Origin of the sequence: Promicromonospora sp. MEB111 (assembly GCF_030209445.1) — a bacterium.
Taxonomy (GTDB): domain Bacteria; phylum Actinomycetota; class Actinomycetes; order Actinomycetales; family Cellulomonadaceae; genus Promicromonospora.
In genome coordinates this window covers 230178-287697 of record NZ_JARVSD010000001.1, presented here as the reverse complement: position 1 = coordinate 287697, position 57520 = coordinate 230178, and the positions used below count along the sequence as shown (strand labels likewise).

Here is a 57520-nt window from a genome sequence, read left to right as displayed (position 1 = left end):
CCCGAGCAGGATCGACACCCCGAAGACGATCGCGGTGGTGACCAGGTTCTTCACCAGGCTCGCCACCACGTGCCCGGACAGCACGGTCCAGGAGCTCACGGGCATCGACCGGAGCCGGTCGACCATGCCGCCCGACATGTCGCGCTCCACCGCCATCGCCGTGTTCGCCGCGCCGAAACCGGCGGCCAGCAGGATCACGCCGGGCGTCACGTAGTTGATGTACTCCGTGCCGGTGTCCAGGGCCCCGCCGAACACGAGGACGAACATCAGCAGGATGATGACGGGCAGCACCACCGCGGTGATCATCGCGTCCGCGTCCCGCGAGACGAGGCGCAGGCCGCGCGTGGTCATGGTCGAGACGTCGCTCAGCACGTGGCTCATGCCGCCACCCCCGTGGTCCGGGCCGGGTGCTCCTGGCCGGCGTGCCCGGTCAGGGTGAGGAAGACGTCGTCGAGGCTCGGCGCGCGCACCTCCCAGTGCTCGGGCGCCACGCCGGTGTCCTCGACCAGCGACAGCACGGACCGCACGTGCGCGACCGAGCCGTCGGTGGGCACACGCACCCTGGCGCCGTCGACCGTGGCGCCCGCGAGCGCGGCGGCGACCCGCTCGACGTCGGCCGCGGCGGCGAGGGTGAGCTCGACGCCCGCCTCGCCCACCTGGCGCTTGAGCTGGGCCGGCGTGCCGTCGGCGACGATCCGGCCGCCGTCCACGAGCGCGATCCGCTGGGCGAGGCGGTCGGCCTCCTCCAGGTACTGGGTGGTGAGCAGCACGCTGGTGCCGTCGGCGACCACGCCGCGGACCACGTCCCACAGGGCCTGCCGGGACCGGGGGTCGAGCCCCGTGGTGGGCTCGTCGAGGAACATGACCCGGGGCCGGGTGAGCAGGCCCGCCGCGAGGTCGAGCCGCCGTCGCATGCCACCCGACCAGGTGCCGACGTGCCGGCTCGCGGCATCGGCCAGGTCGAACGCCGTGAGCAGCTCGGCCACCCGGTCCCGCACGACGCGGCGGGGCAGGTGGGCGAGCCGGCCCATCATCGTGAGGTTCTCGGCGCCCGACAGCTTGTCGTCGACGGCGACCTGCTGCCCCGTGAGGCTGATGATCTCGCGCACCCGCCGCGCGTCCCGCACCACGTCGAACCCGCCGACCGTGGCGCGGCCCGCGTCCGGCTTCAGCAGCGTGGACAGGATGCGGACGGTGGTGGTCTTGCCCGCCCCGTTCGGGCCCAGCAGCGCGAGCACCGCGCCTTCCTGGAGCTCCAGGTCGAGCCCGTCCAGCACGGGCGGGCTCGTCGAGCCCCTTCTCCCGAAGGACTTGCCCAGTCCCTCGGCCGTGACGATCGCAGTCATGGTCCTTCTCCGATCCGGTTACTGTTTATGGCCTACGCGTTTTAGTGTGGAGCGTAAACAGTATGTGGTCAAGAGAGTTTCCGATCGGACCACGCCCCGGATCAGGGCAGGATGGGAGTCGATGAGCACCGACACGACGCCCGAACCGGCCGAGCAACCGCACGACGCACCACCCGCGCGCGAGCTGCCCGCTGCCGTGCAGCGCCTGTGGGGCGCCGCCGCGCCGCGGCGACGCGGGCCCAAGCCCGCACTGTCCGCCGCGCAGATCGTGGGGGCCGCGATCGACCTGGCCGACGCCGAGGGCCTCGCCGCCGTCTCGATGGCGCGTATCGCGGAGGCCGTCGGATACACACCGATGGCCCTGTACCGGCACGTGTCCGGCAAGGAGGAGCTGCTGGTCATGATGTCGGACGCGGTGGCGGCCGACCTGCCCGACATCCCCGCCGACGGCGGCTGGCGCGCCGGGCTCGAGGCCTGGACGCGGGCCCAGATCGCCCTGGGGCTGGCCCGGCCGTGGATGCTGGAGCTGCCGCTGTCCGCCGCACCGCCGGGGCCGAACCGGGTGCGCTGGATCGACCAGGCGTTCGGGGTCCTGCGCCCGCTCGACCTGCCCCCGGACGAGAAGCTCGCGATCATCGGCCTGCTCGCGCAGCACGTCCTGGGCGAGGCCCGGGTGCAGATCGAGTCCCACCGCGCGGCGGTCCAGCAGGTGCGCCGCGAGGCCGGGCTGCCCGACGGGACCCCCGAGTCCGAGCTCGACCCCGCCGCGGTCGAGGCGGCCAACCCCTACGCCGACTTCGAGACCGTGCTCTCCCGGTATGCCGACGCCACGACGTACCCGAACCTGTTCGAGGCGTTCGCGACCTGGCCGGAGACCGCGCCGCCCACGCCCCCCGACGACGACATCGCGTTCGGGATCACGGCCGTGCTGGACGGGGTCGAGGCCTACCTGAGACGCCGGGGCGCGATCCCGGACGAGGGGTCATGAGTCCCTCCGCACGGCAACACAACGGTCCTGGCGCGACCACAGGCAGCGGTTTTCGGACGTTGTGCACAGGCGGACGGCCGGTGGGTGTGGAGTGTCGGTGGCGTGAGTCAGAGTGGTGCCGTGACAAGTGATCCCGTGACAGACATCAGGACAGCGGCCGAGGGAGCAGGCGCGACCCCGCGCTGCTTCGGCGACGGCGACCCGCTCTACTCCGCCTACCACGACGACGAATGGGGCGTGCCCGTGCACGGCGAGTCCGCCCTGCTCGAGCGCATCGCCCTGGAGGGCTTCCAGTCCGGGCTCTCCTGGATCACCGTGCTGCGCAAGCGCCCGGCGTTCCGCGAGGTCTTCGACGGGTTCGACCCGGAACGGGTCGCCGCGTTCGGACCGGACGACGTCGAGCGTCTGCTCGGCGACGCCCGCATCATCCGGAACCGCATGAAGATCGAGGCCACGGTCGACAATGCGCGCGCCGTGGTCGCGCTGCACGACTCGGGGCGCACGCTCGACGAGCTGATCTGGTCGTTCGCACCTGACCCGGCCGGACGCGAACGTCATGCCACGTTCAGGGACGTTCCGGCGTCGACCGCCGAGTCCAAGGCACTGAGCAAGGCGCTCAAGAAGGAGGGCTTCCGGTTCATCGGCCCGACCACCGCGTACGCGGCCATGCAGGCGTGCGGCCTGGTGGACGACCACCTGGCGACGTGCCCGGTGGTGCTCCGCCGGGCCGGCACCGGGAGCGCCGGGACGGCCGGCTGAGGGTCACAGGTCGGCGCACGGCTCCACGACCGGGAGCACCGCGTCACGCACCCACGCGGCGAGCGACGTGCCCGGCGGCCGCAGGATCACGGTGTCCACGCCGTGCACGGCGAAGCCCCGCATCTCCTCGACGAAGGCGGCGGTGTCGTCCGGGCCGATCGGGCGCCCGCGGTGCAGCATCGTGATGCGGATGGCGGCGGGGTCGCGCCCGACGTCGTCGCAGTGCCGGTGCAGCACGTCGAGCAGGTGGCGCAGCCGCTCCGGGGTCTCGGCGAACAGGTTGCACGCGTCGGCGTACTGCGCCACGAGCCGGAGGGTCTTCCGCTCGCCGGATCCGCCGATCATGATCTCCGGACCCGACAGCGGCGGCGGCGAGCACAGCGTCTCGGCGAGCTGGAAGTGCTTGCCCTCGAACGGGCCGTTCTCCTGCGGGTCGTACATCTGCCGGGCGATCCGAACAGTCTCCTCCAGCATCTCGAACCGTTCCTTGACCGGCGGGAACGGCACTCCGAGCCCCGCATGCTCCTTGTCGTACCAGGCGGCGCCGATGCCGTAGGTCGCCCGCCCGCCCGATACCACGTCGAGCGACGCGACGATCTTGGCCAGCAGGCCCGGGTACCGGTACGTCACGCCGGTGACCAGGGCGCCGAGCTGCGCCCGCTCGGTCACGCCGGCCAGGTAGCCCAGCGTCGTGTACGCCTCCAGCATCGGGTCCGACGCCGGGAAGCCCTGGTGCTCCATCTGGAAGTAGTGGTCCATCACGGAGATCCACGAGACGCCGCCCTCGTCGGCGTACCGGGCAGCGTCAGCCAGCTCGGTACGCATCCGGGCGGGCTCCATCGAGTCGAAACGCATGAAGTGGGTGCCGATTCGCATGCCTCGATCCTCCTCCGCCGACGCGGGGCGTCAAGCGCGGGGCGTGGCCCGTGAGGCGACCGACGTGGCCAGCTCCTCCGTTCGCCCCAGGACGCACGCCACCAGCCAGGTGATCGACTCGGCCGTCTCGCGCGGGGACGCCGTCGGCTGCATGACGTGGCTCAGCGCGGTCCGCACGACGATGTCGATGACCGTCGCGATCCGCTCCGGCTCCAGGGCGACCTCGTACTGGTCCACCCGGTCCTGGACGACCACCTTCACGGTGCCGAGCAGCGCCTCCGAGTGGGTGGTGAGCAGGGGCAGCAGCTCGGTGTCGGCGCCATGGGTCGCCGAGACCACCGCGCGCAGCAGCGCGTTCCCCTCGGCGAACGTGAGCGTGCTCTCCACCGCGTCGTGGATCGCGGGCAGCAGGTCGTCGGGGTGCCGGTCGAAGGCCTCGGCGATCCGGAAGATGAACTGCGCCGACTCCGTGAGCACCATCGCCTCGGCCAGGTCGTCGCGGCTGCCGACGGCGTTGTAGACCGTCTGACGGCTCACGCCCGCCTCCGTCGCGAGCCGGCCCATCGTCACCTTGGACCAGCCGTGGGCACAGGTCAGACGCGCGGCAGCACCGATGATCCGACTCCGGTTGGAGATCGGGTCGTCGTCGTGTCCGGCGGTCGCCTCGGCCATGGCCCGATCCTAGGCAACGGGTGAACTTTCGGGCCGAGCGGGCGTACCCGACACGACATATTTCACCCGCTCTCCATTTCGCCCTGCGGAGCGGCGGCGCGGTGCGGTCCCGCCGCTTCCCTCACCGGCAACCCCTAGAGTGGCGGACATGGACCAAGAGGAACGCCTGGCAGTCTTCATCGACTACGAGAACCTGGCGCTCGGCGCCCGGGAGCACCTGGGCGGGATGCAGTTCGACTTCGGCCCGATCGCCGACGCGCTCGCCGTGCGGGGCCGGGTGGTCGCGCGCCGGGCGTACGCGGACTGGTCGTACTTCGACGAGGACCGGCGCATGCTCACGCGCCACCAGGTCGAGCTCATCGAGATGACGCAGCGGATGGGGGCCTCCCGCAAGAACGCCGCCGACATCAAGATGGTGGTCGACGCCATCGAGATGGCCTTCGAGCGCGACTACATCTCGACGTTCGTCATGTGCACGGGCGACAGCGACTTCTCCCCGCTCGTCCACAAGCTGCGCGAGCTGAACAAGCGCGTCATCGGCGTGGGCGTCGAGAAGTCGACGTCGCGCCTGCTGCCGGCCGCGTGCGACGAGTTCCTCTTCTACGACCGCCTCGAGGGCGTCGAGGTGCCCGACGAGGACCAGGGCGCCCCCGCCCCGAAGCGCGGCTCGCGCACCCGCAAGGCCGGCACGACGACGGAACGCGCCGCCGCGCAGAAGGCGCCGGCCGCCGCGCGCCGTGCCAAGGCCGCCGAGGCGGTCGCGGAGGCCGTCGCCGGCACGACCTCGCCCGAGGCCCTGGCCGAGCCGGAGACGCCGGCCGAGCCCGAGGCAAAGCCCGCGACCCGCCGGCGCAGGAAGGCGGAGCCCGCACCGGCACCCGTCGACGTCGCGCCGGAGGCCGAGCCGGACGTCGACGTCAGCGATCAGGACGACGCCCCGGCGTCGGACGACGTGCCCATGGAGGTACGCGTGGCGCAGACCCTCGGCGACCTGCAGTCCTCGACCAGCGGCGCCGTCACGGCGTCCGCCCTCAAGCGGACGCTGCTGCGCAAGGACGCCACGTTCAGCGAGTCGGACTACGGCTTCCGCACGTTCGGCGAGTTCCTGCGGTTCCTCGCGGACCGCGGGTTCGTCGAGCTGGCGCCGGGACCGTCCGCGGGCGACCCCGAGGTGTCGCTGCCGGAGCAGGGCGACACCGACGCGGCGTTCGCGCTGCTGCGTGACGTGGTGCAGGAGTCGAACGGGTCGGCCGCCCTGTCGGGGCTGAAGAACGCCGTGCGCAAGCGGCGCCCGGACTTCTCCGAGAAGGCGCTCGGCTTCCGCGGGTTCCTCCAGTTCGCGAAGGCGGCGGAGGCGGCGGGCACGGTGTCCCTGGCCTGGGACGACGACGCGGACGACTACCTGGTGACCGCCTCCTCCTGAGCCGGAACCGTCGGCTCGGGCGGCAGACGAGCGGAGCCGGCGCCTAGGTCCCGTCCCGGTCGTCGAGCACGCCCGGCACGGAGGCGAGGCGGCGGGCGAGCTCGTCCCCGTCCCGGCCCGCGACGGTCGGCACCGGCGCGACGGCGGGAACCGCCGTCGTCGTGCCGGCGCGCGACCCGTCCACCGCGTGCGACCCGTTCCCCCCGTGCTGCGCGTTCCCTACGTGCGGCGCGTTCCCGGCGAGCACCTGCTGCCCGCCGGTGAGCTGCCGGATCGCCACGACCCGCACCCGGTCGGGACGGCGGCGCGCGACGTCCTCGTAGATCTCGACGTCGTGCTGGCCGTCGTCGCCGATGAGCACCCAGCGCACGTGCGGGAACCACGACATGAGCAGGTCGAGGCTCGCCCGCTTGTGGGCCTGGCCGCTGCGGAACCACCCGGTGAGGGTCGGCCCCCAGTCGGTGAGGAGCAGCGGGCCCGGCGGGTAGGCGTGCCGCGAGAGGAACGCGCGCAGGGTGCCCGCGGTGTTCCAGGCGCCGGTCGACAGGTAGAAGAAGGGTGCGTCCGGGTGAGCCCGCTGGAGCGTGCGGTACAGCTCGGGCATGCCCGGCACGGCGCGCCGCGCACTGGAGTGCCGCACGAACGTGTTCCACGCCGCGAGCAGGGGCCGGGGCACGGCGGTGACCATCGTCGTGTCGTCGATGTCGCTGACCACGCCGGACCGCGGGCGCTCGTCGAGCACCCGGAGCGGAGCCTCGGCCTCGGCCGGTTCCGGCTCGTCGAGGCAGGTCAGGACGGCGGTGTGCCAGCCGTCGGACAGTGGGGCGTCCGTGGGGAGCTCGACGTCGACGTAGCCGGCCCGGTCGCTCGTCACCTCGGACGTGCCGCCGCCCACCTGGAGCCGCACCCTGCGGTGGGGCGCCGGAACGGTGAGAAAGTGGCGGAACCCACGCCGGCCGGCCCGGAGGGCGTCGCGGTTCGGGATGCCGGGCCGCCGCGGTGAGAGCACCACGCGGGCGAGCACCCGCACCTTGTCCGGCGTGCCGTACCCGGCGTAGGCCTCCAGCCGGGGGCGCCAGCCCACGCGGACGAGCACCCACCCCGCCGCGGCGTAGAGGTGGTCCTCCACGACCGCGGCGAGGTGCGGGCGCTGCGAAGGGTGCGGGGTCGGAGTGGCCACACCCGATTGTTGCCTACTACTGCCCGCCCATGCCCGTGGTCGCGACACCCTGGACGATGCGGCGCTGGAACAGCATGAACACCACGAGCAGGGGCAGCGCCGCGATCATCGCGGACGCCATGTTCTGCGCGTACTGCACGCCGTAGGCGTTCTTGACGGTGGACAGGCCGACCGGCAGCGTCATGAACTGCGGGTCGGTGGTGACGATGAACGGCCACAGGAAGTTGTTCCACGCGCCGATGAACACGAAGATCGCCACGGCCACGAGGATCGACCGCGAGAGCGGCAGCACGATGGTCCAGAACAGCCGCCAGGTGCCCGCCCCGTCGATGCGGGCGGCGTCGAGCAGCTCGCTGGGGATGGCGTCGAAGAACCGCTTGAGGATGAACACCATCACGGGCGCCACGACCTGCGGCAGCACGATGCCCGCGAACGTGTCCACGAGGCCCATCACCTGCATCTGCCGGAACAGCGGCACGATGAGGATCTGCCCAGGCATCATGATCGACGCGATGGTGAGCCACTGGAGCAGGCCCCGGCCCTTGAACACCGTCTGCGAGAACGCGAAGGCGGCCATCGCGGAGATCAGCACGGTCAGGATGGTGACCAGCCCGGCGACGACGAGGCTGTTCCACATCCAGATCAGCAGGTCGCTGTTGCCGAGCACCTGCTGGTAGGCCTCCAGCGTCCAGCCCGTCGTGGGCCACCACGACGCCGGGAGCGCGGCCTCGGCCTCGTGCTTGAAGCTCGTGACCGCGCCCCAGGCCACGGGGAGCAGCCAGATGGCCGCGAGGACGACCAGGGCGGCGAGGGCACCGACCCGCACCCAGGGTGAGGGTCCGATCGTCAGCTTGGTGAGGGCCCGGTTCTCGGCGCGCTCCTGCTGCGCCCTCGTCCGGCGGTCGGCGACCAGTTCGGCGACGGACACGTCAGGCCTCCTTCCTGGACGGCAGCAGCCGCACCAGCGTGAACACGAGAATCAGGGCGAAGAAGACGTAGGAGATCGCGGAGGCGTACCCGAGCCGGTAGTTGGTGAAGCCGGTGTCGTAGACGTACTCGAGGATCGGCCGCGTGCTCCCGTTCGGCCCGCCCGCGGTGAGCAGGTAGATCTGGTCGAACACCTTGAGCGACGCGAGAAGCTGCAGCACCACGATCACGCCGGTGATGTTGCGCAGCTGCGGCAGGGTGATGGAGAAGAGCCGGCGCCAGCCGCCCGCGCCGTCGATCGTCGCGGCCTCGTACTGCTGCTGGGGGATCCCCTGCAGGGCGGCGAGGTAGAGCAGGAAGTTGAACCCGACGGTCCACCAGACGGTGACACCGGCGATGGAGAACATCGCCACGTTCTCGTCGGTGAGCCAGCCCACGGGCTGCAGCCCGAGGGCGGTGAACCACGTGTCGAGCAGGCCGATGTCGGGCTGGAACAGCCAGCTGCTCAGCGCGGACACGACGGCACTGGTCAGCAGGTAGGGCGCGAAGAACGACATGCGCCACACCCACTGGCCCGGCAGGCCGGTGTGCACGAGCAGCGCCATCACCAGGGCGACGACCACCAGGGGGACGGTGCTGAGCACCGTGAACCAGACGGTGTGCCACAGCGTGGTCCAGACCTGGGGGTCGCTGAACGCCTCGGCGTAGTTGGCGAACCCGATGAACTCGCTGCCGGTGCCGGTGAGGCTCTGGTTCGTGAAGCTCATCCACAGGCCGTACAGCGTCGGCAGCAGCAGGAACAGGCCGGTCGCCACCGCGAACGGCGCGACGAACAGGTAGCCGGACCTGTCCCGCTCACGCAGGGACTTGCCGGTGGAGGCGGTGCGGGTACCGGACCGGCCGGAGGGTTTCCGCAGGTCGGACAGGGCCCGTCCTGGGGGCGCCGTGACGCCGGCGTTCGAGACAGTCATCGTCGTCCTCTCGATCAGGCGGGGTTGGGCTGGGAGAGGAACCGGTCCATCTCGCTCAGCATGCGGGTCACGGCGGTGCGCGCCGGGGCCTTGCCGGCCAGGGTGTCCGTCATGGCGTCGGCCATGCGCGTCTGGAAGTCGCTGCCGCCGCCGGTGAACCAGGCGTCGGGGTCGAAGACGGCGACCTCGGCCGCGGGGGCGTAGTCGCGCTGCGGGGTGAGCTCCTGGTACGCGGGCTCCTGCACGATGGGCTGGTAGGCCGGGATGTGGCCGGCCGAGGCCCAGGTCAGGCCCTCCTTGAGGAGGCCCGCGAGCACCCGGTAGGTCGCCTCGCGCCTGGCGGGGTCCGGCGTGCCCTGCTTGGGCAGCACGAACGCGTGCGAGTCGGCGTAGTTGGCCGGGGTGTCGAAGATCGCCGGGAACTGCGTGGCCCCGACGTCGGGGTTCGCGCCCTGGAACATCGGCAGGTCCCACTCGCCGGCGAACATCAGGCCGGTGCGGTTCGACATGAAGCGGCCGGACGCGGCGTTGCCGTCCTGGTTCTTCGCCGCGACCTTGCCGTCGACCATCGCCTGGAGGAACTCGAAGACCTCGGTGGCGGCCTCCTCGTCGAGCGCTGCGGGGCGGCCCGGCGTCAGCTCGTAGCCGCCGCCGTTCTGGGAGTACAGGCCCCAGAACATGCGCCAGCAGCCCGCGGGGTCGCGCTGGTAGCCCCAGCTGACCCCGGTCTCGCCCGTGACCTCGGCCATCGCGCGCCCCGCCTCCAGGAAGCGGTCGGCCCCGGCGACGGCGGCCAGGTCCAGCTTGCCGTCCGGCCCCGCGAGGCCGGCCTGCTGGACGATGTCGGGGTTGTGGAACGCGATGTACGGGTGGGTGTCCAGCGGCAGGGCGTAGAGCTGGCCCTCGAACTGGGCCTTCTGCCACACCGCCGGGGCGAAGTCGGCCTCGGTGATCCCCAGCTCGGCGAGCGCGTCCAGGTCGAACGGCTCCAGGAGCCCGCCCGGCGCATACCCGGCCAGCCGGGACATGTGCATGACGGCGGCCTCCGGCGGACGCCCGCCGGACGAGGCCATCGCCAGCTTCGTGTAGTACGGGGGTCCCCAGGCGAGCGTCGTGGTCTCGACGGCGATGTCCGGGTTGGCCGCGGCGACCACACCCGCCATCTCCTGCATGAGGGCGCCGTCGCCGCCTGAGAAGAGGTCCCAGACCATGACCGAGGTCTTGCCGGCGCCCGCGGCGCTCGGCGTGGCGCAGCCCGCGAGCGCGCCACCGAGCGCGACCCCGCCTGCCCCGACGAGGGCCGCGCGCAGCAGCTCCCGCCTGCTCAGCCCCCCGGAACTACCCACGAGACTGCGGGTTCTCGACGCGGCCACGGGGCTTCCTTGGCCCGGGATGCCACGTCCTCGTACTACGGTCATCATCGACCTCCAATGGTGCAACGTTGCGCTCCAACGTTGGATCACGATGGACTAGGACGGGCGTCCAGTCAAGAGGGCACATGGCGGAAGGAAGTGAAGGCTTGGCCGAGCAAGCGGGTCGACGGGTAGGGATCAAGGAGGTGGCCGCGGCAGCGGGCGTCTCGTGGAAGACCGTCTCCAACGTCGTCAACGACACGGGCCGGGTCGGGGACGTCACGCGGGCCCGGGTGGAGGCGGTGATCGCCGAGCTGGGCTACCGGCCCAACCTGGCCGGCCGCCAGCTCCGGCGGGGCCGCACCAACACGCTCGCCCTCGCGGTGCCCTGGGTGCACGCGCCGTACTTCTCGGTGCTGGCGCACGAGGTGATCGACGTCGGGAGTGCCCGCGGCTACCGCGTGCTCATCGAGGAGACCAGGTCCTCGCGCGACACCGAGCTGGAGGTGGCGCGCGGCTTCGACGTCCAGGCGATCGACGGCATCATCTTCTCGCCGCTGGAGCTGACCCCGGCCGAGATCGACGAGGTCCGCGGCCCCGTGCCCCTGGTGCTGCTCGGCGAGCGGGCCGACCCGGACCCCGCCCGCGAGCGGCGGACGGACCACGTGAGCATCGACAACGTCGACGCGGCGGCGCAGGTCACCAAGCACCTGCTCGACACCGGCCGGCGGCGGCTGGCCTTCCTCGGCGCCGAGCCGCGCGGCGCGGGCCGGACCGGTGCGCAGCGTGTGCAGGGCTTCTTCGACGCCCACGCGGCGGCCGGCCTGGAGGTCGACGAGCGGTGGGTGCTCCAGTGCCCGCAGTTCTCGCGCCCGTCCGGCGCCGCCACGATCGAGTCGGTCCTGGCGCGGATCGACCAGGTCGACGGGATCGTGTGCGCCAACGACGAGCTCGCGCTCGGCGCGCTGCACGCGCTGCGCCTCAACGGGGTGCGGGTGCCCGACGACGTGGCCGTGACCGGCTGGGACAACACCGAGGACGGCCGGTTCTCGAACCCCACGCTGACGACCGTGGCGCCGGACCTCCGGGCCATCGCGGAGACGGCGGTGGACCGCATCATCGCCCAGCTCGAGAAGCCGGGCGTCGACCCGGTCGACGAGGTCGTGCCGTACCGCCTGCTGGTCCGCGAGAGCAGCCGCGTCTGACCTGGTGACGGCCCCGGCCGGGGCCGTCGGCGGGCCGGCCCGGCCGCCGTCGGCGGGCGAGTCGAGTGATACAACGTTGCATTCTTGGCGGAAGACGTGTTGAATCGCCGCGCACCTGTCGTAGACGCAATGGAGCAGCTGATGACTTTCCTCGACCGCTTCTCGCCCGAAGGGACGCCAACGGCGACCGCCGTCCCGCGGCCCGAGTACCCGCGGCCCCAGATGGTCCGGGACCACTGGCTCAACCTCAACGGATCCTGGCAGTTCGAGATCGACCCGGGCGACTCCGGGCTCGAGCGGGGTCTCGTCGAGCGGCCGCTCCAGGACGAGATCACCGTGCCCTTCGCCCCCGAGTCGGAGCTCTCCGGGATCGAGAACACCGACTTCCTCGAGGCGGTCTGGTACCGCCGCGAGATCACCGTCCCCGCGGAGTGGTCCGCCGTGGGCGACGACCCGCACGTGCTGCTGCACTTCGGCGCCGTGGACCACGACGCGACCGTGTGGGTCGACGGCACCGAGGTGGTGCGGCACCGCGGCGGCTTCACGCCGTTCACGGCCGACCTGCACGGGCACGCCGCCCCCGGCGACACCGTCACCGTCGTCGTGCGGGCCCGGGACACGCGCCACGGGCCGCAGGCCCGGGGCAAGCAGTCCAACCGGTACGCCAACTTCGAGTGCAACTACACGCGCACTACGGGGATCTGGCAGACGGTCTGGCTCGAGCCCGTGCCGGCCACGCACCTGCGCCGTCCGCGCATCACGCCCGACCTGTCGAGCTCGGCGTTCGACGTCGTCGTGCCGCTCTCCGCGAACCGCCGGGGCCACACGATCTCCGTCACGGTGACCGACGCCGACGGCGAGGTCGCGAGCGCCACCGCGCGCGCCGACCTCGACCTGGCGCCGGCGCTGCGCGTGGTCGTGCCGGCGGACCGCGTCCGCACCTGGGGCACGGAGGACCCGCACCTGTACGGGGTCGACATCGAGCTGCGCGACGCCGCCGGCGCCGTCGTGGACTCGCTGCGCTCGTACGCCGGCCTGCGCTCCGTCTCCATCGACGGCCAGGCGATCAAGATCAACGGCGAGCACGTCTTCCAGCGGCTGGTCCTGGACCAGGGCTACTGGCCGGAGTCGCTCATGACGGCGCCGTCGGACGCCGCGCTGCTGCGCGACATCGAGCTGGGCCTCGCGGCGGGCTTCAACGGCGCCCGCCTGCACCAGAAGGTCTTCGAGGAGCGCTACCTGTTCCACGCGGACCGGCTGGGGTACCTGGTGTGGGGCGAGTTCGGCGACTGGGGCGTCAGCGGCTACGGCACCCCTGCCGACGGCCAGCGGCCCACCACCTCGTACGTCGCCGAGTGGCTCGAGGCGCTGCAGCGCGACCACAACCACCCGTCGATCATCGGCTGGTGCCCCCTCAACGAGACGCACCAGGACCTGCACGACCGCATCACGCAGCTGGACGACGTGACCCGCAGCATGTGGCTCGCCACCAAGGTGGCGGACCCCTCGCGGCCGGTGCTGGACGCCAGCGGCTACTCGCACCGCGTGCCCGAGACGGATGTCTGGGACTCGCATCTGTACGAGCAGGACCCGGCGAAGTTCACGGAGCTGGTCGGTGGCCTGGCCGACGGCAAGCCCTACGGGAACGAGCGGGACAACGGCACGCCGATCTCCCAGCCGTACAACGGGCAGCCCTACTTCGTCAGCGAGTACGGCGGCATCTGGTGGAACCCGGAGACGGCGGCCAGCGCGTCGGGCAGCTCGCCCGACTCGTGGGGCTACGGCCAGCGGGTCGTGGACGAGGAGGAGTTCCACACCCGGTTCGCCGGTCTGACGGACCCGCTGCTGGACGACCCCCTGATGTTCGGCTACTGCTACACGCAGCTCACCGACGTGTTCCAGGAGGAGAACGGCATCTACCGGTTCGACCGGAGCGTCAAGCTCGACGTCGACCGTGTCCGTGCCGTGCAGGTGCGTCCGGCGGCGTTCGAGAAGGGCGCCGACGAGGCCTCCTGACCGCCCCACCGCACGTGTCAGACGTACAGGTCACCCGGGTGACCTGTACGTCTGACACGTCTACCGGACTGTGCACCTTGTAGGTCTCTTTAGTCTTTTTCACCACATAACACCCCACCCACAGCGGCGCTTGGGGGGTGCACAATAGGCCGGTGACGTACCGGTTCCTCAAGCTCATCCTCTCGATCCTCGTGCTCGTGCTCCTGCGCCCGCGCGTGACTGGGCTGCAGAACATCCCGAAGCGTGGGGCCGTGATCCTGGCCAGCAACCACCTGTCGTTCATCGACTCGCTGCTGATCCCGATCATGGCGCCGCGGCACGTCGCGTTCCTGGCCAAGGCCGAGTACTGGACCGGCAAGGGCATCAAGGGCCGCCTCTCGCGCTGGTTCTTCACCAAGATGGGCGACATCCCGGTGCAGCGGGACGACCCTCGCGCCGGGCAGCGCTCGCTGGAGGACGCCCTGGCGGTGCTGCAGCGCGGCGGCGCGTTCGGCATCTACCCCGAGGGCACCCGTTCCCGGGACGGCAAGCTGCACAAGGGGCACACCGGCGTCGCGTGGCTCGCCCTGACCGGCAAGGCCCCCGTGGTCCCGGTGGCACTGCTCGGCACGGACAAGGTGAAGCCCATCGGCAAGATGCCGCGGTTCGCCCGGGTCGAGCTGCACTTCGGTACGCCGATCGACCCCTCCCGGCAGATCGCGGCCGGTACCAAGCCTGCGCAGGCGCGGCGCGAGCTGACCGAGCAGGTCATGCAGTCCATCCAGGCGATGAGCGGCCAGGAGCGCGCGGACTGAGGCCGGCGTGAGCGCGGCGTTGGGCCTGGGCGGGCGGGGCCCGTGGTTCGGTCTGGTCGCCGGCGTGGCGGCGCTGGGCGCGATCGAGGCGCTCGTGCTGCACCTCGTCGCGGGCGCCCTGCTCCCCGCGCCCGTGGCCCTGGCCGTCGACCTCCTCGTCGGGGTGCTCACGGCCGCCCTGGTGGTCCTCTTCGTCTCACCCCTGTGGTCGCGGCACCACGTGTCCGACGGCGTGGCCCGGCTCCGGCTCGGCTGGCTCGGCGCGGTCGACGTCGCGGCCCCCGACGTCGTCTCCGCGGCGGTGTACCGGCCCACCGCAGCTCGTCCCCTGGAGCTCGGTGCCGGGTTCGACGAGAGCACCGGCCGGCTCTCGCTGGTACGCGCGACGACGTCGCCCGCCGTGCTGATCGAGCTGTCCCGGCCGGTAGCGGGGCGGGTGCAGGTGCTGCGGAAGGTCCGGGCGACGTCGGTGCTCGTGGGCGTCGCCGCGCCGGACGAGCTGCTCCGGACGCTGACGCCCACGCCCCGCTGACGCAGATGTCAGACCCACAGGCCACCCGGGTGACCTGTGGGTCTGACACTCGGGCGAGTGCGGCGTCAGAGGTGGGTGCGGCGTCAGAGGCGCGTGATCCGGATCGCGTCGGCCACGACGTACGCCGTCCCCTGCGTCCAGCGGCTGACCGCCACGACGGTGCGGGTACCCGCCGTCATCGCGTAGGTGCCGAGCGAGAGCCAGGCCCCGCCGCCGGTGGACTGGTCCACGCGGATGGTCGACGAGCCGGTGCCGGTGTAGACGATGAACGGCGTGGACGTGTTGTAGCCGGCGATCCCCGGGAACCACGCCTCCACCCGGTACGAGCCGCTGGACGGGATGGTGGCCGAGTACGTCGCCAGGTCGCTGACCTCGGCGGGCGTCGCGTACCGGTAGTCGGCGCCGTACCGCTCGCCCGAGAAGGACGACGTCAGCCAGGACGAGCCCGCGGAGAAGCCCGCCGACGTGTTGTCCACGATGACCGACCAGCTCGTGCCCGACAGGGCCGCGGCCACCTCGGACCGGAGCTGCGGCAGCATCGAGTAGAGGACGTCGCCCGGGCAGGCCGTCGCCGTGTAGTCCCGGTGCCCGTAGATCTGGGTCGGCGCGATGCCGTACTGGTCGCAGATGTACGCGCACAGCTCGACCAGCCGGCTCCAGAGCTGCGCGGGCGGCGTGGCGCTCGTGTAGGTGCCCTGGTTCTCGATGCCGATGGCCTGGCTGTTCTGGCCGGGTGCGTGCGCGCCCACGACCGTGCCGCTGCCGTTCTGCAGCCGCGACAGCGAGCCGTGCCGGCCCTCCATGACGTACCCGCCGCGGCTCACCGTGAGGTGCTGCCCGGTGTCCACCCAGCCGTTGGCGAAGTGCCACTGCTGGATGTCGCGCGCGATCTGGTACCCGGCGGCCTGCGAGTAGTCGGTGACGTTGGCCGACGCCGTGTGGTGGATCAGGATCTTGTTCGGGTTGGTGGCGACCGTGTCGATGGTGCCGCGGGCCGCCGCGGCGCCCCAGGTGGCGCAGCTCGCGATGGTCGGCGCGGCTACCTCGACCCCGGCCGCGGCGCCGGGCGGCGCGTCGGCGGGCGCCTCGGGGTCGGGCGCCAGGGAGGGCGGGGCATCGGCTGCCCTGCCGGGCGCCGCGGGGGCCGCTCCAGCAGGAGCGGCGGGTGCGGCGACGGCGGGTGCGGTGGCTATCGTCGCGCCCGCGGCACCGATGCCGAGGACGACGGCGCCGCGGAGCAGGTCACGCCGGTCGAGAGAGGAGTGGTCGTGGTCGGTGGAGCTGTGGTCGTGTTCGTGCACGGTGGGGCCTCCACGGGTCAATCGCGCTGGTACGAGCCGATTTCATCCGTAGTATCGGCCGACCTGCGACCCGCCGGGTACATCACATCCAGGCCATATCCCGCGTACGATGCCGGCGCCGCCACGGAGGCCGGACGCCCAGGCCACCGGGGTGACCTGGGCGTCCGGCATTGCGGTGCGAGCGGACTACTGCTCGATGCTCTGGCGGCTCTCGGACGAACCGCGCCCGATCGAGGTCGAGCCGGCCGTGTGCGCCACCTCGACCTTGCGGGGCTTCGCCTCCTCGCTGACCGGGATCGTCAGCGAGAGCACGCCGTCGGCGTACGAGGCCGAGATCCGGTCGAGGGCGAGGCCCCGGCCGACCGTGAGCTGTCGGGCGAACGTTCCCGTGGGCCGCTCGCGGACCAGCCACTGCGCGCCGTCGTCCGAACGCTGCGTGCGCTCGGCCCGGACGGTGAGCGTCCGGTCCTCGACCGAGACGTCGATGGTGCCGGGGTCGACACCGGGCAGGTCCATCGAGAGGACGTAGTGGTCACCGGTGCGGAACAGGTCCATCGGCATCGCGCCGGACTGCCGTGTGTTGCCGGCGAACGTGCTGAACATCCGGTCCATCTCCTGGAACGGGTCCCAGTAGGTAGCCATCGCGCATCACCTCCTATGACGATGCGGCCCTGGCCCCTCCAGGGCCGCAGCGATCGGCGACGGCCTCGGCCGCCGCCCGGCTACGCTCCAATTCTGGCACTCGACACCCGAGAGTGCCAACCCCGTGCCGGCGATCCGTCAGGCCGCCGCTCGGCCCGTCAGGCCCACGCGGTCCAGGAGGTCGAGGGCGGGGCGGTGCTTGTTGAACGTGTACACGTGCAGGCCGGGCGTGCCGGCGTCGAGCACCTCGCGCGCGAGCGCCGCGGAGTACTCGATGCCGTGCGCGTGCTGGGCCTCGGGGTCGACGGCGCCGTCGGGCGCGGTGAGCCGGTCGAGGTCGCGCAGGAGCTCCGCAGGAGCCGCCACCCCGGTGAGCTCCTGGACCCGGCGCAGGCGGCGGGCCTCGGTGGTGGGCAGGATCCCGGCGAGGATCGGGATGGTGACGCCCTCCGCCCGGGCCGCCTCGACGAACCCGGTGTACGAGTCCGCGCGGTAGAAGAACTGGGTGATCGCGAAGCTCGCGCCCGCCTCCTGCTTCTCCAGCAGCCGCCGCACCTCCTGCTCGCGCGTGGTGCCGGCCCCGGGGTTGCCGTCGGGGAACGTGGCGACGGCGATGGCCAGCGGGCGGGCGGCCGAGCGCAGCGCCGTGCTGACGTCGGCGGCGCACCGCCGCTCGTCCACCTGCCGCAGGAGCCGCACCAGGTCCACGCTGGAGCGCACGCCGTCGGCCGGCGGGCGCCAGTCCGGCTCGTCGCGCGGCGGGTCGCCGCGCAGGGCGAGGAAGGACCGCACCCCGGCCTCGAGGAACTCCTCGATCACCGCGGACACGTCCTCCTGGGACGCGCCCACGCAGGTCAGGTGGGCCACCGGGAGCACGGGCGTGCCGCGCAGCAGCGTGGCGAGCACCTCGCGCGCGGTGGCGCGGTCGCCGCCGGCCGCCCCGTAGGTCACGGAGACGAAGTCCGGGCGGGCCGCCACGAGCCGCTGCGCCGTCTCCCAGAAGTTGGGTGCGGCGTTCGGCCGACGCGGGGGCATCAGCTCGAACGACACCGTGGGGCGGTGGGGGTGCGGCTCGGCGACCATGGCTGCTCCATCGAACCTGGCGTGAGCACCTTGCGTCCCTCGCACCGCGGCGACGCGGCAGGAGATCGGCAGGTTGCTGCGGTGTCAGGGAGCCAGGACTCTCGACCGCTCTGGATGGGGTTCGCCACCATGCTAAGCGACCGTCCAGCACTGGGACAGAATTCGTCCGTAAGTCGAGACGGCCCGGTCCACGGTGTGTGGACCGGGCCCGCCCGCTACTTCACCGACCCGGCCACCAGGCCGCCCACCAGGCGCTTCTCGATGATCATGAACAGGATCACCACGGGCACGATCGCCACGACGGACACCCCGAACACGTAGTGCCACGACGTCTCGTACTGGCCCACGAACTTGGTGAGCGCCACGGACAGCGGCTGGTTGCCCGCCGTGGTGAGCAGCACCAGCGAGGCCGCGAACTCGTTCCAGGAGGCGACGAACGTGAACACGACCGCCGTCACGATGCCCGGCCAGACGAGCGGCAGGTTGATCTTGGTCAGGACGGCGAACGTGCCGGCGCCGTCGAGCTGCGCCGCCTCGTCGACCTCCTTCGGGATGCCCGCGAAGAAGCTGTGCATGATCCAGACCGCGAAGGACAGGTTGAACGCGGCGTTGACCAGGATCATCGCGACCCATGTGTCGAGGATCCCGATGGCGATGAACTGCCGGAACAGACCCGACGTCAGCACGGCGGGCTGCACCATCTGGGTCACGATCACGAGGAACAGGAAGAAGAGCCGGCCCTGGAACCGGAACCGCGCCGTGTAGTAGGCGGCGGGCAGCGCCACGGCCAGCACGAGCAGCGTGGCGCACAGCGAGATCACCAGGGTGGAGATCAGGTTCTGCGCCAGCGGCGTCTCGGGCGTGGACCACATCGTGACGTAGTTGTCCCAGTGCCACTCCGTGGGGAAGTAGGTGGGGTCGACCGACCTGATCTCCGCCTTGGTCTTGACGGAGCCGAAGAACATGATCAGGTACGGCAGCAGGAAGACCACCAGCACCACGAGCCCGGCCAGCAGCCGGAGCAGCAGCGACCCGAGCGGCACCTGGTCGGTCGTGTACTTCCGCACCCTCCTCCGGTTGTCGGACGGCGGCCGGGTCGCGCTGCGCGAGGTGGTCCCCGGGTCGGTGATCGCGGTCATCAGACCTCCTCCAGGGGGCGGACGACCCGCACGTAGACGGCGACGATGGCGATGACCACCAGGAACGCGATGACGGACAGTGCGCTGGCCAGGTCGATCTGCCGCTGGTTCTGCATGTACTTGAAGATCATCGTCATGACGGTGTCGGCGTCGTACCCGGGGATGGACCCCGTCATGACGCGCAGGATCGGCAGCGAGTTGAACACGTTGATGATGTTGATCAGCACCGCCACCGAGATGGCACCCCGCAGCTGCGGCAGCACCACGCTGAAGTAGGTGCGCACCCCGCTGGCCCCGTCGATGCGCGCGGCCTCCACGGTCTCGCCGGGCACCGTCTGGAGCCCGGCGAGCACCGTGTAGGTGGTGAACGGCAGCGACACGAACACGGCGACCGCCATGGCCCACGCGAACGCGGTGCCGGGGTGCCGGGTCCAGCCGTAGCCCTCCGGCGTGCTGATCAGGCCGACGTCCACCAGGAACGAGTTGATGATGCCGAAGTACGGCTCCAGGCCGTAGTGGACCACCAGCGTCGTCATGACGACGCTGGAGGCCCACGGCACGATGACGGCCATCCGGACCAGGCGGCGCCCGGGGAACGCCTTGTTCAGCAGCGCCGCGAGCGCCAGCGACCCGATCAGGGTGCAGCCGACGACGACGACCACCCACACGACCGTGCGCCCGAGGATCGGCCAGAAGTACTGGAAGCCGATGACCGTCGCGAAGTTCGCGAGGCCCACTCCCCCGTCGTCCACGCCGCTCTGGCTGATGTCGCGTGTCGAGTTCCAGAACATCAGGCCGACCGGGAACAGGACCACGGCCGCAATGAGTGCGACCGCGGGCCCGATCCACGGCAGGGCCTTCAACAGGTCCTTCACCAAGTTCCCCGTGCTTTCGGTTCAGCGTTGCGTGTGGTCAGCCGTGCCGGGCACGGCGGTCGGTGCGGGGCGTCAGCCCGCGTCGACCTGTTCCTGGATCTCGGTCAGGACGTCCTGCGCCGACTTCTTCCCGTCGAGCTGACCGAAGAGCGCCTTGAACGCCGAGTCGGCCGCGGCCCAGTCCGGGTTGGTGCTCGGGTAGAACTGCGCGTCGGGCAGCACCTCGAGGAACGGCGCGAGCGCCTCCTCGCCGGCGAGCTGCTCCGAGCCCGAGAGGGTCGTGGGCAGGAAGCCCTCGGCCTGGACCCAGGGCACGTAGACGTCGGCGGAGTAGAAGTAGTCGAAGAAGGCGGTGATGGCCTCCTGCTTGTCGCCGTCGTTCTGGAACGCCATGAGGTGGTCGGCCACGCCCAGCGTGAACGGCGAGCCGTCCTCGGTGGGGATCGGGTGGATCGAGTACTCCAGGTCGGGGTTGTCCGACTCGATCTGCCCGACGCTCGGCGGCAGGCCGACCTGCATGCCGACCTTGCCCTGGACGAAGATGTCGAACAGCGGGCTGCGGTCCGTCGCGCCGGCGTCGGCCTGCGTGGCGCCCTCGTCGATCATCTTCTTGACGAACTCGGCACCCGGGAGGTTCTCGGGGGTGTCGATCGTGATGGCCTCGGCGTCGCCGAAGGTGCCGCCGCCGCCCCACAGCCACACCGCTGCCTCGGCCTGCGCCTCCTCCGAACCGAGCGGCATGCCGTAGCCGGCCACGCCGCCACCCAGCTCCGAGACCTTCTTGGCGGACTCGAGCAGCTCGTCCCAGGTGGTGGGCACCTCGGCGCCCGCCTCCTCCAGGAGCGCGTCGTTGACGAACAGCGCACGGGCCGACGCGATGAACGGCAGGCCGTAGGTGGTGCCGCCCACCTGGGCGTTCTCCAGGAACGTGGGCTGGAAGTCGGCGTAGGTCTCCTCGGAGGTGACCTCCTCGACCGGGTACAGCAGCTCGTCCTCGGCGAAGCCGGCGAAGGGGCCGCCGTTGTAGATGTCGGGTGCGTCGCCGCCCTGGATCTTGGTGGCGATGACGGACTCGAGGTTGTCCCAGGACTCGACCTGGAGGTTGACGTCGATGTCGGGGTTCTCCTCCTCGAACCCGGCGATCACGTCGTCCCAGTTTCCCTGGGTGGCGTCGGAGTAGCTGGGGACGAGCAGGTCGAGAGTGGTCCCGTCGCCGGTCGCCTCCCCGCTGGACCCGCCGAACCCGCAGGCCGTCAGTCCGGTTGTCGCGGCAAGCGTGATCGCCATGATCCCGCCGAGCCTCTTGTACTGCGCCATTGCCGTCCCTCTCCTTCGTGGTGGTGCAGGTCACGTTTTCACTCGGGTCGGAATCTGTCAATGGTTCTAACAAACCTGTGACACACGGGTGACACAGCGTTTCCAGACCTGCCCCTGGGGCAACCAAGAGGCAGCGAGAAGGGCCGCAGCCGGCGGCTGCGGCCCTTCTCCTGGCGGGTCTCCGGGCCGACGGCGAGGTGCGCCGACCCCTGTGGTCAGCAACCGCAGAGCTCGGGGATCCAGCCGGTGCCCGAGGCGAAGCGGGAGGTCCCCGGGTAGGTGACCTTCCAGTACCCGTCGCGAGCGTTGACGACCGTCGAGATCCGGCCGTCGGACCCGATCTTCAGGTCCCGCACGAAGACGGCTCTCTTCTCGCCCCACGGGCCGTCGGGGTCGTACGAGAGGATCGCGGCGCCCGAGCGGAGCCGCAGCCACGAGACGGAGCCGTCGTCGGCGACCCGCAGCACCTTCGCGGTCGCGTTGATCCGCACGGGACGACCGTCGGTCGCATCCGACGAGATGCCCGCGTGGACCGTGGTGGCCCGGCGGAACTGCACCCGCTGCGCCTCGTTCACGTCGATCTGGTGCCGCACCCGGGTCCCGTCCGCCTTGCGGATCACGGTGAACACCTCGACACCCACCCGGTAGGTCCCGGGGTCGATGGTCCCGGTGAAGTTGATGGCTCCCCGCTTGACCATGGCGGTGCTGCTGGTGCGCTTCAGGACGATCGTGCGCTTGCGCACCGGCTCACGGTCGATCTTCTGGAGCGTGACCTCGACCTCCGCGCCCAGCATGGTGCCGCCGGAGGCCTTCAGGGCGACGGTGTACCCGAACCTGGCGGGGCGGAGCTCCTGCTCGTCCACGTCGGCCCAGATCGTGGAGCCCGAGGCGTACATCGACGTGGTGACCGTGGTGCCCTGGCGCGTGTGGACATCGACGACCGGCAGCGCCGCCGCCTGTGCCGCCGGGGCGACGACGAGGCCCCCGGCGAGCAGGGCCGTGGCGGAGGCCAGTGCCACCAGGCCACGGCGGAAGAGAGAGGTACGAGACGTGCTGTGCAGAGACATCGTGGTGTTCCCGTCCTTCGGAGGATGCCCGTCCCGAGCACGTCGCTCGCCGTCGGGCTTGTACACACCAGTACGGACGGGTGCCGGGAATCGTTGTGGGTGAAGACGGCGGAGGGCCGCGGCCCGCGGCCGCGACCCTCGCCCTGCCCTGCCCTTTGGCCGACGACGGGACCCACCGCCGGCCTCGTACGGTCAGCAGCCGCAGCCCACGTCGCCCTGCCCGATCCACGCCACGGAGGCGGCGCGGCTCGAGGTCCCCTGGTAGGTGACCTTCCACCAGCCCTTGCGGGACTCGACGACCGTCGAGATCCGGCCGTCGGTCCCGATCTTCAGGTCCCGCACGAAGACGGGCTTCCTCGGCTCGTTCGGGCCGTCCGCGTCGAAGGAGAGGACCGCGGTACCCCAGCGGTTCGGGCCCCACGAGAGAGTCCCGCGGTCGATGACCAGGATCTTCGTGGTGGCGTTGATCCGCGCGGGACGGCCGTCCGTCGCCTGCGTGCTGATGCTCCCGTCGGTCCGCGTGTCACGGCGGAGCTGCACCGTCTTGCCGTTGCTCACGTCGACGAGGTGCCGGACCCGGGTGCCGTCGGGCTTGCGCACCACCGTGAACACCTCGACGCCCACGCGGTACGTCCCAGGCTGGATGACCGCTCCGTTGAAGTCGAGGGTCCCCCTGCTCAGGAAGCCGGTGGTGCTGCGCTTCATCTCGATGGTGCGCTTGCGCACCTGCCGGCTGTTGATCTTCTGGACCGTGACCTCGACCTCCGCGCCCAGCATGGTCCCGCCGGACGCCGCGAGGGCGACCGTGTAGCCCACCTCGGCGGGGTAGAGCTTCTGCCGCTCCACGTCGCCGGTGATCGTCGAGCCCGAGGCGTACATCGACGTGGTGACCGTGGTGCCCTGGGACCGGTGGACATCGACCACCGGCAGCGACGACGACTGCGCCGTCGGGGCCACGACGAGGCCCGAGGCGAGAAGAGCCGCGGAGGTGGCCAGCGCCACCAGCCCCCGGCGGAGCAGAGGGGTACGGGACGTGCTGAGCAGAGACATCGCGAGTTCCTGTCTGTCGACGGTGCCTGTCCCGCCGCGCACACCGCTCGGCGCCAGGCTCCACCACCGTCCACGGACGGGAGCACCAGAACGTTGTGGGTGAAGAGAGCACGAGAGCGCCCGCCCGGTCGGGACCGGACGGGCGCTCTTCGGCTCGCGCTGCCTACCGCGCGGTGCTCATCGTTCCGTGGCGCCGATCATCGGCAGGCCGAACGACAGCCCGACGGCGAGGATGCCGCCCACGAACACGTACGGCGACGATGCCGCGTCGCCGATCGAGCCGACGGCCATCAGCGCGAACCCGCCCAGGAACAGGGCGAAGCACACGATGAAGCGAACCACCAGCGCCGCCGTGGGCTCCTGCTTCTGCCTGCGTGCCACCTCGAAGTTGCTCATGAGCCAAATCTACCGGCTCACGATGACCGGCAGCTCGTCCTGCACCCCGTTGACCGTGACGGTCACCGTGGCCCGGCCGGCGCGCAGAGCCGACAGCTCGTGCGTCGCGGGGTCGAGCGCGAGCACCGCGTGGCGGGAGCAGTCCCCCAGGGCGGCGCGGCCCCGCTCGTGCGTCACGCACACGCCCGGGCCGCCCCAGCGCGACGAGACGGGCCAGGCCACCGGCACCTCCCGGGTCCCGTCCTGCACGACGACGGCGCTCACCACCGCGGTGCCGCCCACCTCGAGCGACTCCGGCCCGGAGACCGTCACCTGCTCGGCACGGGTGTTGATCTCCCAGGCCAGCCAGGGGTCGGCGGACCGGCCGACGGCCGACGGTCCCGACACGCGGCCCGACGCCGGGTGGACGCCCAGCATCGACCAGCCCGTGAAGCCGCCGTCGGCCGGGGTGCTCGCCGGGCCCTTCCCGGAGTTGCCGTTGACCAGGTACGGCACGCCGTCCTGCGTGCTCGCGTGGAAGACGCCCACGTGGGAGCCCACCGAGGCGATCGACTTGCCGGACGACTCCTCGAACTCCTCGAACCACCCGCGCAGCGTGTCGGCCTCCAGCCGGTCGGTGAGCTGGCTGGCCTTGGTCGGGAGCGGGTCGTCGAGGGGGTGGTGGGCGAACACCAGCACACCGGTGACGGCGCGGTCGGTCGCGGCGTCGTCGAGCGCCTCACGGAGCATCCGGACCTGCGCGAAGTCCGTGCCCAGGCGGCCCGAGGACGAGTCGAGCATGACGAGCCGCGTCGTACCACCCGCCCGACCCGGGGTCGGGACGTCCAGCACGCGGGTCCGCTCGCCGAACTCCTCCTCGAAGTTGGCGATCGAGCCGCCCATCACCTCGTGGTTGCCGGGCAGGTAGTACCAGGGGAAGTCCGCGCCGGAGAGCTCCTCGGTGAGGACGCGGCGGGCGAGGTCGAAGTCCTCGGGGGCGGCCTCGTCCACCAGGTCGCCGTTGATGACCAGCAGGTCCGGGTCGTCGGCGACGATCTCGCGGAGCGCGTCGCGGGCACCGGCCACGGCGCCCGACTCGGGGTCGCGCGCCACGAACTGGGCGTCGGACAGGATGGCCACCCGCAGGGGCGCGTCGTCCGTGGCGCCGTCGGCCGCCACGACCGGGTCCTCGACGCGGGGCGTCCCGGGGGCGTCCACCGCGGGCGGCACCTGCGCGGCGATCGCCGACAGGGTCAGCGCGCCCGTGTACTGCTCGCCCGCCGTCGTCTCCAGCGCGCGCACGCGCTGCAGCCTGAGCGGGAACGCGACGCCGTCGGGCACCGGGAAGGTGACCTGCCGCCAGCCGGTCCAGGTGACCTCGGGGCCGTCGAGCTGCGTGACCACGCCGTCGCCCTGCCGCACCTGGAGCCGCAGCCAGGCGCCGTGGCCGTCGCCGTCCACCCACATCGTCACCGCGCGGGGCGCGCCGGGCAGCTCGCGCCCGCCCGCCGCGGCCTCCGGCAGCACCGCGTACTGGCCGCGCGTGGCCGTGGACCGTGTGAAGTCGTACGTCATGCGCAGGCCCGCCGCGCCGTCGTGTCCCGCCGCCGGAGCGAGCGAACCGCCCGGCGCCCGGTCGTTCGCCGAGGTCCAGGAGGCGGCGTCCGCGAAGTCGGCGACGACGTCCTCCTCCAGGCTGACCGTCACGGCCACCTCGGTGGTCAGGTCCGTCCCGGCCGGGCCGGGCACGGTCAGCTCGAAGGTCGTGCCGCCCACCGCCGCGAGCGCGCGGACCTCGAAGGACCCGTCGGCCTGGGGGACGAGCTCGGCGACCGGCTCACGGGTCGCACGCACCCCCGCGATCCGGGGCTCGCCCGGCTCGACCGCCGTCACCGTGACGTCCCGTGCCTCGATCGGTGCCGAGAACCCCCGCGCGTCGTAACCGGTCAGCACGAGCGACGCGGTCGCGTCGGCGTCCTCCAGCCCGACGACCGGCGTGTCCACACCGGTCCGGACCAGGCTGCCCAGCACCTCCACCTCGGTGGTCCCGGAGGCAAGACCCCAGCGGCTCAGGGACGCCGCGGTGACGACGGTGCTGCCGGTCCGGCGGCCGGTCACCACGCCGTCGCGCACGGAGGCGACCCGCCCGTCGCGGGCGCGCCACGAGGAGGGCTCGGCCGCGACCGGGCCCATGGCGTCGTCGTACCCCTTGCCGGTCAGGGTGCGGTGCAGACCGGGGAAGACGCGGTCGGCGTCGTCCGCCGGGACCGTGGTGCGCACGTCGTAGGCCGCGACGCGGCCCGACCCCGCGGGGACGTACAGGCCGAGGCCGTTCGCGTCGGACCGCTCGTAACCGTCGGAGGGGCTGTTCAGGATCGTGTTGGCGCTGTCGCCGGGCAGCCGGGCGACCATCTCGGAGGAGCCACCGCCGTCGAGGTTGATCGCGTCGTCGGCACCGAGCTGGGCCATGAGCTCGCCCAGCTCGTAGAGGTTCATCCCGATGCTGTGGGTCTGGCGGCCGTCGATCACCACGAAGTACGCGCGGGTGCCGGACGCGTCGAAGCCGACCGCGGTCCGCGGGTGCCGCAGCTCCACGTGGTCGCCGGTCGCGGAGGTGACCTCGCCGTCCTCCAGCAGCGGGTCCTCCGGGCCGCCGCCGATCGCGACGGCGACGTCGCCCGCGTCGGCGCGGACGCCGTACGCCAGGTCGACGTGGTCGCCCGGCCGCAGGGCGGCCAGCGCGTCGGCCGCGGCTCCGGGCCGGGCCACGACGGCGCGCGTCCCGTCCGGGAGCTGCCCGTCCCCGGGCTGCCCGACGGCGGTCACGGTGCCGTCCGCGGAGACCGTCACCTCGACACCCTGCTCGCCGGCCGCCAGGGGACGGGTGCGCGTGAAGGCGCCCCACCCGGCGTCGAACACGGCCACCCCGGCCTGGGGCAGGGCCGTGACGTTCAGGCCGCTGACCGGGACCTCGGTACGGGCGCCGACGTCGGCGTCCGACGCCGAGGCCCAGCTCACCGAACCCTCGAGGAAGATCTGCGCCAGCCGCCCCACGCCGTCCGACCCGAACGCGACCGAGCGCTCCCGGCCCGGCGACGCGGACTTGACCAGCGTGCCGTCGTCGATGCTCGCGCCGAGAGCGGCACCCGAGTTGTTGATGTCGAAGTAGTCGCCGTTGATCGCCGCGATCGCGCCGCGGGAGGAGGCCATCTCGGAGACCGGGGCGGTGTCGGCGACGTGCTCCGGGCCCACGTAGCCGACCCGCACCGTGCCCCGGGGTACCTGCCCGTCCGCGCCCGCCGCGCCGAGGTCCGCGACGAGCATCTCGCCGCTGAGCCAGCCGTCCTCGCCCAGCCGCGCGAACCGCGTGAGCTCCAGGCCGGGCGCGATCCGCCGCTCCTCGCGGCGGGTGACGATGGCGTCGCCGTCGTCGTCGAGCCGGAGCGGGGTGACTTCTCCGGAAGTCTCCGCGGATCTTCCGGAGGGCAGCGGAGCCCTCGCGAACGGCGTCGGAGCGGTCAGCGCCGTCGCGGCGCGCGGTACGTCCTCCGGTGCGGGGAGCGGCGCCGCGAACGCGCCGTTCGCGGGAGCCACGAGAAATGCGGCGGCAACTGTGCAGGTCAGCGCTTTGGTGAGTATTCCTCGCGGCTTTTCCGGCCGTGCGCCGGACAGGACTCGTCGCATGCTCGTTCCTTCTGAGGAGTCGGGGGGAGCGTTCTGCGGCAGGGTTGCGCGGCGAGGTTATGGCCCGACGACCAAAGTGTGAATATCACCCGAATCGCAACGTTGTTCACTGAACGCGAAACATGGGCGAGTTCGGGTGACACTACGATGCGTTCGTGGCAAACACGTCCCCGGCCTTCGACCAACGTCCTGCCCGTGTGCGCACGGACTGGGGCATCTCCGGTGCGCTCGCCCTCACCGCCACCGATGCGCGCTCGTCGCTCGTGGTCGTGGTGGACGTGCTCTCCTTCTCGACCACGGTCACCGTCGCCTGCGAGCAGGGCGCCGGCGTGTACCCGTTCCCGTACCACGATCCCGCCGGGGCGGCCCGGCTCGCGCGCACGATGCGCGCGGCCCTCGCCGGCCCGCGGTGGGAGGACGGCATCAGCATCTCGCCCGCGTCACTGCAGGACCTCGACGCCGAGCGCCTCGTGATCCCGTCGCCCAGCGCCGCGCAGATCTGCCACACCATCGCTAACCGCGGCGCCCTGATCGTCGCCGGCAGCCTGCGCAACGCGAAGGCCGTGGCCGGCCTCGCCGCCGCGCACCTGGACGCGTCCGAGCGGCACGACGTCGTGCTGGTCCCCGTGGGCGAACGCTGGCCCGACGACACGCTGCGCCCCGCCCTCGAGGACTACCTGGCCGTCGGCTCCATCGCCGCGCGCCTCACCGCGATGCTGCCTGACGTGAGCATCTCCCCCGAGACCGAGGCCACGGTCACGCTGTGGAAGGGCACCCGGGACATCGTCGACTCCGTGGGCGGCACGGCGAGCGGCCGCGAGCTCCTCGACTCCGGGTTCGCCGACGACGTCACGATCGCCACCGAGGTCGACGCCACCGACGTGGTGCCGGTGCTGATGGACGGCGCGTTCGTACCGCTGGGGCACCGCGTCGCCGCGGCCCGGGGGCGCCGGAACGTCGGCGCGAGCGTCCGCTAGCCCCTCGTGAGCCGGCCCGCGAGGGCCGTCACGATCTGGATGTCGCCGTCGAGCCAGGGCACGTCGTCCAGCTCGGCCGCGGTGAGCCAGCGCAGCTCGTCGTGGTCTTCCAGAGGCTCGGGCGTGCCGTGCGCCAGCAGCGCGAGCCACACCCGCATCCGGTGCCGTTCGGTGATGGGCCACGCGCCGTCGTCGGGGCCGGGTACCTCGGCGCCCACGTCGACCCGCACCCCGAGCTCCTCGGCGAGCTCACGGCGCAGCGCGTCGACGTGCGCCTCACCGGGTTCGACCTTGCCGCCGGGGAGCTCCCAGCGGCCGGCGAGCGCCGCCGGCGCCGAGCGACGCGCGGCGAGCAGCCGGGTGGGCCGGTCCAGGTCGTCCACGATCGCGGCGGCGACCACGTCGATAAGGGTCTGCTGCATGCCGAGCAGTCTTCCACCCGGACCGTCCGGCCGGACCGGCGAGCCACCACGTCCGGACACAGCACGACGACGGCGCCTCTGGGGAATGGCGCCGTCGTCGGGGAACTGCTGCGTGTCAGGCGACGATGTCGAACTCGTTCGCCTTGGCGATCGCCTCCGCGCGTGAGGACACGCCGAGCTTGCGGTACACACTGCGTACCTGCGTCTTCACCGTGTTGCGGGTGACGTAGAGCCGTCGAGCGATCTGCTCGAGTGTGGCGTCCTCGGTGAGGTTCGCCAGGATCACCCGCTCACGACGAGTGAGGCTGGGGAGACGGTGGTCAAGGGTCATCGCGGTCATGGTCGTTTTCCTCCACACAGCGGCCGGTTCTGGGGTTCCGGCCTACGGTTGCTGCTATGAGAAGGACTTGGCCGCCGTAACTTCATGACGCGGTTCTGAAAGAACTTCTTGACTGTTACCTTTCCGAGATCAAAATCGCCCCCCGAGGGCACGAAAGTGCACCTAAGGGGGCGATTTCGCCCGCTCGGTCCTGCTGACCCCGGGACCGGGTCAGCTCCCGGTGTGCTCCGCGTACTGGGCGGCGGTGAGAAGCTCACCCGTGCCGGACACCTCGACCTTGAAGAGCCAGCCCTTGCCGTACGGGTCCTGGTTGACGATCTCCGGGTTGTCCACGGCCTCGGCGTTCACCTCGGTGACGGTGCCGCTCACCGGGGAGTAGAGCTCGGACACCGACTTGGTGGACTCGATCTCGCCCACCACGGAGCCCGCCTCGATGGTGGCACCCACCTCGGGCAGCTCGAGGTAGACCACGTCGCCGAGCGCCTCGGCGGCGACGTCGGTCACGCCGATGACGGCGGGGGTGGACCCGTCCAGCCACTCGTGCTCGGTGGTGTACTTCAGGTTCTCGGGGAAGTCAGCCATGACAGCTCCTTGCGTGTAGGTCAGTTCTGAGGACGACGGTAGAACGGCATGGGCACCACCACGAACGGTTCGGCCCGCCCGCGCACGTCGACGGCGAGCTCGGTGCCCTCGGCCGACACCTCGGGCGTCACGTAGGCCATCGCGATCGGGTAGCCGAGCGTGGGCGACGGCGCGCCGGACGTCACGCGCCCGACGACGGCCCCCACCTCGGTGCCGACGCCGCGCTGCACCACGTCGTAGTCCGCCCGCGCGGGGCGACGGCCCTCGCCCCGCAGCCCGACGAGCACCCGCGCGGGCGCCGACTCCTTGCGCGCGGCCAGGGCGTCCCGGCCGACGAACGGGACCGGCGTGCCGTCGTCCGACACCTTGTCGAGGCGCACCACGCGACCCATCCCCGCCTCGAAGGGCGTGGTCGTGGTGTCGAGCTCGTGGCCGTAGAGCGGCATGCCCGCCTCGAGCCGCAGCGAGTCGCGGGCCGAGAGGCCGGCCGGGACCAGCCCGAGGGGCTCGCCCGCCGCGAGCAGGGCGCGCCAGAGCGCCACGGCCCGGTCTGCGGGGACCCAGAGCTCGAACCCGTCCTCGCCGGTGTAGCCGGTGCGACCCACGAGCAGCGGCTCGCCCTGGAACCGCATGCCCATGCAGGCGTAGTACTTGAGGTCGGCGAACGCGGTGCCGCCCGAGATCTCGGCGTCCTCCACGAGGCCCTCGGTGGCGAGCATGATCTCGACGGCCCGCGGACCCTGCACCGCGATCAGCGCCTGACCCGGCTGGACGTCCTTGAGCACCACGTCGAACCCGGCGGTGCGCTCCTGCAGCTTGCCCAGCACGAGCTCGGCGTTGGCCGCGTTCGCGATGACGGAGTACTCGCCGGGGGCGTGGTGGTAGACGATCAGGTCGTCCAGCACGCTGCCGTCCTCGGCGCAGATCATCGAGTAGCGCGCGCCCATCTCGCGGACCTTCGAGATGTAGCCGACGAGGGCGTGGTCGAGGAACGCCGCGGCGTCGGGCCCCGTCACGTTGATGTTGCCCATGTGCGACAGGTCGAACAGGCCGGCGGCCTCGCGCACGGCCCGGTGCTCGGCCAGGTCGGACGTGTAGCGCAGCGGCATCAGCCAGCCGCCGAACGGCGTCATCGAGGCGCCGAGCGCCACGTGCTCGTCGTACAGCGGGGTCTTGCGGTCCTCACCCATGGATCAATCCTCTCGTCGGCCCGTTGTCAGACGTACAGGTCACCCGGGTGACCCGTACGTCTGACACGTGCGGCTCCGTCTGACAGCTCACTCGGCGAAGGCCTCGACCGGCGGGCACGCGCACACCAGGTTGCGGTCGCCCTTGGCGCCGTCGATGCGGCGCACCGGCGGCCAGTACTTCGCGGCCCGCAGGCTCGCCACGGGGAACGCGGCCAGCTCGCGCGAGTACGGCTTGGTCCACTCGTCCGTCATGACCGACGCCGCGGTGTGCGGCGCACCGCGCAGCGGCGAGTCCTCGGCGGTCCAGCGGCCGGCCGCGACGGCGTCGATCTCGCCGCGGATGGCGATCATCGCGTCGACGAACCGGTCGAGCTCGGCGAGGTCCTCCGACTCCGTGGGCTCCACCATGAGCGTGCCCGGCACCGGGAACGCGAGGGTGGGGGCGTGGAAGCCGTAGTCCATGAGGCGCTTGGAGACGTCCTCCGCGGTCACGCCGGTCTCGGCGGTGATCTTGCGCAGGTCGAGGATGCACTCGTGCGCCACGAGGCCGTTCGGGCCCGTGTAGAGCACGGGGAAGTGCGGGTCGAGCCGGCTCGCCACGTAGTTGGCGGTGAGGACGGCGGCCTTGGTCGCCTCGGTCAGCCCGTCCGGCCCCATGAGCGCCACGTAGGCGTACGAGATCGGCAGGATGCCGGCGGAGCCGTAGCGCGTCGAGGCCACGGGGATGCCCGCCGCCCCGGCCTCGCCGGCCCCGACGCCCGGCGTCGGGTCACCCGGGAGGAAGGGCACGAGGTGCTCGGCCACGGCGACCGGGCCCACGCCGGGGCCACCGCCGCCGTGCGGGATGCAGAACGTCTTGTGCAGGTTCAGGTGCGAGACGTCGCCGCCGAACTCGCCCGGCCGGGCCAGGCCGACCAGCGCGTTGAGGTTGGCGCCGTCGATGTACACCTGGCCGCCGGCCTCGTGCACCAGGTCGCAGACCTCGCGCACGTGCTCCTCGTACACGCCGTGCGTGGACGGGTAGGTGATCATGATGCCCGCCACCTGCGGGCCGTGCTGGTCGAGCTTGGCGCGCAGGTCGTCGAGCATGATCTCGCCGTCGTCCGCCGTGGACACCACCACGACGCGCAGGCCCGCGAGCGCCGCCGAGGCCGCGTTGGTGCCGTGCGCGGACGCCGGGATGAGCACGATGTCGCGGTGCTCCTCGCCGCGCGACGCGTGGTAGCCCTTGATCGCGAGCAGGCCGGCGAACTCGCCCTGGCTGCCGGCGTTGGGCTGCACGGAGACGGCGGCGTAGCCGGTGATCTCGGCGAGCTGGCTCTCCAGCGCGGTGACGAGCTCGGTGTAGCCCTGGGTCTGGTCGACCGGGGCGTACGGGTGGATGTCCGCGAAGCCGGGCCAGGAGATGGCCTCCATCTCGGCGGTGGCGTTGAGCTTCATGGTGCAGGAGCCCAGCGGGATCATGGTGCGGTCCAGGGCCAGGTCCTTGTCCGAGAGCTTGCGCAGGTAGCGGAGCATGCTGGTCTCGGAGCGGTGGCTGTGGAAGATGGGGTGCTGGAGGTACGTGGTCTCGCGCCGCAGTGCGGCGGGGAGGGTTGCGTCCGCGGAGAAGTCGGCGGACGCTCCCTGCACCGTGCCGGCTTCCGCGGTGGGGTTCGGCTCCAGACCCAGGGTGGTGAGGACGGAGGTGGTCACTGCCGCGACGTCCTGAGCTGTGGTGGTCTCGTCCGTGCTGATCTGGACGTGGTTCGCGTCCGGCACGAACAGGTTGTAGCCGGCGTCGGCCGCCGCTCGGGCGATCTCCTGCGCCCTGGCCGGGGTGTTCAGGCGGATGGTGTCGAAGAAGGTGTCGTGCTCGATCTCGACGCCCGCGGCGCTCAGGGTTGCCGCCAGGTCTGCCGCGTGGGTGTGGACGCGGGTGGCGATCGCCTTGAGGCCCTCCGGGCCGTGGTAGACCGCGTACATGCTGGCCACGATGGCCAGCAGGGCCTGAGCGGTGCAGATGTTGCTCGTGGCCTTCTCGCGGCGGATGTGCTGCTCGCGGGTGGCGAGCGCGAGGCGGTAGCCGGCGGCGCCGTCGACGTCGATGGAGACGCCGACCAGGCGGCCGGGGAGCTGGCGCTCCAGGCCCTTCTTGACCGCCATGTAGGCGGCGTGCGGGCCGCCGTAGAACAGCGGGACGCCGAAGCGCTGCGCGGAGCCCACCGAGATGTCGGCGCCGAGCTCGCCGGGGCTGGCCAGGAGCGTCAGGGCGAGCAGGTCCGTGGCGACGGTGACGAGCGCGCCGGCGGCCTTGGCCTCGGCGATCACGCCGCGGGCGTCGAGCACGCGGCCGGAGGCCCCGGCCTGCTGCACCACGAGGCCGACCAGCTGGCCGGCCGGCAGCTCGGCGGGGAGGCCCGCCTGCAGGCCGTTCGAGAGGTCCGCGACCACGACCGGGAGGCCGATCGCCTCGGCGCGGCCGCGGGCCACGGCGAGCGACTGCCCGAACAGGTCGGCGTCCAGGACGACGTAGCCCTCCTTGGCCCGCGAGGCGCGCCACATCAGGGCGACGGCCTCGGCCACGGCGCTGGCCTCGTCGAGCAGGGAGGCGTTCGCGATCTCGAGGCCCGTGAGGTCCTCGACCGCGGTCTGGAAGTTGAGGAGCGCCTCGAGCCGGCCCTGGCTGATCTCCGGCTGGTACGGCGTGTAGGCCGTGTACCAGGCAGGCGACTCGAGCACGTTGCGCCGGATGACGGCGGGCGTGTGCGTGCCGTAGAAGCCCTGCCCGATCATCTGGGTCTTGACCTGGTTCTTGCCCGCGAGCTCGCGGAGGTGGGCGAGCACCTCGGCCTCGGTGCGGGCGGCCGGCAGGTTCAGCGGCGCCTGGCTGCGGATCGCCTTGGGGACGGCCCGGTCGACGAGGGTGTCCATCGTGTCGATGCCGAGCTGGTCCAGCATGGTGCGGACCTCGCGGCCGCGGGGGCCGAGATGCCGGTCGGCAAAGACGTCGGGGTTGTGGGGCATGCTCACGGCGGGCTCCTGGCTGTCCGAGGGCGTGGGGACGACTGCGGTCCCTCCCCGCTCTGTCATCGGACCCTGCCCGCTGGCGGGCATACGTCGACCTGAGAGTTTTGCCGGTCCGTCATCCCTCCCGGACAGCGGGGAGGAGGGCGGGACGCGCCGGCTTGCACCGTCGGTGGAGCCGCCGCACCGGTTGCCCGGCGGCGGCTCGCTTTCCAGAGTTGCCTCGCCGCGGCGGTACGGGGGCCTGAGAGATTCCCGGGGAGGAAATTGCTCCTTCGGCGCCGGGTCGCGCGGCGTCTGGACGACGACGGCGCGGGGCCGGACTCTCCCGCCGCGGTTCTGGCGGCACGGTCCTGGTTCGAGCCGATCGAGGTCGAGCTGATCGAGCCAGGGCCGTTGAAGATGTTCAGTTATGCGGACATCGTAGCGGCGCGGGCACCGTCCCGGGGAATGCCGTCGGACGGCCCGGAGTCGCCCGACCCAGGGATCACCGCGTGCTGTGCACCACGACCCGCCTCACCATCGACAACCGCTCCAGCGTGCGGACCAGCGACAGCGCCAGGCGCGCGCCCGCGCGGAACCGGAGCTGCACGTGGTTCGCGCTGCCCGGGCCGGTCGACACGGCGTCGACCGTGACACCGCGGGTGGAGAACACGCTGGTCAGCGTGGCGACGACGCCGACCTCGTCGGCGCCCCGCACCTCGGCGTCGACCTCCCACGTCCGGATGTCGGCACCGGCCTCGGACGGCATCGCGGCAGCCATCCCCACCACCGGGTCGGCACCGGCGGGGGCGATGCCGAGGCCGTCGAGCATGGCGTCGATCATGCGTCCGGAGGCGGCCAGCGCCGCGGCCTCGTCGTCGGCCAGCGGGTCGAGGACCACGCGGCTCCAGCCCTCCGGACCCAGGATCACCGGGACGCCGAGCACACGGCCGGGGCTGGTCGACCCGTCGATCCGCACCTCGTTCTCGAGGGCGACCTGACCGGCGACCACGATCTCGCGGCCGTCCAGAAGCGTGGCGATCATGTCGACCGTCGCGGCGGCCGTGCCGGCCGGGGTCTTGGCGCCGCTCTGGTGGGTCATCACGGGCCGGGCGACGACGCGCACGTCCGGGGGCCAGGTGTCGACCAGCGCGAACGCCTCGGCGACGTCCCGAGCGGCCACCGCGTCGAGCTGCACCCTGGCCTCGGCCAGCTCGTCCGCGTACGTGTCGAGCGTGCGGCCGCGGCGCAGGTCCCCGACGGCAGCCTGTCGCTCGGCGACGTCGAGCCCGGCGATCCGCACGGTCGACCACAGCGGGACCGCCCGCTCCCCGTGCTGACCCGCGACGAACCCGGACACGCGCGCCCGGCGCACACCGAGCGACAGCGCGATCTCCCGCTGGAACCGCAGGGTGTCGAGCCAGGCGCCCATGCCGATCACCCGGTGCCTGCCGAGCGCGTCGGCGAACACCGCCACGCCGACCTCGACCGGGTTCGAGACGACGATCACGACCTCGCGGCCCGAACCGTGCTTGCGCAGCGCCGCTGCGTGCTGCTCGAAGACCTGCTTGTTCGCGGCGGCCAGCTTTCTGCGGTCGGTGTCGGAGCCGACCTCGGCGGCGGCGGTGAGGCCTGCCGCGACCACGACGATGTCCGCCACCACGTCGGTCGGCGCGAGCGCGACGTCGATCAGGGGCGCACGCTCGTCGAACGCGTCCATCAGGTCCGTCCGCAGCCCGTGGACCGCGCTGGCGCTGCGCCCGTCGGGCCGGCCCACGAGCTGGAGGCGTGAGGTCGGGGAGAGCACTCCGTGCGCGATGAGCTGGGTGCAGACCTGACGGCCCACGTCCCCCGTGGCCCCGAGTACGGCGACGTCCATGCGCAGGAGCCTACGTCGGCGGGAGCGCACGGAATCGCCGGGTGGGCGGGCACTACCCCAGGTCGATCTCCCGGGCCGCCACGACCATCTCGTCCACCACGGCCCGGACGATCGGGCCCGGCTCGTGCCGGTTCTGCCGGTGCCGTACCACGAGCCGCCGCGAGCCGAGCCCGGCGAGCGCCACCACGGCGACGCCGTCGGGCACCTCCTGCTGGAGGGCCAGGGCAGGCAGCATCGCGACGCCCTGACCGGCGGCGACGAGGGAGATCGCGGTGTCGAAGTCGTTGTAGGCGTGGCGGGTCTCGAACGTGGTGCCGAGCTGCGCGGCGAGCCGGCTCGCGGCGCGCTCGGCCGCCGAGCCGGCCTGCGGGCCCACCCACGTGAGCGTCGCGAGGTCGTCCAGCCGCTCGGGCTCGGGCAGGCTGGTGGGCACCACGATGCGCCACGGCTCGTCGAGCAGCGGCACGTCGTGCGCACCGCGCGGGGCGGGCGCGTCGACGGCCACGTCGCGCTCCAGCACCACCGCGTCCAGGTCGCCCGCGCGCAGCCGGCGCACGGAGTCGGTCGGGTCGTGCTCCTGCACGTCGACCTCGATGTGCGGGTGGCGCTCGGCGAGCGAGACGAGCATCGGCGCGACGACGGTACGGATCGCCGTCTGGATGGACCCGACCGAGATCCGTCCCGTGAGCTCACCCTCCAGGGCGGCCACGGCCTGCCGCGCCTGGACGAGCTCCGCCTCGATGCGTTCGGCCGCGTCGGCGAGCACCCGGCCGGCGGGCGTGAGAGTCACGCCGCGCGGCCCGCGGTCCAGCACGTCGATACCCTCCTCCGCCTCCAGCCGGGCGATCTGCTGGGACACGGCGGACGGCGTCACGTGCAGCAGGTCGGCCGCCGCGAGCACCCCGCCGGCACGGTGCACGGCAAGGAGGAAAGCGAGTCTTCGCGGGTCAGTGGCCATGTAGCGATGCTACATCCCGGAGTCACAAACATTCGATTGTGCTGAAGGCAGATGTGGCTCATGATTGAGCCTGGCAGCGGCTGGACCCAGCTCTTCCCGGACCGCCGGCCACCCTTCCCCCTTGGACACCGGTTCTCGGTCTCCGCCACATCCTCGAATCGTTTCGAGCAGTTCCCCAGGAGTTCTCTCATGTCCCTCATGCTGGTCGTCACCGTCCTCGGCTGGGTTGGCGCCATCGCCGGCCTCGTGGCCTATGCCATGGTCAGCCGCGGGCGCTGGAGCGCCGATTCCCTCGCGTTCCAGGGCACCAACATGCTGGCGGCCGGGACCCTGCTCACCGTGGCCGCCGCGAACGGCATCTGGCCGTCCGCCGCGTCGAACATGGCCGCCATCCTGATCGGCGTGAACGCCGTGTACACCGTGGTGCGCGCCAAGAAGCGTGCCGCGAAGGAGGCGGCCGCGCTGCGGGTCGTCGAGGACACCGTCGACACCGTGCCGGACCACGTCCCGGACCACCTCGCCGACCACGCACCCGCACCGCGGCCCGCGGTCAGCTACCGCGCGTTCGCCGAGGCCGCCTGACCCTGCGGCACCCTGCCTCGTGGGATCCGGCGTCTCCCCCCGGATCCCACGAGGCACGTGTGTTCCCGTTGCGTACGACGGGGGATGTGGTGCGCTGGCACCATGACCCCACGCATCCGGCAGGTGGTGCTCGACACCACGGACGCACGCGCTCTCGCCGAGTTCTACCGGGAGCTGTTCGGGCTCTCGTACCGCCCCGGCGACGAGCCGCCGCCGGAGGGCGAACCCGACCCGAAGGGCAGCGACTGGCTGGTCCTGCGCAACGACGACGGTGCACACCTGGCGTTCCAGCAGGTGTTCGACCTGCCGCGCTCGACCTGGCCGGAGTCCGACATCCCCCAGCAGCTCCACCTCGACACGACGGTGCCGGACGTCGGCGCGCTCGCCGAGGCACGCGACCACGCCCTCACGCTCGGCGCGACGCTGCTCTACGACCGGTCGGACGACCCGGAGGAACCCCTCTACGTCTTCGGCGACCCGATGGGCCACCCCTTCTGCGTCTTCGTGGGCTGACCGGCTCCGTGGCCTGACCGGCTCCGTGGGCTGTCGCCGCGTGGCGCTACGCCGTCGGGCGGGTGAACGTCACGTCCACGACCAGCGCCCGATGGTCCGAGACGCCCGTGTCCACGACCCGGCCCTCCGCGGAGCCGATGCGCCCGCCCGGCACACGCGGGTCGCCGTCGGCCCCCGCACCCGTTCCCTCGCCCTGGGGCACGCCCTCGTCGAGGAGGACGTGGTCGATCTGGAACCGCGGGTCGTGCCGGGGGAACGTGTCGCCCGTCACGAGGGGACGCCAGCCGGTGCGGTCGGCGGGCACCGAACCACGCAGGTTGAAGTCGCCCAGCAGGACCAGGGGGCGCCGCAGGCCGACGAGCCGACGGCGCAGATAGTCCACCTGACGTTCCGCGTGCCGCTCCCCCGCTGTGCCCCGGCGGTAGCCGGCGGCGCGCCGGACCATCCCGCCCGCCCAGCCCACGGCGGAGAACCGGTACACGCTCAGGTGCGTGCACACGACGGTGACCGGGCCGGACGGCGCGTCGATCCGGGCCGCGAGCGCCACCCGCGGCTCGTCGGTGCCGAGCTGGACGCGGCCCCACACCCAGGGCGTCGCGGGCGGCAGCAGCACGGTGTGCCAGCTCAGGACGGGGAACCGGGACAGCAGCGCGATGCCGTAGCCGGGCGCGCCGGGCCGCTCCGTCCGGCGGGCGCGGCGTCGGATCCCGGGGTAGCGGAACGGGCCGGCGAGCGCCGGCCGGAACCGGTGGTCGACGGCGCCCATCGCCGCCGCGCAGAGGGCCGCCTGGTCCGCTCCCCCGGAGCGCACCTGGCCCTGGTCGACCTCCTGCAGCCCCACGACGTCGGCGTCGAGCGCGGCGACAGCCCGGGCCAGGCGGTCGTTGTCGACGCGGCCGTCCGGGCCGAGGCCGTGCTGGACGTTAAACGTGGCGATGCGCACGTGATGATCCTGGGCCCGCGGTGCGGAGAGCGCTACCCGGTGAGCGGGCGCGGCGGCCGGGTGTCTTCGCGGCACGCGTGCAACCTTTGACCCACGTCCCCCGTAGTGGGTGGCATGAGGCAGGAGAATGGGACGACCGTGGGCAACCTTGGGACGGGCGAGCCGTCGGGTGAGGACCGGGCCGGCGACGTGCAGGTCTTCGTGCGGCGCTCCCGCGACGCGGAGTTCACCGAGTTCGTGCGGGAGTGCGGGCCGTACCTGCACCGGACCGCGTACCTGCTGTGCGGGGACCCGCACCGCGCGGAGGAGCTGGTCCAGTCGACGTTCGAGCGGGTCTACCGCACCTGGGCCAAGGTCAGGCCGGGCACGCAGCGCGCCTACGCGCGCCAGATCCTGGTCAACCTGCGGATCGACGGCTGGCGGCGCACCCGTCGTGAGTCGTTCCCGGGCGACGACAAGATCCCCGTCACGCCGGCGTCGGACCATGCCGGGCACGTGGTGCTGCGCGACGAGCTGGTTCGCGGGCTGGCGCGGCTGCCGGTCAGCCAGCGGCGGGTCGTGGTGCTGCGACACCTGCTGGACCTGCCCGAGGCGGAGGTCGCCCGCGAGCTCGGGATCGCCGTCGGCACGGTGAAGGCGGCGAACTCGCGCGGGCTGGCCCGTCTGCGGGACCTGCTCGTGGCGCAGACCGAGGCGGTCGAGCCGGTCGAGCTCGACGAGCAGGCCGTCCTGGACCGGAGCCGGGCCGCGCTGCGCCGACGTCGGGTCCGGCAGGCGGTGGGGGCCGCGTGCGTGGTGCTCCTGCTGGCGCTCGGGGTCGTGACGCGCGGGCCGGTGCCGTTGCCCTGGGTCGGGCCGGTCGTCCTCCCCGGCGGGGACCTGATCGTCTCTCTGTTCGACAACGGTCGGGCCGGGCCCACCGACGGCCTCGCCCCGCACCTGCGGCCGGACCCGGGGCCGGACCTGGCGGGCAGCACGCCGCTCGCGTGCCCGGAGGAGCTGCCGGCGCCGACCTCGGCGCGGGCCGCCGAGCCGGGCGAGGACGTCGGCCCGCTGGACGGATCCCTAGTGGTGGATGTGGCCGACGCACGCCCGTTGACCTGCTACGACGTCGACATCGAGACGGTCACGCCCGGGCGGATCGACGAGCAGGCAGGAGTGCCCGTGACCGACGACGGAGGTAAGCAGATGCCGCCGCTCGACGGTCTCGCCGAGAACGGGGACATCTGGGCCGCCGGAGCGGAGTTCGGGCCCGCCGGCACGGTCGAGGGCGCCTTCGTCAAAGCTGATGCCCACCGCAGCGACGGACCGACCGAGTCGATCCCCACCGACACGATCAACGATGTGATGCTGGTGCCGTACGACGTCGCCGCGCGGGGCGACCAGGTGACGTGGGGCGAGACGACAGGTGGGGAGGGCCCCACACGCACCAGTCAGATACGCACCTTCCGGGCCGGTACGGAGCCAAGGACGCTCGCCACCTACGAGGGAAACGTCGGGGAGGTCGCCCTCACCCGCGACCACGCACTGTGGACGGATGGGGCGCCGGAGGACGAACCGCGACTGCTCAGCACGAGCATCGACGGCCCCGGGACGCCGGTGGTGCTGGCGGACCCCGTCACAGCTTTCGCGGCCGACGACGACGAGGTCGTCGCAGCCGTGCTGGAACCGGGGTCCGGCGACACCCGCACGACGACGATCTGGCTGCTGGACAGCCCGGCCGGCGGGAACCTGTCCGGCTCCACGGCGCTGCTCTCGATCGAGCACGGCCCGGCGGACCGGATCCCGGAGGTCGCCGTCTCGGACGATCTCGTGGCGTGGACGACCGTGTCCGACGAACAGGGCACCACCCTCTTCGTCCTCGACCGGCGCGGCGGGGTGGACAGCGTCGTGCGGGCCGGTGACAACAGCGTCAATGGCCTGCGCGCCGCGGGCGGCCTGCTCCTGTGGAACAGCGCGGACGACGAGAACCCGGTGGGGCCGGCCTACCTGTACCGCGCCACACCCTCGACCGCCGGGTACGACGGACCGGACCTCGCCCAGTTGCCGGGCGACACCGAGAGGGCAAACCTCGCTGGCGACCGCATCGTCTGGGGCGAGGGCTTCGTCCCGCGCGACGCGGTCGGCCGGGCATGGATCGTCGAGGGCGCCGTTACTCCGACGCTCGCACGCGAATGACCGACGCACCTCGTCCGACGTGGTCCGACGTGGTCCGCGCAGATCGCGTCAGAGGTCGCCCGGAGCGATCGGGGCAGCCAGGAACTCGTCGATCGCCTCGCGGGTGGGGAACACCGTCACGCCCGGGCCGGAGAAGAGGTGCACCAGCGTCAGGGCGATGTCCCGCACCGCGATGTTCGCCGCGTTCGACGCCTCGCGGAGCAGGTCGAAGGCCGCGTCCTCGTCGGCGCCGTAGACCACCATCAGCACGCCCTTGGCCTGCTCGATCACCGCGCGGCGCTCCGCCGACGCCCGGATCGAGGCGGTCGCGTCGCGTGCCGCCGCCTCCCGCTGCGAGTCGGTGACGTCGATGAAGTACCCGAACAGCTCGGTCACCCGGTCGGTTTCCGGATCGCGCCGGCCCTGCCCGGTCACCGCGAGGGTCCGCGTCTCCCCTGCGGCGTCGAGGATCCGATGCACCGAGCTGAAGGGCTGTCCCGTCTCGGCCGCCTCCCGCAGCACGCCGTCCACGCGGGCGCGGTCGTCAGGGTGCTTGTGGGACAGCATCAGCGGCGTCGTCGGCACGATCTGACCCGGCTCGAAGCCGTGCATCTCGTACACCTCGTCGGACCATTCCCACTCGCCGGTGGCCAGGTCCAGCCGGTAACGGCCGACCGGGGACGTCCTGCCGCGGGCGAGCACTTGCTCGACGCCGTCCACGATCGTGGGCTCGCCGGGCGTCGGTACAGAGTTCACGAAACTCCTTGCAAGGTGATGTTCCGGGCCTGGTGGGACCGAGGGTACGGGATGTGCGGCCTGACGAGGCACGGGCTAGCGTGAACAGAGGTCGAAGAAGATCACGTCGGCCGAGACGTCGCGTGACGATGGAGGACGACATGAGCCAGAACCCGGCGTTCCCACCGCAGCAGCAGATTCCGCCGGGCGCCACCGACCAGATGGTCCCCACGCCCGACCACGGCGAGACCAGCTACGTCGGCAGCGAGAAGCTCCTGGGGCGGAAGGCCCTGGTGACGGGTGGCGACTCGGGCATCGGGCGCGCGGTCGCCATCGCGTTCGCCCGTGAGGGCGCCGACGTCGCCCTGTCCTACCTGCCCGAGGAGGAGCACGACGCACGGGCGACGGCGGAGTGGGTGCGCGGGGAGGGCCGCCAGTGCGCCCTGCTCCCGGGTGACCTGCGGGACGAGCCGACGGCGCGCGGCGTCGCACACCGGGCAGCAGGCGAGCTGGGCGGCATCGACGTGCTGGTGAACAACGCCGGGTACCAGATGGCGCGCCGCAAATCGGTCGCGGACGTGACCACCGAGGAGCTCGACCGCGTGGTCAAGACCAACCTCTACGCCCTGTTCTGGGTGACGCAGGCGGCGCTCGGGCACATGGGCGAGGGCGGCTCGATCATCAACAACTCGTCGATCCAGGCCTACCAGCCGTCCACGTCGCTGCTCGACTACGCGGCCACCAAGGCCGCGATCAACAACATCACGGTGAACCTCGCCGCCGAGCTGGGGCCGCGCGGCATCCGCGTGAACGCCGTGGCGCCCGGGCCGATCTGGACGCCGCTGCAGCCGGCCACCCAGCCCGAGGAGAAGATCGAGTCGTTCGGCACCGACACCCCGCTGGGCCGGGCGGGGCAGCCCGCAGAGGTCGCGCCGGCGTTCGTCTTCCTGGCGTCGCCGACCACGGCGTCGTACGTGTCCGGGACGGTGCTCGGCGTGACGGGCGGCAAGCCGGTGTTCTAGGGGCGGCCGGCTCCAGGGGCGGCCGGCTCCAGGAGTGCCCGGCGCTAGGAGCGACCGGCCGGCGTGAGCACCTCGACCGTGCCGTGCTCGCCGTCCACCCGCACCAGGTCGCCCGTGCGCAGCCGCATCGTCGCGTTGCCGCACCCGACGACCGCCGGGATGCCCAGCTCGCGGGCGACGATGGCGGCGTGCGAGAGGGGCGCGCCGACGTCGGTCACCACGGCGGCCGCACGCGGGAAGAGGGGCGTCCAGCCCACGTTCGTCACCGTCGTGACCAGCACCTCGCCGGCGAGCAGCGCCTCGCCGTCGTCCACCGAGCGCACCACCCGCGCGACGCCCTCCGTCACGCCCGACGCCCCGGGGAAGCCCCGGACCTGGTCGGAGCCCACGGCCTCCCGGCCGTGCTCGTCGTAGACGTCCGAGCGCCGGGCGGGGTCGGCGGCCCATCGGACCGGGTCGAACCGGCCGCGGATCACCGCCGGGTACGCCGGCAGGCCCTGGTACAGGTCGTAGGTGGCGCGGCGCACGGCGACGACGTCGCGCCCGCCCTCCCCGGTGCGCAACCCCGCGCCGGTGCGGAGCACGTCGAGCAGCTCGTCGACCGTCAGGTAGAAGACGTCATCGCCCAGTCCGGTGAGCTCCCCGGCCCGCACCGCGAAGGCGCGCAGTGCCCAGAACGTGCGGATCACCTCGGACCGCGCCCGCTCCCGGTCCCGCGCGTTCCGGGCCCACCGGTCGAGCTGGCTGCGCAGCCGCGCGGCCTTGCGCGGCGACAGGCGTTCGAGCCGCTCCCAGACGGCGGCCCGCGCCCGCTCCTGCCGCTCGAGCAGTGCGTCGACGTCGGTCCCGGCCGCCGCCGCGATCTGCCGGTCCAGCCAGGCGGGATCCTCCGCCGGGCGCGGCCGGGAGACCTCGAACTCGTCGACGCACCGGTGCCCGTACCGCGTCACGTACGTCTCGCGGTCGAGCCGTCCGAGGGCCACCTCGCGCAGGCCGACGAGCGTCTCCATGCTGGCCAGGTGCTGTCCGCCGGAGGACAGGCCGGACGTCAGGGTCTCCGTGTCCGCGTCGCCGAGCAGCGCACGCAGGTCCCGGCGCAAGGTCAGCAGCTTGGTGCCGTCCTGCCGTGCGGCGCCGCGCAGCACGCGCGAGGACGCCTCCAGGTAGGGGCCGAGCTCCGTGGTCCAGAAGTCCGCCAGCTCGTCCGGGCCCTCGACGTCGGCCACGCGCTGCCGCAGGGCGGTGCCGCGCCGCTCGGCGGTGCCCAGGAATCCCGGCACGGCCCGGACGTCACGCACCAGCGACGTGAGGTTGCGCCCCACCATCGGCAGGAGCCGCCGGAGCAGCTCCCCGCGGCCGATCGGGACCACCGGGATGTCCGGCTGACCCGGGAGCCGCCCGAACACCTCCCGGTACGCCGCGTCGACCGCCTTGCGCATGCCGAGTGCCTGGGCGACCGTCTCGGTGGTGCTGAGGTTCATGTAGAACCGGCCGCCGATGGTGCCGTACGCGGGGACGCCGATGTCCGTGTCGGCCATCGCGTTCGCCATGAAGATCCGCACGAGCGACCAGGTCAGCGGTGTCATCACACTGGGCAGCGCCTCGCCCAGGTTCGCGTTGGTCCACAGGAAGTCGCCCAGCAGGCTGTCGTTCCACACCTCCGTGACCGCCACCTGGCCCGCCGCGCCCGTGACGGGACGCGCCTGGAGGATCGCGGGGGCGCCGTCGTGCAGCGCCCACTCCACGTCCATCGCCACGCCGTACAGCTCCTCGATGCGGACGCCGAGCGCGGCGAGCCGCGCGGCCTGCTCGTCGGTGAGCGCGGGCTCGTCCCGCAGCGCGGCGGGGACCGGCTCGTTCCGGGTCCCGTCGGCGGTCCGCACGGTGCGGACCTCCTTGGTGCTCACCGTGCGTTCGACCGTGCCGCCGACCCGCGCCACCAGGAAGGTGTCGGGCGTGACCTGCCCGCCGACCACGGCCTCGCCCAGCCCCCAGGCCGCGTTGATCAGCACGCGGTCGCGGGACCCGGTCATCGGGTCGACGGTGAACAGGATGCCGGCGGCGTCGGCGTCGACCAGCCGTTGCACCACCACCGCGAGGGCGACCTCCTCGGCGGGGATGCCGTGGCGCGCGCGGTAGCCGATCGCGCGCGCCGTCCACAGGGAGGCCCAGCAGTCCCGGACCGCCCGGAGCAGGGCGTCCTCGCCCCGGATGTTGAGGAACGAGTCCTGCTGGCCGGCGAACGACATGCCCGGTAGGTCCTCGGCCGTGGCCGAGGAGCGGACGGCGACGGCGGGGGCCTGGTCGTCCGGGGCGCCGTCCGGCGTACCCGCTGTAGTGCTGCCCGTGGTGCGCAGGTTCGCGTACCCGGCCCGGACGGCGTCGGCGACCGCCGCCGGGATCTCCAGGCCGGCGAACACCTCGGCGATCCGGACCGCGGCGGCCTCGTGGGTCTCCGGCCGGTCGGGCTCCACGTCCCGGGCCGCGGCGACGATCGCCTGCTGCGGCGCTCCGGCGACCGCGGCCCGGTAGGCGTCCGTGGTGACGTGGAAGCCGCCGGGAACCGGCAGGCCGGCAGTGGCCAGGCGGGCGAGCGACGAGCCCTTGCCGCCGGTCGCCGCCAGCTCCACCGCCGCGGGATCCGCGAGCGGTAGCGTGAACGAGTGCGTGACCTCGGTGCTCACGACGGGTCTCCTTCTGCTGGCGAGAGGTCTTCCTCTGGCGGGAGGTCGTCGCCGAGCGACTCCCGCAGCTTGGCCCGCGCCACCGCGTAGGCCTGGTCGACGAACGCACGGGTGGCGTCCGCGCAGACGGCGCGCGCAGCGTCGGACGGCGGGTTCTCAGCCGCGAAGGCGCGGGCGAGCGCGTCGCCGATCAGCTCTCCGGCGCGCTCGTCGGACACCCGCAGCGAGTCAGGCATCATCCGCAGCGAGACGAGCGAGCCGTGCAGCACGGCGGCGACCAGGGTGAGGTGGTCCTCCAGGCTGAGGTCGGCGCGCACCATCCCGTGCTCCCGGAGCGTGGCGAGATACTCGCCGAACGGGGCCACCATGTCGGGCGTGGTGGTGCTGGTCTGCTTGCGGGCCACGAGCTTGCCCAGCACCGCGGAGTCCTGGACCATCGCGGCCTGCAGCAGCGGACGCCGGTGGAGCTCGTGGGCGAGGAGGCCGAACAGCCCGGGCAGGGTCGCGGTCGCCGGATCTTCCTGGAGGCGCCGCCGCACCGCGCCGATCATCTGGGCCCGGTCCCACCGCATCAACGCGGCGAACAGGTCCTCGCGGCTGCCCCAGTGCAGGTAGATGGTGCCCTTGGCCACCCCGGCGTGCCGGGCGACGTCGTCGATGGTGGTCTTGTCGTAGCCCCAGCGCAGCACGAGCCCGGTGGCGGCGTCGAGGATCCGTTCCGCGCGCTCGTACCTGCGCTGCGCGGTCCCCCGCCGCTGCGTCGTCGCGCCCATGGCTGGTGCCTCCACCCCTGGCCTTCGTGAAAGTGTGACCAGATTCGTTCATCTGGTCATCTTCGAGGCTAGACCTGGGCAGAGCAGGAGGTCAACCTGCTTTTCGGGGCTACCTGACAGTGATGGTCACGGCGTGCTGGGACGGCGCCTGGAGAGCCGTACCCGGGTACTCGGCGATCCAGCGACCGGAGATGCTCGTGCCGACCTTCGTGGAGTAGGTGCCGCCCGAGCCCGTCTTGACGGTCTTCTTGTAGACCGGGCCGCGCGAGCCGGCGGGGTCGAAGTACAGCTTCACGGGGGTGTTGGGCGACAGCCGGTTCGCGACCTTCGTGTCGCTGACCAGCTGCACCTTCCGCACCGCACCGCTCAGAGTGATGGTCTTCGGCCCCGTGAAGGTCTTGGCCGACGCCGAGACGCTCGTGCTGCTGGCACGCTTGACCGTCATGGTGGTGATCGTGCGGTCGTTGACGATGACGTTCGCCTTGCAGCTGCTGCGTGACTCGGGCGCCGGCGAGAAGCAGATAGAGACGTACTGCTGGTCCACCCCTACGTCGTAGACGCCGGCGGGCATCAGCGGGCTGACACGCGCAGTCGTGTGGGTCGACTGCAAGAAGTAGTCGGTGCCCACCTCGTGCTGCCACTCCAGGGTCGCCGTCCGGACGATCCCGTTCGGGTATCGACCCTCGCCACGCCGGCTCTCGAACCAGAGATTGCTCGCGCTCCGGGCCCAGCCGAGGCCGCGGATGCCGGCGTCGAACCGCACTGTCGCCGGCTCCATGCCCACCACGATGTCCGTCGCGATGATCCGGACGCCGCCCGCGTAGCCCTTCGCTGTCTTGGACGCAGAACCTGAATGAGTTGTCCGGTCGATCTGCCGTGTCTCCTGCGGCGTGTCGGCCGGCGACGAGCGCTTGTACCTGTCGGACTCGGGGACGACCGCCCGCCAGATGCCGTCCGACGGTGCGACCAACGTCGTCTCGAAGTAACCGCGAGCGTCGGACGTCGCCGAACCGCGATAGACACGTGGAGCCGTCCCCTTGGGGTCGAACCAGATCTCAACCTGCTCACCGGCAAATGGAACCTGGCTGTATGGCGATCCGAGCACCGCGATACCCGAGACCACGGCCTTCTCCCCCGCCGGAATGTGCTGCGGGGTCGCCTGGAAATCCCTGAGATATGGACTTCTGCGCTGGAAGAACTCGACCGCGTCGGTGCCCGCAACACGAACATTCACCGGTCCGGACTCGGTCTGCACCACGACCACGGCATCGAACGACACCAGGTAGCGACCGAGCTCCCGGCCGGCCGGAAGCTCGAAGTCACTCGCCTCCCACCTGGTGGTCCCGGGCCGCTCGAACGCAGTCTCCCGAGCGTAGATCTCCTCGTTCGAAGGGTTCGTCACCCGGATCATCGCGCTGGTCAGCTCAGCCGAGATGCCGTTGTGCTCCAGCCAGACAGCCATGTACGGAGCTTGATCGGGCACATGAACCTGGGCGGTGACCTGGATGTCTCCGTTCGAGCCGGAGATGATCCCGACGCCAGCAGTCGCCGGGCCTGCACCGACGATCAGGCCCGCGCCCGTCAGGACCAACGCCGACAGGACACCTACTACTCGCCGCACCGAAGCGCGCATGAACAGCCTCTCCACGTGCCAACCAATCCTGTTGCCGAGGTGAATCGCGACGCCGCTACCTCACCGTGATCGTCACGGCCCGCTCGGACGGCGCCTGCAGGTCCGTGCCCGGGTACTTCGCGATCCACTGGCCCGACCGCGTCGTGCGGTACGTCGTGGTGTAGACGCCCTTCGAGTTCGTCCGCACCGTCTTCTTGTACTGCGGCCCCGTGGCACCGGCCGGGTCGAAGTACAGCTTGACCGGCGTGTTCGGCGACAGCCGGATCGCGGCCTTCGTGTTGCTCACGAGCTGCACCTTGCGCACCGCACCGCGCAGCGTGATCGTCTTCGGCCCCGTGAACGACGTCGCCGACGCCGCGATCGTCGTGCTGCTCGCCCGGCGAACACGCACTGTGGTGACCACGTCCCCCGGCATCGAGACACGCGCCTCCTCGGCGTCCCAGCGATCCGTCCAGACGGCCATCTCGCCCGTGAACCGCACGTCGTACAAGCCCGCCGGGTGCACGGCGGACAGCCGGTAGGCCCGCGTCGCGCTGTAGTTCGTCCGCCACGGGAACTCCCCGCTGCTGTAGTAGACGTCGCCCGCACCGAACCGCCCTTCCGCGCGGCGGTTGGTCATGTACGGCCCGGAGAACTTGATGTTCCCCGGATATCCCGCGGTCAGGAGCCCCGCATCGACGTAGACCGTCTGCGGCTCGATCCGGGTCACGACGTCCTGGACAATCACCCGCGCCTTCGCGGTGTGCCCGTTCTTCGTACCCGACACCACGACCGACCGGACGGGCTGGGTGACCTTGCGGCTCGTGAACGTCGCCGTGCCCGGACCCAGGAGCGTGTCCTCGTCCTCGCCCGGCCGGACGATGTCGTAGGTGCCGGAGGTGCTGGGCCGCACCGTCTTGGCGAACCAGCCGTCGGCGTCGGTCGTCACGGTCGCGACGGCCTCGCGAGGCGCCGTCCCGGCCGGATCGAAATAGATCGTCACGAGTTCCCCGGCCGCGGGCGAGTATGGACCGTGTCCGACGAAGCCGTGGACCTGGACCGGCGAGCCCGCCGGTGCCACGTTCGGGGCGAGGGCGATGTCGTTGTAGGTGTAGGTGGACAGACCCACCTCGTCCTCGCCGGCCGGTGCCCCGACCGCCGCCGGCCCGCCCAGCAGGCTCCCGACGAGCGCCAGGCCGAGCACCTGGCCGAACGGCTTCCGGACACGGACGACCATGGATACCTCGCAGGTGGGGAGTGGCCCGGCAACCGGGAACAGGCCTGATCCTGTCAGGCGCCGCGACAAAAGGTGCGAGTCGGCTGAGAATCCCCGGGGTGAACTTTCGGGTGCGCGGACAGCACAAAGTCCGCCCCGACCAGGCGGTCAGGCATGGATCCGAGAACCCATGCCTGACCGCCTGACGGAGGCGGACCTCCCGCCGGTCGCCGACGCCCGGTAGCCGCCGACGGCGGCGAACTAACCGACCGTCACCGTCACGACCGCCTGCGACTTCGCCAGCAGGCTCGTGCCCGCGTACTTGGCGATCCACCGCCCGGACGCCGCGGCGTTGACCGCCGTCGAGAAGGTGCCGTCAGTACCCGTGGTGACCTCCTTCTTGAGGACCGCGGGCGCCGAGCCCGTGGGGTCGAAGTACAGCTTGACCGGCGTGTTCGGCGCCGGCCGGATCGCCGCGCCACCGCCGCTGACCAGCTGCACCCGCTTCACGTCACCGCTGATCGTGATGTTCCGCGCCGAGGGCACCGACGTCTGCGAGGCCGCGACCGTCGTGGTGGTCGCCCTCTTGACCACGATGGTCGTCACCGTGGGGTCCTCGACGAGCACGTTGTGCGTGCAGTTGCTGGTGCCGCCCTCGAGCCCGTCCCAGTCGGGCGCCGAGCATGCCTTCATGGCATCCCGGATGCCGATGTCGTAGATGCCGGCCGGCAGCGTCGGGTTGAAGGTGAACGTCACGTGGCTCGTGCCGATCCCGGAGTGCGTCAGCTCCCGCTGCACCCGGTACCCGTCGGGGAAGCTGCCCTCGCCGCGCCGGCTCTCGGCGCTGACCCATCCGGACGTGCCGCCGACGGTGAAGTCGAGGCTGCCGACGTCGACCCGCCGCTGCACGGGGGCGAGGCCCAGCACGACGTCGTGCGTCATGAGGTGGTCGCCCGCGGTGAAGCCGTTCTGCGTGGCGCTGACGGTGCCCTGCCGCAGCGTGGTGTCGCGGGCCCGTTCCGCCGAGGTCAGGGTCCACACCGCCTTCGCGCCCGAGTCGGTCATCGGCATCTCCGCACGCCACTTGCCGGACGCGCCCGGCTGCTGCCGGGTCGTGAAGAAGCCACGGTCGTCCGTCGTCAGGGTCTCGATGAAGGCCTCGGGCGCGTCGCCCGTGGGGTCGAAGTACACCTTCACCTCCTGGTCGGCCGCCGGCTCGTAGTCACCGGTGCCGAGGCTCCTGATGTTCGCCGCCCCGGAGAACGAGACCGTCGACCCCGCGGGCGCGCTCGCCGGCGAGGTCCAGATCAGGGGGATGTTCCGCTTCGCCCGGAAGGGCACCAGCACCGGGTCCGCGGTGCGGATCGGCACCTTGACCACGCCGTCGGTGGTCGTCACGTCGATCTCCGCCGCCACGGACACCTCGTAGACACCGGGCTCGGCGTCGGCCGGCAGCGTGACCTTCGAGGTCCAGGTGTTGGCCGTGCCCGACGCCACGAACTGCGCCCCGGTCAGGCTGCGGCCCTCCGGGTCCACCATCGTCATGCGTCCGGAGCGCATGGCCGCGGAGGACCCGTTGTGCGTGATGGACATGGTGCCGGTGATCGACCCGACCACGTCCCCGCCGGGCGGCAGGGAGATCTTGGCGGAGACGACGACATCGTCCACCCGGTTGGTCACACGGTCCGCGGTGACGCCCGGCCGCGGTGCCGTGCTCACCTCCGCCGCGAGGCTCGGAGTCGTGGCAACGCCGGTCATCAGCAGTGCGGCCCCGAGCGCCATACCCAGCGACGCCCGCATCCTCGATCTGTTCAAAGCAGCCCCCTCGTTAGAGGGACGCGGACGCGTCCCGCCCAGGCGCATGCTCTCCCGGCCGACAGGGGCGGGCCACGGGAGGCGGTGATGCGAGCGGGTGAATTTTCCTCGCCCCGGACGCTAAATCGGACGTTGAGTGAGAATGGGGATTATGCAGACCGACGGACGACAGGAGACGCAGACCGAACGGGCGGACAGGAACTGGAACGAGCTCCTCCAGGAGCTCCGCGTCATGCAGACCGGCGTGCAGATCCTCACCGGTTTCCTGCTCACTCTGCCCTTCCAGTCCCGGTTCGCCGACCTCGACCGGTACCAGGTCGTCGTCTACCTGGCCCTCGTCGTGGCCTCGGTCACCGCGACCGCCCTCATCGTGGCGCCCGTCAGCGTGCACCGGGCGCTGTTCCGCAAGCAGATGAAGCGCAACATCGTCACCCTCGCCGACCGCATCACCCGAGCCGCCCTGGCGGCCCTCGCCCTGGTGATCACGGGCGCCTCGCTGCTCGTGTTCGACGTCGTGGTCGGGCGGACGGCGGGGATCATCGCGGGCGCCGGTGCGCTCGTCGTGATGGCAGTGCTGTGGGTGCTGCTCCCCGAGGTGCTGCGCCGGCGGGGCTGAGCCGGCGCAGCCGCTCGAACTACTTCACGGTGATGGTGACGGCGCTCTTGGAGGATGCGCTCAGCGCGGCCCCCGGGTACTCCGCGATCCATCGGCCGGACAGGCTCGTGCGGTACTTCGCGGTCCAGGCACCACTCGTGTTCGTGTAGACGGTCTTCTTGAACTGGGGACCAGTAGCTCCCGAGGGATCCCAGTAGAGCTTGACGGGCGTGTTGGCGGAGGCGCGGTAGCCGGCCTTCGTCGCACTGACCGGCTGCAGTTTCTGCACCGAACCCTTGAGGGTGACCGTCCTGGCTCCGGTGAACGACGTCGATGAGGCGGAGATCGACGTCTTGGTGGCTCGCTTCACAGTGAGCGTCGTGATCGTGCCGTCGTTGATCTCCACTTGTCTACGTCCGCAGTCTCCCGACGAGGACTCGGGCCGGGTGCAGGACGAGATGACGAGGAGCCCACCGGCGTCGTACACACCGGGCGGCGTCATGCCGTCCATGGTGACGCTGATGTAGCCGGCGCTGCTGTCGGCGTTGGTCTTGTGCGTGCCTCCGAAGTAGCGGCCGTTCGGGTACTTGCCCTCACCTCGTCGGCCCTTGAGATGCAGCCCGCTGGTGCTCAGGAGGCTGCTCTGGGTTGTCAGTCCGAAGTCGACCCGGACGACCTGGGGAGTCAAGGTGGTGACGACATCCGTGGTCGTGACACGGATCCCCGCGGCGGCGCCGTTCACAGTCCGCCCGGCAGACCCCTGGTGGATCGCGTGAGTGTGCGGACGTGCCGTCTGCGCGGTCTTGGCGGTCACTGGATGCTGGGTCTCGGTTCCGGCGTACGAGGCGTACCAGATACCCGTCGCCGTGACCGGGGTGTCCAACCGGAAGTACCCCGTACTGGTCACCTTCGCGGTGCCCACCGTTCTCCGGGCCGCCGATCCCTCGGGGTCGAAAGCGATCTCGACCAAGGTCCCCGTCGCGGGCGTACGGGGGTAGTTACCGGCGGCGTCGCGGGTTCTCAACATCAGAGTGCCGGCAAGGGTGGTGGTCGCCCCCGTCGGAAGGCTCGACGACCGGGAGACGAGCTTCAGCTCTGACACGTAGCGCACCTTGAAGGTCACCAGGTCGGTCGCACCGATACGCACCAGGACCGGCCCTCTCGCTCCGTCGACGCCCACGAACGCCACGAAGGAGACGGTGTAGTCACCGATCGGCGTGCCGTTCTGGATCCGCGGCGTCGCCCTGTAATGCCCTTCGGCGATCTCGGTGAGACCGGAGTCCCCCGCCCAGAGATCCTGTCCGGCGGAGTCGGTCACCACCACCGAACCGTGATCGAGCGAGACAGAGTCGCCGTCGTGCTCCACGTAGATGTCGACAGGCGTGTCGTAGCTCACCCCGACCGTGCGGTCGCTCACGACGACTCGCGCCGTGACCTCGTACCCACCCGACGAGACGGTGACCGTACCCTCGCGTGTCTCTGCCACAGCCGATACCGCACCCGCACCGCTGATGAACAGTGCCGCTCCGACGGTCGCGCCGAGCGCCCGTCGCACCTTCGACATCACCGTCGTGACCTCGCAAAAAAGGAAGAGTTCTCCGGAGAGCCCGGGCAGCGGAATCCTTCCAGAGCGCAATGTCGAGATACCGCCACCGAGCGGTTATCCACAGGGTGATCTTCGCGCTGGCCTCAGAGCGTCTTGTGCCAGGCCGCGATCCGGTCCACAGCACGCGACACTGTGTCGAGCGACGACGCGAACGACAGCCGCACCCACTCCCCGCCGTGCACGCCGTCGAAGTCGGTGCCGGGCGTGATGGCGACGTCGGCCTCGGCGAGGAGCCGCGCGCAGTAGGTGACCGAGTCGAGCCCGAACGAGGCGATGTTCCCGTACAGGTAGAACGCGCCGTCGGCCGGGGCGACGGGGCGCCAGCCGAGCTCGTCCAGTCGCTCCACGAGCAGCCTGCGCGACGACGCGTAGCGCGCCACGTTCTGCGCCGCCGCCTCGTACCCCTCGGGTGTGAAGGCCGCGATGCCGGCGTGCTGCGCGAGCGCGGGCGGCGAGAGCGCCACGTTGCTCGCGAGGGCGTCGACGGGCGCGACCAGCTCGTCCGGCAGCACGAGCCAGCCGAGGCGCCAGCCGGTCATCGCCCAGTACTTCGAGAACGAGTTCACGACGACGGCGCCCTGGTCCACGAACGTGGCCGCCGTCGCCTGCGCCACCTCGTCCGAGTAGGCGATGCCGTGGTAGATCTCGTCGCTGATCAGGCGCACGTCGTGGTCGGCGCACCACTCGGCGATCGCGGCCAGCTCGGCCGGCGTGATCATGGTGCCGGTCGGGTTCGCGGGCGAGGCGACCATGACGCCGTCGAGCCCGCCGCCGTAGTAGGCCTCGTTGAGCTGCGACACCGTGGGCTGGTAGCGGGTCTCGGGACCGCAGTCGAGCTCCACGACCTCGCAGCCGAGCGCCGACAGGATGTTCTTGTAGGCGGGGTAGCCCGGACGAGCGAGCGCCACCCGGTCGCCGACGTCGAACGACGCGAGGAACGCGAGCACGAACCCGCCGCTCGACCCCGTGGTGACGGCGATCCGCGCGGGGTCGACCTCGACGTCGTACCAGCGCCGGTAGTGGCCCGCGATCTCGGCGCGCAGGGCCGGGACGCCCATCGCCTCGGTGTAGCCGAGGTTGCCGTCGCGGAGCAGGGCGATGGCCCGCTCCCGCACCACGTCCGAGGCGCCGGTCGACGGCTCCCCCGCACAGAGGTTGAGCACGTCCGCCCCGGTGGTCCGGCGCGCGTTCGCGGCGGCGAGCACCTCCATGACGGCGAACGGGGGCACGTGGGACCGACGAGAGACCTTCATGCGGCCATCATGGCCCACCGAGGTGCCCGACGGCGGTACGAGCCGGTGAGTTCACCAGCGCACACGGGCGAACGTCAGCGACGCGACGCCGTTGTCACCGAGGCTGGTCCAGGCGATACGGTCGCCGTCGACCCCGACCTCGGCCTGCTCGCGGGCGAGCCGGACGACGCCCGGGGCGCCGTCCCTGTCCACCATCGCGTAGGCCGAGCCGTCCTCGGTCGACCAGGCGACGGTCCCGGCGGACACGTCCAGGGCGGTGACCGGCGAGGTTCCGCGTACGTGGTAGGCCGTGAGCGTGGAGACGTCCACCAGGTAGAGCAGGTCACCGGCGGAGAAGACGAGCCGCCCGGCGTCGTAGCCGAGCGCGGACACCGGCTCATCCCCCAGATCCTCGTTCCGGAGCGACAACAGCAGCGCCGACTGCGCGTCGCCCCTACCGGAGATCAGCTCGAACTCAGTCGTCGAACCGGGTCCGGCTCCGATGCCCGGGCCTCCGGAACCTTCCTCGTACGCGACCAACAGGCCGTCCGGCGTCGATCCCAGGGCGCAGACCCGCTCCCGGACGCCCGTGCGGTCCGGCGCGGGTCCGTCGAGCGCAGCCGTGTGGAGCGTCTGGGTACAGCTGGTCCGTGCGACGTTCGGCATGGTGGTCCACCCGAGCAGCGTGTCCGAGAGCGCCACCGTTCCGACCTCTGCGGCCTTCATCACCGACGAGTCGCTGACCGTCGTCACGCTCCCGTCCTCGTCCAGGACCCGCAGGGTCCACGGCAGCGTCCCGACGATCTGGGTGTTCGGCGTCTCGAACCAGGCGGCCCGGTCGCCCTCACGGACCAGGCCCAGGGCCTGCGGCCAGCGGCCGTCGACCTGCTCGGTCTCCGCCACCGGCACCACGTCCCGCCATCCCTTGCCGTCCGGGGCCAGTGCCTCCAGCGTGGACGGCCCCGGGATGAGGTCGCCGTCGAGCGCCGGGTCCGGGTCGGACCAGTTGAGCACGCTCTCGCCCGCGCCCAGGGTCGTGGCATCGGCCTCGACCCTGGCGGGGGTCGTCCACCGGTGATCGACGATGACGTCGACGCACCGGTCGACGTCGTGCGCGTCCGCGGTGTCGATCATCCCGACGACGGTGAGCTCGCCCCAGCCGGCGGACATGGTGTCGACCGGGGTCGTGGGCGCGTCGTCGTCGGGCCGGGTGCACGCCGCGGTGTCCGCGTGATCCGAGGGCAGGCCGGAGATCCCTCGGCCGTCGAGCCCGAGCACCTCGCGCAGCCACTCGCTGCCCGGCAGCGCCACAGGCCCCAAGCCGGGTACCCGCACCGGGCCGGCCAGCATGAGGCCGAGAACCAGCACGAAGATCCCCGCGACCGTCGCGACGGTCTGGACCGCCCGCCGACGCCGGGCCGCCGTCCGGGCCTGGAGCAGCACCCGGTCGCCGTCCGCCCGGAACTCCGGGACTGCCTCGATCGCCGAGGCGCTGAGCAGGGAACGCAGCCGCGCGAGGCCGCGCGCGTTGGCGGACTTGACCGAGCCGAGCGAGATGCCGAGCTCCTCGGCGACCTGCGCCTCGGACAGGTCGAGCAGGTGCCGCAGCACCACGACGCGCCGCTGGCCGAGTGGCAGTGCCCGCAGGGCCCTGCCGAGCTCGTCCCGGACGGCGACGTCGTGCGCGTGGTCAGGGACGGGCGAGATCGGTAGGACACCGTCGTCCGTCACTCCCACGCGCCGGTCCTTGCGCCAGCCGTCGATTCTGAGATTCATCAGGATGCGCCGCGCATAGGCCCGCGGCTCCCCCGTCCGCGCCTTGGCCCACGCGCGGTACGTCCGCTCGAACGTCGCCTGGACCAGCTCCTCGGCCTGGTCGGCGTCGCCGGACAGGAGGTAGGCCGTCCGGTACAGGTACGCGCCCGCCGCCGTCACGAAGTCCACGAACTCCGCGTCGAGGTCGGGGGCGACCAGCACCCTCGCGCGCCCCGGATCGACGACGGGCTGCTCGGTTGTCTCCGCGTTCATACCGCCCACCACGGGCGAGCCGGCTCAGAGGTTGCCTCGTCCTCGGACACGACCACGCGGAGCATCCGGTCATCATGCCGCCGGATACGGCCCAACGGGCATTGGTTCGCGGCGAGAACCGTGGCGAATCAGCTTTTACCAAGCTCCAACCCGCACTCACAATTGTGTGGGTAGACTCATAATTGTGGCTCTAGCCCCACAATTGTGAGTCGCTGGATGAGCTCTGCCGCGACCGGAGGGACCACCATGGACTGGAACCACCCGGAACACGTCTTCGGATCGGGGTTGGAGCCCGTCATACTCCGCACCCTCTGGCGTGCAGGTGCGCCGATGACGGGTGCCGAGGTGCATCGCATCGCAGGAAAGGGCTCCGTCGGAGGCATCCGGCTTGCCCTCTCGCGACTCGCCCTGCAGGGGATCGTCCTGACTTCCCGCGTCGGCACGGCGGCGACACACGCCCTGAACCGCGACCACCTCGGATTTCCTGCGATCGACGCGGCCTTCTCCGTCCTTGATCCGTGGACACAGTTCCGGTCGCGCGTCACCGAGGTCGTGACGGAACATGGCCCGGACGATCCTCTATCTGTCACGGTGGCAGTTTTCGGCTCGGTCGCGCGTGACGAGGCCCGGCTGGACTCGGACGTGGACCTTGCCGTCGTCGTCGACGAGGTGGATGAGCATGCCCAGAACCTCGCGGACGAGCTCCGTCAGGAGCTCAGCGCGGCCACGGGCCAAGCCGTACAGGTCTACCTGACCACGCCGGCGCGACTCCGCGACGCCGTGAACCAGGGGGACCCGATCGTCGATTCCTTCCGTTCGGATGCTCGTGCCGTCTCTGGACCGGACATCCACACGTACCTTCAGGAGCATCGATGACGCCACGCCAGCAGCCTCGAACCCGAACGATGACCAGAGCCGACGTCCGGGTGCGCGCGGCGACAGCACGTAAGTACCAGGAGGTCGGCGAGATGGTCCTCGGTGAGGCGCCGGACGAACGCCAGGTAGCGGGTGGACTCGCTGCGCTTGCTGCCATCGCAGCCTCGGACGCAATCTGCGGTGCCCGGCTCGGGCGGTGCGCCATCCTTTCGGGCCGCTTG

At 71.8% G+C, this 57520-nt stretch carries 49 protein-coding genes and 2 riboswitches (1 of these 51 running past the window's edge); of the genes, 14 read left to right on the top strand and 35 right to left on the bottom strand.

Annotation, left to right across the window (positions count from 1 at the left end):
- A protein-coding gene (locus tag QRN56_RS01235; RefSeq protein ID WP_285100640.1) for an ABC transporter permease crosses the window boundary here: on the bottom strand, positions 1-381 show its 5' end (the start). 393 nt of this gene lie to the left of the window's left edge; 381 of the gene's 774 nt are visible here — the first part of the coding sequence; it begins with the start codon at positions 379-381; its stop codon lies beyond the left edge, outside the window.
- Positions 378-1346 (bottom strand): ATP-binding cassette domain-containing protein, encoded by a 969-nt coding sequence (locus tag QRN56_RS01230; protein WP_285100639.1) that lies wholly within the window; start codon positions 1344-1346, stop codon positions 378-380. The genes QRN56_RS01235 and QRN56_RS01230 overlap by 4 nt, the downstream gene beginning before the upstream one ends.
- Positions 1347-1467: 121 nt before the next feature.
- Between QRN56_RS01230 and QRN56_RS01225 the strand changes: the two genes are divergently transcribed.
- Both QRN56_RS01225 and QRN56_RS01220 read left to right on the top strand, forming a co-directional pair.
- The gene (locus tag QRN56_RS01225) at positions 1468-2334 is read left to right on the top strand and encodes a TetR/AcrR family transcriptional regulator (protein WP_285100638.1); all 867 of its coding nucleotides are present in this window, start codon (positions 1468-1470) and stop codon (positions 2332-2334) included.
- 144 nt (positions 2335-2478) lie between these two features.
- The gene (locus QRN56_RS01220) at positions 2479-3093 is read left to right on the top strand and encodes a DNA-3-methyladenine glycosylase I (protein ID WP_502928736.1); all 615 of its coding nucleotides are present in this window, start codon (positions 2479-2481) and stop codon (positions 3091-3093) included.
- 3 nt (positions 3094-3096) lie between these two features.
- Here the strand turns inward: QRN56_RS01220 and QRN56_RS01215 are convergent, their stop codons facing one another.
- Together QRN56_RS01215 and QRN56_RS01210 are read right to left on the bottom strand one after the other, a co-directional pair.
- The gene (locus QRN56_RS01215; protein WP_285100636.1) at positions 3097-3969 is read right to left on the bottom strand and encodes an LLM class F420-dependent oxidoreductase; all 873 of its coding nucleotides are present in this window, start codon (positions 3967-3969) and stop codon (positions 3097-3099) included.
- A 30-nt stretch (positions 3970-3999) separates the two neighbouring features.
- A complete protein-coding gene (locus tag QRN56_RS01210) occupies positions 4000-4641 on the bottom strand; it encodes a TetR/AcrR family transcriptional regulator (RefSeq protein ID WP_285100635.1) in 642 nt (213 codons plus the stop codon).
- 148 nt (positions 4642-4789) lie between these two features.
- On the opposite strand from QRN56_RS01210, the gene QRN56_RS01205 reads away from it, so the two are divergent.
- Positions 4790-6064, top strand: coding sequence for an NYN domain-containing protein (locus QRN56_RS01205; RefSeq protein WP_285100634.1), 1275 nt, complete (start codon positions 4790-4792; stop codon positions 6062-6064).
- 43 nt (positions 6065-6107) lie between these two features.
- Here the strand turns inward: QRN56_RS01205 and QRN56_RS01200 are convergent, their stop codons facing one another.
- Genes QRN56_RS01200 through QRN56_RS01185 form a run of 4 tightly spaced genes read right to left on the bottom strand, consistent with a single transcriptional unit; the run spans position 6108 to position 10515 of the window.
- Positions 6108-7244: an App1 family protein phosphatidate phosphatase gene (locus QRN56_RS01200; RefSeq protein ID WP_285100633.1), complete on the bottom strand. Its 1137-nt coding sequence runs from the start codon at positions 7242-7244 to the stop codon at positions 6108-6110.
- A 16-nt stretch (positions 7245-7260) separates the two neighbouring features.
- Positions 7261-8172 carry a carbohydrate ABC transporter permease gene (locus QRN56_RS01195; RefSeq protein ID WP_285100632.1) on the bottom strand — a complete coding sequence of 304 codons (912 nt, stop codon included), beginning with the start codon at positions 8170-8172 and terminating at the stop codon, positions 7261-7263.
- A gap of 1 nt (position 8173) precedes the next feature.
- Positions 8174-9142, bottom strand: a complete 969-nt coding sequence (locus tag QRN56_RS01190) for a carbohydrate ABC transporter permease (protein ID WP_285100631.1) — start codon at positions 9140-9142, stop codon at positions 8174-8176.
- 14 nt (positions 9143-9156) lie between these two features.
- Positions 9157-10515, bottom strand: coding sequence for an extracellular solute-binding protein (locus tag QRN56_RS01185; protein WP_285100630.1), 1359 nt, complete (start codon positions 10513-10515; stop codon positions 9157-9159).
- A 146-nt stretch (positions 10516-10661) separates the two neighbouring features.
- Here QRN56_RS01185 and QRN56_RS01180 point away from each other — a divergent pair, with 146 nt between their 5' ends.
- The 4 genes from QRN56_RS01180 (at position 10662) to QRN56_RS01165 (ending at position 15041) form a co-directional block, all read left to right on the top strand.
- A complete protein-coding gene (locus tag QRN56_RS01180; protein WP_285100629.1) occupies positions 10662-11699 on the top strand; it encodes a LacI family DNA-binding transcriptional regulator in 1038 nt (345 codons plus the stop codon).
- 141 nt (positions 11700-11840) lie between these two features.
- A complete protein-coding gene (locus tag QRN56_RS01175) occupies positions 11841-13715 on the top strand; it encodes a glycoside hydrolase family 2 protein (protein WP_285100628.1) in 1875 nt (624 codons plus the stop codon).
- A gap of 152 nt (positions 13716-13867) precedes the next feature.
- A complete protein-coding gene (locus QRN56_RS01170) occupies positions 13868-14509 on the top strand; it encodes a lysophospholipid acyltransferase family protein (protein WP_036958689.1) in 642 nt (213 codons plus the stop codon).
- A 7-nt stretch (positions 14510-14516) separates the two neighbouring features.
- The gene (locus tag QRN56_RS01165) at positions 14517-15041 is read left to right on the top strand and encodes a hypothetical protein (protein ID WP_285100627.1); all 525 of its coding nucleotides are present in this window, start codon (positions 14517-14519) and stop codon (positions 15039-15041) included.
- Positions 15042-15124: 83 nt separating this feature from the next.
- On the opposite strand, the gene QRN56_RS01160 is transcribed toward QRN56_RS01165, so the two are convergent.
- The 10 genes from QRN56_RS01160 to QRN56_RS01115 all read right to left on the bottom strand — a co-directional run bounded on the left by QRN56_RS01160 (position 15125) and on the right by QRN56_RS01115 (position 27484).
- Entirely contained in the window at positions 15125-16342 is a 1218-nt protein-coding gene (locus QRN56_RS01160; protein WP_285100626.1) for a golvesin C-terminal-like domain-containing protein, read from the bottom strand.
- 186 nt (positions 16343-16528) lie between these two features.
- The gene (locus tag QRN56_RS01155) at positions 16529-16984 is read right to left on the bottom strand and encodes an Hsp20/alpha crystallin family protein (protein WP_285100625.1); all 456 of its coding nucleotides are present in this window, start codon (positions 16982-16984) and stop codon (positions 16529-16531) included.
- A 138-nt stretch (positions 16985-17122) separates the two neighbouring features.
- The gene (locus tag QRN56_RS01150) at positions 17123-18067 is read right to left on the bottom strand and encodes a methylenetetrahydrofolate reductase (RefSeq protein WP_285100624.1); all 945 of its coding nucleotides are present in this window, start codon (positions 18065-18067) and stop codon (positions 17123-17125) included.
- Between the two features lie 4 nt (positions 18068-18071).
- Positions 18072-18188: riboswitch (SAM riboswitch) on the bottom strand.
- Between the two features lie 94 nt (positions 18189-18282).
- Positions 18283-19206: a carbohydrate ABC transporter permease gene (locus QRN56_RS01145; RefSeq protein ID WP_285100623.1), complete on the bottom strand. Its 924-nt coding sequence runs from the start codon at positions 19204-19206 to the stop codon at positions 18283-18285.
- Positions 19206-20081: a carbohydrate ABC transporter permease gene (locus QRN56_RS01140; protein ID WP_285100622.1), complete on the bottom strand. Its 876-nt coding sequence runs from the start codon at positions 20079-20081 to the stop codon at positions 19206-19208. The genes QRN56_RS01145 and QRN56_RS01140 overlap by 1 nt, the downstream gene beginning before the upstream one ends.
- A gap of 72 nt (positions 20082-20153) precedes the next feature.
- Positions 20154-21398 (bottom strand): extracellular solute-binding protein, encoded by a 1245-nt coding sequence (locus tag QRN56_RS01135; protein ID WP_285100621.1) that lies wholly within the window; start codon positions 21396-21398, stop codon positions 20154-20156.
- 215 nt (positions 21399-21613) lie between these two features.
- Positions 21614-22417 (bottom strand): hypothetical protein, encoded by an 804-nt coding sequence (locus QRN56_RS01130; RefSeq protein ID WP_285100620.1) that lies wholly within the window; start codon positions 22415-22417, stop codon positions 21614-21616.
- Positions 22418-22657: 240 nt separating this feature from the next.
- Positions 22658-23515, bottom strand: a complete 858-nt coding sequence (locus QRN56_RS01125) for a hypothetical protein (RefSeq protein ID WP_285100619.1) — start codon at positions 23513-23515, stop codon at positions 22658-22660.
- A gap of 177 nt (positions 23516-23692) precedes the next feature.
- Positions 23693-23911, bottom strand: a complete 219-nt coding sequence (locus tag QRN56_RS01120; protein ID WP_285100618.1) for a hypothetical protein — start codon at positions 23909-23911, stop codon at positions 23693-23695.
- Between the two features lie 9 nt (positions 23912-23920).
- Positions 23921-27484: a phosphodiester glycosidase family protein gene (locus QRN56_RS01115; RefSeq protein WP_285100617.1), complete on the bottom strand. Its 3564-nt coding sequence runs from the start codon at positions 27482-27484 to the stop codon at positions 23921-23923.
- A 245-nt stretch (positions 27485-27729) separates the two neighbouring features.
- On the opposite strand from QRN56_RS01115, the gene QRN56_RS01110 reads away from it, so the two are divergent.
- The gene (locus QRN56_RS01110) at positions 27730-28551 is read left to right on the top strand and encodes a 2-phosphosulfolactate phosphatase (RefSeq protein WP_285100616.1); all 822 of its coding nucleotides are present in this window, start codon (positions 27730-27732) and stop codon (positions 28549-28551) included.
- On the opposite strand, the gene QRN56_RS01105 is transcribed toward QRN56_RS01110, so the two are convergent.
- From QRN56_RS01105 to QRN56_RS01075, 7 genes are all read right to left on the bottom strand, one after another.
- A complete protein-coding gene (locus QRN56_RS01105; RefSeq protein WP_285100615.1) occupies positions 28548-28973 on the bottom strand; it encodes a (deoxy)nucleoside triphosphate pyrophosphohydrolase in 426 nt (141 codons plus the stop codon). The genes QRN56_RS01110 and QRN56_RS01105 overlap by 4 nt on opposite strands.
- A 115-nt stretch (positions 28974-29088) precedes the next feature.
- Positions 29089-29313: a helix-turn-helix domain-containing protein gene (locus tag QRN56_RS01100; protein ID WP_285100614.1), complete on the bottom strand. Its 225-nt coding sequence runs from the start codon at positions 29311-29313 to the stop codon at positions 29089-29091.
- A gap of 210 nt (positions 29314-29523) precedes the next feature.
- A complete protein-coding gene (gcvH, locus tag QRN56_RS01095) occupies positions 29524-29895 on the bottom strand; it encodes a glycine cleavage system protein GcvH (RefSeq protein WP_285100613.1) in 372 nt (123 codons plus the stop codon).
- 20 nt (positions 29896-29915) lie between these two features.
- Positions 29916-31085, bottom strand: a complete 1170-nt coding sequence (gene gcvT, locus QRN56_RS01090; RefSeq protein ID WP_285100612.1) for a glycine cleavage system aminomethyltransferase GcvT — start codon at positions 31083-31085, stop codon at positions 29916-29918.
- Positions 31086-31172: 87 nt separating this feature from the next.
- On the bottom strand, positions 31173-34091 hold the full coding sequence (gcvP, locus tag QRN56_RS01085; protein ID WP_285100653.1) for an aminomethyl-transferring glycine dehydrogenase: 2919 nt from the start codon (positions 34089-34091) through the stop codon (positions 31173-31175).
- Positions 34092-34313: 222 nt separating this feature from the next.
- Positions 34314-34432, bottom strand: a riboswitch (glycine riboswitch).
- Positions 34433-34578: 146 nt separating this feature from the next.
- Positions 34579-35952, bottom strand: a complete 1374-nt coding sequence (locus QRN56_RS01080) for a lactate/malate family dehydrogenase (RefSeq protein ID WP_285100611.1) — start codon at positions 35950-35952, stop codon at positions 34579-34581.
- Between the two features lie 52 nt (positions 35953-36004).
- Entirely contained in the window at positions 36005-36910 is a 906-nt protein-coding gene (locus QRN56_RS01075; protein WP_285100610.1) for a LysR family transcriptional regulator, read from the bottom strand.
- A 189-nt stretch (positions 36911-37099) separates the two neighbouring features.
- Between QRN56_RS01075 and QRN56_RS01070 the strand changes: the two genes are divergently transcribed.
- On the top strand, positions 37100-37492 hold the full coding sequence (locus tag QRN56_RS01070; RefSeq protein ID WP_285100609.1) for a CBU_0592 family membrane protein: 393 nt from the start codon (positions 37100-37102) through the stop codon (positions 37490-37492).
- 102 nt (positions 37493-37594) lie between these two features.
- Positions 37595-38005: a VOC family protein gene (locus tag QRN56_RS01065; protein ID WP_285100608.1), complete on the top strand. Its 411-nt coding sequence runs from the start codon at positions 37595-37597 to the stop codon at positions 38003-38005.
- A 46-nt stretch (positions 38006-38051) separates the two neighbouring features.
- Here the strand turns inward: QRN56_RS01065 and QRN56_RS01060 are convergent, their stop codons facing one another.
- The gene (locus QRN56_RS01060) at positions 38052-38948 is read right to left on the bottom strand and encodes an endonuclease/exonuclease/phosphatase family protein (RefSeq protein ID WP_285100607.1); all 897 of its coding nucleotides are present in this window, start codon (positions 38946-38948) and stop codon (positions 38052-38054) included.
- A 138-nt stretch (positions 38949-39086) separates the two neighbouring features.
- On the opposite strand from QRN56_RS01060, the gene QRN56_RS01055 reads away from it, so the two are divergent.
- A complete protein-coding gene (locus tag QRN56_RS01055; protein WP_285100606.1) occupies positions 39087-41126 on the top strand; it encodes a SigE family RNA polymerase sigma factor in 2040 nt (679 codons plus the stop codon).
- Positions 41127-41174: 48 nt separating this feature from the next.
- On the opposite strand, the gene QRN56_RS01050 is transcribed toward QRN56_RS01055, so the two are convergent.
- Positions 41175-41861, bottom strand: a complete 687-nt coding sequence (locus QRN56_RS01050) for a PAS and ANTAR domain-containing protein (protein ID WP_285100605.1) — start codon at positions 41859-41861, stop codon at positions 41175-41177.
- Between the two features lie 140 nt (positions 41862-42001).
- On the opposite strand from QRN56_RS01050, the gene QRN56_RS01045 reads away from it, so the two are divergent.
- Entirely contained in the window at positions 42002-42862 is an 861-nt protein-coding gene (locus QRN56_RS01045; protein ID WP_285100604.1) for an SDR family oxidoreductase, read from the top strand.
- A gap of 44 nt (positions 42863-42906) precedes the next feature.
- Here the strand turns inward: QRN56_RS01045 and QRN56_RS01040 are convergent, their stop codons facing one another.
- The 5 genes from QRN56_RS01040 to QRN56_RS01020 form a co-directional block, all read right to left on the bottom strand.
- Positions 42907-45546: a PEP/pyruvate-binding domain-containing protein gene (locus tag QRN56_RS01040; RefSeq protein ID WP_285100603.1), complete on the bottom strand. Its 2640-nt coding sequence runs from the start codon at positions 45544-45546 to the stop codon at positions 42907-42909.
- Positions 45543-46319: a TetR/AcrR family transcriptional regulator gene (locus QRN56_RS01035; protein WP_285100602.1), complete on the bottom strand. Its 777-nt coding sequence runs from the start codon at positions 46317-46319 to the stop codon at positions 45543-45545. Before QRN56_RS01035 ends, QRN56_RS01040 begins: the two co-directional genes overlap by 4 nt.
- Before the next feature lie 109 nt (positions 46320-46428).
- Positions 46429-47781 (bottom strand): hypothetical protein, encoded by a 1353-nt coding sequence (locus tag QRN56_RS01030; RefSeq protein WP_285100601.1) that lies wholly within the window; start codon positions 47779-47781, stop codon positions 46429-46431.
- 226 nt (positions 47782-48007) lie between these two features.
- Positions 48008-49168: a hypothetical protein gene (locus QRN56_RS01025; protein ID WP_285100600.1), complete on the bottom strand. Its 1161-nt coding sequence runs from the start codon at positions 49166-49168 to the stop codon at positions 48008-48010.
- A gap of 240 nt (positions 49169-49408) precedes the next feature.
- Positions 49409-50962, bottom strand: coding sequence for a hypothetical protein (locus QRN56_RS01020; protein ID WP_285100599.1), 1554 nt, complete (start codon positions 50960-50962; stop codon positions 49409-49411).
- A gap of 151 nt (positions 50963-51113) precedes the next feature.
- On the opposite strand from QRN56_RS01020, the gene QRN56_RS01015 reads away from it, so the two are divergent.
- Positions 51114-51578, top strand: a complete 465-nt coding sequence (locus QRN56_RS01015; protein WP_285100598.1) for a DUF6328 family protein — start codon at positions 51114-51116, stop codon at positions 51576-51578.
- Positions 51579-51597: 19 nt separating this feature from the next.
- Here the strand turns inward: QRN56_RS01015 and QRN56_RS01010 are convergent, their stop codons facing one another.
- The 3 genes from QRN56_RS01010 to QRN56_RS01000 all read right to left on the bottom strand — a co-directional run bounded on the left by QRN56_RS01010 (position 51598) and on the right by QRN56_RS01000 (position 56423).
- On the bottom strand, positions 51598-53043 hold the full coding sequence (locus tag QRN56_RS01010) for a hypothetical protein (protein WP_285100597.1): 1446 nt from the start codon (positions 53041-53043) through the stop codon (positions 51598-51600).
- Between the two features lie 203 nt (positions 53044-53246).
- Positions 53247-54416 carry a pyridoxal phosphate-dependent aminotransferase gene (locus QRN56_RS01005; protein WP_285100596.1) on the bottom strand — a complete coding sequence of 390 codons (1170 nt, stop codon included), beginning with the start codon at positions 54414-54416 and terminating at the stop codon, positions 53247-53249.
- Positions 54417-54467: 51 nt separating this feature from the next.
- A complete protein-coding gene (locus QRN56_RS01000; RefSeq protein ID WP_285100595.1) occupies positions 54468-56423 on the bottom strand; it encodes a SigE family RNA polymerase sigma factor in 1956 nt (651 codons plus the stop codon).
- A gap of 246 nt (positions 56424-56669) precedes the next feature.
- Here QRN56_RS01000 and QRN56_RS00995 point away from each other — a divergent pair, with 246 nt between their 5' ends.
- Positions 56670-57299: a nucleotidyltransferase family protein gene (locus tag QRN56_RS00995; RefSeq protein WP_285100594.1), complete on the top strand. Its 630-nt coding sequence runs from the start codon at positions 56670-56672 to the stop codon at positions 57297-57299.
- The last annotated feature ends 221 nt before the right edge of the window (positions 57300-57520 follow it).

Bases quoted from the DNA above. Each gene is read 5' to 3' on its own strand.
- QRN56_RS01230 (WP_285100639.1), bottom strand. From the start codon at position 1,346: ATGACTGCGATCGTCACGGCCGAGGGACTGGGCAAGTCCTTCGGGAGA.
- QRN56_RS01225 (WP_285100638.1), top strand. From the start codon at position 1,468: ATGAGCACCGACACGACGCCCGAACCGGCCGAGCAACCGCACGACGCA.
- QRN56_RS01215 (WP_285100636.1), bottom strand. From the start codon at position 3,969: ATGCGAATCGGCACCCACTTCATGCGTTTCGACTCGATGGAGCCCGCC.
- QRN56_RS01210 (WP_285100635.1), bottom strand. From the start codon at position 4,641: ATGGCCGAGGCGACCGCCGGACACGACGACGACCCGATCTCCAACCGG.
- QRN56_RS01205 (WP_285100634.1), top strand. From the start codon at position 4,790: ATGGACCAAGAGGAACGCCTGGCAGTCTTCATCGACTACGAGAACCTG.
- QRN56_RS01190 (WP_285100631.1), bottom strand. From the start codon at position 9,142: ATGACTGTCTCGAACGCCGGCGTCACGGCGCCCCCAGGACGGGCCCTG.
- QRN56_RS01175 (WP_285100628.1), top strand. From the start codon at position 11,841: ATGACTTTCCTCGACCGCTTCTCGCCCGAAGGGACGCCAACGGCGACC.
- QRN56_RS01155 (WP_285100625.1), bottom strand. From the start codon at position 16,984: ATGGCTACCTACTGGGACCCGTTCCAGGAGATGGACCGGATGTTCAGC.
- QRN56_RS01150 (WP_285100624.1), bottom strand. From the start codon at position 18,067: ATGGTCGCCGAGCCGCACCCCCACCGCCCCACGGTGTCGTTCGAGCTG.
- QRN56_RS01145 (WP_285100623.1), bottom strand. From the start codon at position 19,206: ATGACCGCGATCACCGACCCGGGGACCACCTCGCGCAGCGCGACCCGG.
- QRN56_RS01135 (WP_285100621.1), bottom strand. From the start codon at position 21,398: ATGGCGCAGTACAAGAGGCTCGGCGGGATCATGGCGATCACGCTTGCC.
- QRN56_RS01125 (WP_285100619.1), bottom strand. From the start codon at position 23,515: ATGTCTCTGCTCAGCACGTCCCGTACCCCTCTGCTCCGCCGGGGGCTG.
- QRN56_RS01120 (WP_285100618.1), bottom strand. From the start codon at position 23,911: ATGAGCAACTTCGAGGTGGCACGCAGGCAGAAGCAGGAGCCCACGGCG.
- QRN56_RS01105 (WP_285100615.1), bottom strand. From the start codon at position 28,973: ATGCAGCAGACCCTTATCGACGTGGTCGCCGCCGCGATCGTGGACGAC.
- QRN56_RS01100 (WP_285100614.1), bottom strand. From the start codon at position 29,313: ATGACCGCGATGACCCTTGACCACCGTCTCCCCAGCCTCACTCGTCGT.
- gcvH (WP_285100613.1), bottom strand. From the start codon at position 29,895: ATGGCTGACTTCCCCGAGAACCTGAAGTACACCACCGAGCACGAGTGG.
- gcvT (WP_285100612.1), bottom strand. From the start codon at position 31,085: ATGGGTGAGGACCGCAAGACCCCGCTGTACGACGAGCACGTGGCGCTC.
- gcvP (WP_285100653.1), bottom strand. From the start codon at position 34,091: ATGCCCCACAACCCCGACGTCTTTGCCGACCGGCATCTCGGCCCCCGC.
- QRN56_RS01080 (WP_285100611.1), bottom strand. From the start codon at position 35,952: ATGGACGTCGCCGTACTCGGGGCCACGGGGGACGTGGGCCGTCAGGTC.
- QRN56_RS01075 (WP_285100610.1), bottom strand. From the start codon at position 36,910: ATGGCCACTGACCCGCGAAGACTCGCTTTCCTCCTTGCCGTGCACCGT.
- QRN56_RS01070 (WP_285100609.1), top strand. From the start codon at position 37,100: ATGTCCCTCATGCTGGTCGTCACCGTCCTCGGCTGGGTTGGCGCCATC.
- QRN56_RS01065 (WP_285100608.1), top strand. From the start codon at position 37,595: ATGACCCCACGCATCCGGCAGGTGGTGCTCGACACCACGGACGCACGC.
- QRN56_RS01045 (WP_285100604.1), top strand. From the start codon at position 42,002: ATGAGCCAGAACCCGGCGTTCCCACCGCAGCAGCAGATTCCGCCGGGC.
- QRN56_RS01035 (WP_285100602.1), bottom strand. From the start codon at position 46,319: ATGGGCGCGACGACGCAGCGGCGGGGGACCGCGCAGCGCAGGTACGAG.
- QRN56_RS01030 (WP_285100601.1), bottom strand. From the start codon at position 47,781: ATGGCTGTCTGGCTGGAGCACAACGGCATCTCGGCTGAGCTGACCAGC.
- QRN56_RS01025 (WP_285100600.1), bottom strand. From the start codon at position 49,168: ATGGTCGTCCGTGTCCGGAAGCCGTTCGGCCAGGTGCTCGGCCTGGCG.
- QRN56_RS01015 (WP_285100598.1), top strand. From the start codon at position 51,114: ATGCAGACCGACGGACGACAGGAGACGCAGACCGAACGGGCGGACAGG.
- QRN56_RS01005 (WP_285100596.1), bottom strand. From the start codon at position 54,416: ATGAAGGTCTCTCGTCGGTCCCACGTGCCCCCGTTCGCCGTCATGGAG.
- QRN56_RS01000 (WP_285100595.1), bottom strand. From the start codon at position 56,423: ATGAACGCGGAGACAACCGAGCAGCCCGTCGTCGATCCGGGGCGCGCG.
- QRN56_RS00995 (WP_285100594.1), top strand. From the start codon at position 56,670: ATGGACTGGAACCACCCGGAACACGTCTTCGGATCGGGGTTGGAGCCC.